Source organism: Sphingomonas sp., assembly GCF_025353885.1.
In the GTDB taxonomy this organism is placed as follows: domain Bacteria; phylum Pseudomonadota; class Alphaproteobacteria; order Sphingomonadales; family Sphingomonadaceae; genus Sphingomonas_O.
This window is the reverse complement of sequence record NZ_JANXNX010000058.1, coordinates 1-43,907: the sequence shown is the minus strand read 5'-3', so window position 1 is coordinate 43,907 and position 43,907 is coordinate 1. Positions and strand designations below refer to the sequence as shown.

At 62.8% G+C, this 43,907-nt stretch carries 43 protein-coding genes; 29 read left to right on the top strand and 14 right to left on the bottom strand.

The annotated features are described in order from the left end of the window. Positions 1-130: 130 nt before the first annotated feature. The 3 genes from Q0R02_RS06260 (at position 131) to pdeM (ending at position 4,150) form a co-directional block, all read left to right on the top strand. The gene (locus Q0R02_RS06260) at positions 131-2,464 is read left to right on the top strand and encodes a ligase-associated DNA damage response DEXH box helicase (RefSeq protein WP_293881718.1); all 2,334 of its coding nucleotides are present in this window, start codon (positions 131-133) and stop codon (positions 2,462-2,464) included. Positions 2,465-2,545: 81 nt separating this feature from the next. Beyond that, positions 2,546-3,469 (top strand): aspartyl protease family protein, encoded by a 924-nt coding sequence (locus tag Q0R02_RS06255; protein WP_293881711.1) that lies wholly within the window; start codon positions 2,546-2,548, stop codon positions 3,467-3,469. Positions 3,470-3,487: 18 nt separating this feature from the next. Further along, positions 3,488-4,150 (top strand): ligase-associated DNA damage response endonuclease PdeM, encoded by a 663-nt coding sequence (gene pdeM / locus Q0R02_RS06250; protein ID WP_293881709.1) that lies wholly within the window; start codon positions 3,488-3,490, stop codon positions 4,148-4,150. Here pdeM and ubiG read toward each other — a convergent pair. After that, positions 4,147-4,872, bottom strand: a complete 726-nt coding sequence (gene ubiG, locus Q0R02_RS06245) for a bifunctional 2-polyprenyl-6-hydroxyphenol methylase/3-demethylubiquinol 3-O-methyltransferase UbiG (RefSeq protein WP_293881717.1) — start codon at positions 4,870-4,872, stop codon at positions 4,147-4,149. The genes pdeM and ubiG overlap by 4 nt on opposite strands. Positions 4,873-4,971: 99 nt before the next feature. Here ubiG and Q0R02_RS06240 point away from each other — a divergent pair, with 99 nt between their 5' ends. The 14 genes from Q0R02_RS06240 to Q0R02_RS06175 all read left to right on the top strand — a co-directional run bounded on the left by Q0R02_RS06240 (position 4,972) and on the right by Q0R02_RS06175 (position 20,057). Beyond that, positions 4,972-6,237: an aspartate kinase gene (locus Q0R02_RS06240; protein WP_293881707.1), complete on the top strand. Its 1,266-nt coding sequence runs from the start codon at positions 4,972-4,974 to the stop codon at positions 6,235-6,237. A 17-nt stretch (positions 6,238-6,254) separates the two neighbouring features. Continuing rightward, positions 6,255-7,241, top strand: a complete 987-nt coding sequence (locus tag Q0R02_RS06235; protein WP_293881715.1) for a nitronate monooxygenase — start codon at positions 6,255-6,257, stop codon at positions 7,239-7,241. Between the two features lie 168 nt (positions 7,242-7,409). Continuing rightward, the gene (locus Q0R02_RS06230; RefSeq protein WP_293881705.1) at positions 7,410-7,718 is read left to right on the top strand and encodes a UrcA family protein; all 309 of its coding nucleotides are present in this window, start codon (positions 7,410-7,412) and stop codon (positions 7,716-7,718) included. Between the two features lie 85 nt (positions 7,719-7,803). Then, positions 7,804-10,071, top strand: a complete 2,268-nt coding sequence (ptsP, locus tag Q0R02_RS06225; protein ID WP_293881703.1) for a phosphoenolpyruvate--protein phosphotransferase — start codon at positions 7,804-7,806, stop codon at positions 10,069-10,071. Positions 10,072-10,163: 92 nt separating this feature from the next. Next, positions 10,164-11,027 (top strand): helix-turn-helix domain-containing protein, encoded by an 864-nt coding sequence (locus Q0R02_RS06220; protein ID WP_293881701.1) that lies wholly within the window; start codon positions 10,164-10,166, stop codon positions 11,025-11,027. A 27-nt stretch (positions 11,028-11,054) separates the two neighbouring features. Further along, positions 11,055-11,996 carry a hypothetical protein gene (locus Q0R02_RS06215; protein ID WP_293881699.1) on the top strand — a complete coding sequence of 314 codons (942 nt, stop codon included), beginning with the start codon at positions 11,055-11,057 and terminating at the stop codon, positions 11,994-11,996. Further along, a complete protein-coding gene (gene tilS, locus Q0R02_RS06210) occupies positions 11,971-12,966 on the top strand; it encodes a tRNA lysidine(34) synthetase TilS (RefSeq protein WP_293881697.1) in 996 nt (331 codons plus the stop codon). The genes Q0R02_RS06215 and tilS overlap by 26 nt, the downstream gene beginning before the upstream one ends. A gap of 66 nt (positions 12,967-13,032) precedes the next feature. Then, a complete protein-coding gene (gene ftsH / locus Q0R02_RS06205; RefSeq protein ID WP_293881696.1) occupies positions 13,033-14,979 on the top strand; it encodes an ATP-dependent zinc metalloprotease FtsH in 1,947 nt (648 codons plus the stop codon). A 71-nt stretch (positions 14,980-15,050) separates the two neighbouring features. Further along, a complete protein-coding gene (locus Q0R02_RS06200; RefSeq protein ID WP_293881694.1) occupies positions 15,051-16,316 on the top strand; it encodes a glutamate-5-semialdehyde dehydrogenase in 1,266 nt (421 codons plus the stop codon). Further along, positions 16,280-16,954: a nicotinate-nucleotide adenylyltransferase gene (locus Q0R02_RS06195; RefSeq protein WP_293881692.1), complete on the top strand. Its 675-nt coding sequence runs from the start codon at positions 16,280-16,282 to the stop codon at positions 16,952-16,954. The genes Q0R02_RS06200 and Q0R02_RS06195 overlap by 37 nt, the downstream gene beginning before the upstream one ends. Positions 16,955-17,043: 89 nt before the next feature. After that, on the top strand, positions 17,044-17,379 hold the full coding sequence (gene rsfS / locus Q0R02_RS06190) for a ribosome silencing factor (protein ID WP_293881713.1): 336 nt from the start codon (positions 17,044-17,046) through the stop codon (positions 17,377-17,379). A gap of 6 nt (positions 17,380-17,385) precedes the next feature. Next, entirely contained in the window at positions 17,386-17,808 is a 423-nt protein-coding gene (locus Q0R02_RS06185; protein ID WP_293881690.1) for a 23S rRNA (pseudouridine(1915)-N(3))-methyltransferase RlmH, read from the top strand. Positions 17,809-17,854: 46 nt separating this feature from the next. Continuing rightward, on the top strand, positions 17,855-19,615 hold the full coding sequence (gene recQ / locus Q0R02_RS06180; RefSeq protein ID WP_293881689.1) for a DNA helicase RecQ: 1,761 nt from the start codon (positions 17,855-17,857) through the stop codon (positions 19,613-19,615). A 10-nt stretch (positions 19,616-19,625) separates the two neighbouring features. Further along, positions 19,626-20,057 (top strand): TIGR01244 family sulfur transferase, encoded by a 432-nt coding sequence (locus tag Q0R02_RS06175; protein WP_293881688.1) that lies wholly within the window; start codon positions 19,626-19,628, stop codon positions 20,055-20,057. 241 nt (positions 20,058-20,298) lie between these two features. Here Q0R02_RS06175 and Q0R02_RS06170 read toward each other — a convergent pair whose 3' ends face one another. From Q0R02_RS06170 to Q0R02_RS06140, 7 genes are all read right to left on the bottom strand, one after another. Further along, positions 20,299-21,756 (bottom strand): ammonium transporter, encoded by a 1,458-nt coding sequence (locus tag Q0R02_RS06170; protein WP_293881686.1) that lies wholly within the window; start codon positions 21,754-21,756, stop codon positions 20,299-20,301. Positions 21,757-21,774: 18 nt separating this feature from the next. Beyond that, a complete protein-coding gene (locus tag Q0R02_RS06165; protein ID WP_293881685.1) occupies positions 21,775-22,113 on the bottom strand; it encodes a P-II family nitrogen regulator in 339 nt (112 codons plus the stop codon). Positions 22,114-22,350: 237 nt separating this feature from the next. Continuing rightward, positions 22,351-22,557, bottom strand: coding sequence for a DUF2007 domain-containing protein (locus Q0R02_RS06160; RefSeq protein WP_293881683.1), 207 nt, complete (start codon positions 22,555-22,557; stop codon positions 22,351-22,353). Positions 22,558-22,582: 25 nt separating this feature from the next. Next, complete coding sequence (gene tldD / locus Q0R02_RS06155; RefSeq protein ID WP_293881681.1) at positions 22,583-24,013, bottom strand: metalloprotease TldD; 1,431 nt, start codon at positions 24,011-24,013, stop codon at positions 22,583-22,585. 18 nt (positions 24,014-24,031) lie between these two features. Next, positions 24,032-24,259, bottom strand: coding sequence for a zinc-finger domain-containing protein (locus Q0R02_RS06150; protein WP_293881679.1), 228 nt, complete (start codon positions 24,257-24,259; stop codon positions 24,032-24,034). 48 nt (positions 24,260-24,307) lie between these two features. Next, the gene (locus tag Q0R02_RS06145) at positions 24,308-24,814 is read right to left on the bottom strand and encodes a DUF4402 domain-containing protein (RefSeq protein ID WP_293881677.1); all 507 of its coding nucleotides are present in this window, start codon (positions 24,812-24,814) and stop codon (positions 24,308-24,310) included. 58 nt (positions 24,815-24,872) lie between these two features. Then, on the bottom strand, positions 24,873-25,340 hold the full coding sequence (locus tag Q0R02_RS06140) for a DUF4402 domain-containing protein (protein WP_293881675.1): 468 nt from the start codon (positions 25,338-25,340) through the stop codon (positions 24,873-24,875). Positions 25,341-25,521: 181 nt separating this feature from the next. On the opposite strand from Q0R02_RS06140, the gene Q0R02_RS06135 reads away from it, so the two are divergent. After that, positions 25,522-26,448 (top strand): ABC transporter ATP-binding protein, encoded by a 927-nt coding sequence (locus Q0R02_RS06135; RefSeq protein ID WP_293881674.1) that lies wholly within the window; start codon positions 25,522-25,524, stop codon positions 26,446-26,448. Continuing rightward, the gene (gene nadB, locus Q0R02_RS06130) at positions 26,441-28,024 is read left to right on the top strand and encodes an L-aspartate oxidase (RefSeq protein WP_293881672.1); all 1,584 of its coding nucleotides are present in this window, start codon (positions 26,441-26,443) and stop codon (positions 28,022-28,024) included. Before Q0R02_RS06135 ends, nadB begins: the two co-directional genes overlap by 8 nt. Here the strand turns inward: nadB and Q0R02_RS06125 are convergent. Further along, positions 28,021-28,200, bottom strand: coding sequence for a hypothetical protein (locus tag Q0R02_RS06125; RefSeq protein ID WP_293881670.1), 180 nt, complete (start codon positions 28,198-28,200; stop codon positions 28,021-28,023). The genes nadB and Q0R02_RS06125 overlap by 4 nt on opposite strands. Positions 28,201-28,303: 103 nt before the next feature. On the opposite strand from Q0R02_RS06125, the gene Q0R02_RS06120 reads away from it, so the two are divergent. Both Q0R02_RS06120 and hisN read left to right on the top strand, forming a co-directional pair. Then, complete coding sequence (locus tag Q0R02_RS06120; RefSeq protein WP_293881669.1) at positions 28,304-29,239, top strand: ribose-phosphate pyrophosphokinase; 936 nt, start codon at positions 28,304-28,306, stop codon at positions 29,237-29,239. A 110-nt stretch (positions 29,240-29,349) separates the two neighbouring features. Continuing rightward, complete coding sequence (gene hisN, locus Q0R02_RS06115; protein WP_293881668.1) at positions 29,350-30,120, top strand: histidinol-phosphatase; 771 nt, start codon at positions 29,350-29,352, stop codon at positions 30,118-30,120. A 17-nt stretch (positions 30,121-30,137) separates the two neighbouring features. Here hisN and Q0R02_RS06110 read toward each other — a convergent pair whose 3' ends face one another. Further along, the gene (locus tag Q0R02_RS06110; RefSeq protein ID WP_293881666.1) at positions 30,138-32,234 is read right to left on the bottom strand and encodes an AsmA family protein; all 2,097 of its coding nucleotides are present in this window, start codon (positions 32,232-32,234) and stop codon (positions 30,138-30,140) included. Between the two features lie 143 nt (positions 32,235-32,377). Between Q0R02_RS06110 and rpmI the strand changes: the two genes are divergently transcribed. The 4 genes from rpmI to pheT all read left to right on the top strand — a co-directional run bounded on the left by rpmI (position 32,378) and on the right by pheT (position 36,491). Continuing rightward, positions 32,378-32,581, top strand: a complete 204-nt coding sequence (gene rpmI, locus Q0R02_RS06105; protein ID WP_293881664.1) for a 50S ribosomal protein L35 — start codon at positions 32,378-32,380, stop codon at positions 32,579-32,581. Between the two features lie 13 nt (positions 32,582-32,594). Then, entirely contained in the window at positions 32,595-32,969 is a 375-nt protein-coding gene (gene rplT, locus Q0R02_RS06100) for a 50S ribosomal protein L20 (protein ID WP_293881662.1), read from the top strand. Positions 32,970-33,045: 76 nt separating this feature from the next. After that, positions 33,046-34,116, top strand: a complete 1,071-nt coding sequence (gene pheS, locus Q0R02_RS06095) for a phenylalanine--tRNA ligase subunit alpha (protein WP_293881660.1) — start codon at positions 33,046-33,048, stop codon at positions 34,114-34,116. Further along, positions 34,113-36,491 carry a phenylalanine--tRNA ligase subunit beta gene (gene pheT, locus Q0R02_RS06090; protein ID WP_293881658.1) on the top strand — a complete coding sequence of 793 codons (2,379 nt, stop codon included), beginning with the start codon at positions 34,113-34,115 and terminating at the stop codon, positions 36,489-36,491. Before pheS ends, pheT begins: the two co-directional genes overlap by 4 nt. 346 nt (positions 36,492-36,837) lie before the next feature. Here pheT and Q0R02_RS06085 read toward each other — a convergent pair whose 3' ends face one another. After that, positions 36,838-37,164: a hypothetical protein gene (locus tag Q0R02_RS06085; RefSeq protein WP_293881656.1), complete on the bottom strand. Its 327-nt coding sequence runs from the start codon at positions 37,162-37,164 to the stop codon at positions 36,838-36,840. Between the two features lie 28 nt (positions 37,165-37,192). Here Q0R02_RS06085 and Q0R02_RS06080 point away from each other — a divergent pair, with 28 nt between their 5' ends. After that, the gene (locus Q0R02_RS06080) at positions 37,193-37,903 is read left to right on the top strand and encodes a hypothetical protein (RefSeq protein WP_293881654.1); all 711 of its coding nucleotides are present in this window, start codon (positions 37,193-37,195) and stop codon (positions 37,901-37,903) included. Positions 37,904-37,978: 75 nt separating this feature from the next. Here the strand turns inward: Q0R02_RS06080 and Q0R02_RS06075 are convergent, their stop codons facing one another. Further along, entirely contained in the window at positions 37,979-38,908 is a 930-nt protein-coding gene (locus tag Q0R02_RS06075; RefSeq protein ID WP_293881652.1) for an L-lactate dehydrogenase, read from the bottom strand. Between the two features lie 191 nt (positions 38,909-39,099). On the opposite strand from Q0R02_RS06075, the gene Q0R02_RS06070 reads away from it, so the two are divergent. Beyond that, positions 39,100-39,975, top strand: coding sequence for an aldose 1-epimerase family protein (locus Q0R02_RS06070; protein WP_293881650.1), 876 nt, complete (start codon positions 39,100-39,102; stop codon positions 39,973-39,975). Between the two features lie 212 nt (positions 39,976-40,187). Here the strand turns inward: Q0R02_RS06070 and metW are convergent, their stop codons facing one another. Both metW and Q0R02_RS06060 read right to left on the bottom strand, forming a co-directional pair. After that, positions 40,188-40,793 carry a methionine biosynthesis protein MetW gene (metW, locus tag Q0R02_RS06065; protein WP_293881648.1) on the bottom strand — a complete coding sequence of 202 codons (606 nt, stop codon included), beginning with the start codon at positions 40,791-40,793 and terminating at the stop codon, positions 40,188-40,190. After that, positions 40,793-41,908 (bottom strand): homoserine O-acetyltransferase, encoded by a 1,116-nt coding sequence (locus Q0R02_RS06060; RefSeq protein WP_293881646.1) that lies wholly within the window; start codon positions 41,906-41,908, stop codon positions 40,793-40,795. The genes metW and Q0R02_RS06060 overlap by 1 nt, the downstream gene beginning before the upstream one ends. 92 nt (positions 41,909-42,000) lie before the next feature. Between Q0R02_RS06060 and hisC the strand changes: the two genes are divergently transcribed. Both hisC and Q0R02_RS06050 read left to right on the top strand, forming a co-directional pair. Further along, positions 42,001-43,113 (top strand): histidinol-phosphate transaminase, encoded by a 1,113-nt coding sequence (gene hisC / locus Q0R02_RS06055; protein ID WP_293881712.1) that lies wholly within the window; start codon positions 42,001-42,003, stop codon positions 43,111-43,113. Further along, on the top strand, positions 43,113-43,907 hold a 795-nt coding region (locus Q0R02_RS06050), incomplete at its 3' end, for a prephenate/arogenate dehydrogenase family protein (RefSeq protein ID WP_293881644.1). The genes hisC and Q0R02_RS06050, both read left to right, overlap by 1 nt.

Here is a 43,907-nt window from a genome sequence, read left to right as displayed (position 1 = left end):
CGAGACGCGCCATGATCCCTATATGGATGCGATGCCCATGGATTCAAAGATCGACCACATCCCGCTGCCGCAGGTGCTTGGCGACTGGTTTGCGGCCAAGGGCTGGCAGCCGCGACGTCATCAGCTCGAAATGATGGCAGCAGCGCGGGCAGGACACCATGCCCTGCTCGTCGCGCCGACTGGATCGGGCAAGACGCTCGCCGGATTCATGCCGACGCTGGTAGAGTTGATTGAGCATCTGGTTGATGGGCTTCACACACTTTATATCTCGCCCTTAAAGGCGCTGGCCGTCGATGTGCAGCGCAACCTGCTGACCCCGATTGCCGAGATGAGCCTGGACATCAGGGTCGAGACGCGCACGGGCGACACGCCGTCCGACCGCAAGAAACGTCAGCGCGAACGTCCGCCGCATGTCTTGCTGACCACGCCCGAAAGCCTGAGCCTGTTGTTGAGCTATCCCGACAGCACCGCCTTGTTCGCAGGACTGAAGACTGTGGTAATCGACGAGGTCCACGCCTTTGCTACCGGCAAACGCGGCGACCTGCTGTCACTCGGGATGTCGCGTCTCCAGACCATTGCCCCAAATCTGCGCAGGGTTGCGTTGTCGGCGACCGTCGCCGATGCCGACGGCTACCGCGCATGGCTGGCCCCCAATGGCGACATAGACAGCGTCACCGCCGTTCAGGGCGACCCGGGGGCCGAACCCGATATCGCCATCCTGCTGCCCGAAGGTCGCGTGCCCTGGGCGGGGCATTCGGGACGGTACGCCGCACCACAGGTGATGGCCGAGATCGAGACGCACAACACGACGCTGGTGTTCTGCAACACGCGCGCGCTGGCCGAACTGATCTTCCAGGATTTATGGAAAGCCAACGAACAGCGCCTGCCGATCGGCATCCACCACGGCTCGCTCGACATCGAAGCCCGGCGCAAGGTCGAAGCCGCGATGGCCGATGGCAAGTTGCGCGGGCTGGTCGCGACCGCCAGCCTCGATCTGGGCGTCGACTGGGGAAATGTCGATTGCGTCGTGCAGATGGGCGCACCGAAAGGATCGTCGCGGCTGCTCCAGCGGATCGGGCGCGCCAACCATCGGCTCGACGAACCATCCGAAGCCGTGCTCGTGCCCGGCAACCGCTTCGAATATCTTGAAGCACGCGCGGCACTCGATGCGGTCGAGGCGGGTGAACTCGACGAGGATCTGTTCCGCCCCGGCGCGCTCGACGTGCTGGCGCAGCATGTCATGGCGTGCGCCTGTGCCGCCCCCTTCGACGAAGCCCGGCTGCTTGCTGAAATCCAGTCGGCACTTCCCTACAGCGCGCTGGACCCGGAGACATTCGCGCGCGTGCTCGATTTCATCGCAACGGGCGGTTATGCGCTGCGTGCCTATGACAAGTTTCGCCGCCTGACGCGCGATCCCGACGGCTTGTGGCGGGTCACGCATCCCCGGTTTGTGACCCAGCACCGCATGAACGCGGGCATCATCGTCGAAGCGACAATGCTCACGGTCCGCTTCAAGAACGGTCGCAAGCTGGGCCGGGTCGAGGAGGGTTTCGCCGCATCGCTGACCACCGGGGACACGTTTTTCTTCTCAGGCATCAGCCTTGAGGTCGAACGGATCGAAACCGAGGAGCTGATCGTGCGGGCATCGTCACGACCGGCACGGATTCCCAGCTACGGGGGCGCGCGGCTGGCGCTGTCCACCCACCTGGCCCGGCGGGTCCGCACTTTTCTGGACGACAAGAGCCAGTGGGCGCGCTTTCCCACCGATGTCCGCGAGTGGCTGGAGATGCAGGTGCGGCGCTCGGTCCTGCCTGCGCCGGGACAGTTGCTGATCGAGACTTTCCCGCATCATGGCCGCCACTACATGGTCGCCTATCCGTTCGAGGGTTGGAACGCCCACCAGTCGCTCGGGATGCTACTGACCAAGCGGATGGAGACGCTCGGACTGAAACCCGTCGGATTTGTTGCCAATGATTATGCGCTGGCGACCTTTTCGCTGGAACCCATCATCGATCCCCGGCCCTTGTTTTCGGCGGACATTCTGGAAGATGAATTTGTCGACTGGGTGCAAAGTTCGCATCTGCTGAAGCGCGCGTTTCGGGAGGTCGCGGTCATCGGCGGCTTGGTCGAACGCCAGCATCCCGGCAAGCGCAAGACGGGGCGACAGGTTACCTTTTCGACCGACCTGATCTACGATGTCCTGCGCCGCTACGATCCCGACCATCTGCTGTTGAAGGCAGCATGGGCCGATGCCCGCGCCCGGATGACCGACGTCGGCAGGCTCGGCGCGCTGCTGGACCGCGCCGTTGACACCATTCTCCACGTCGACTTGCCCCGGGTTACGCCGCTTGCGGTGCCGGTGCTGGTGATGATCGGCCGCGAGCATGTTCCACAGGGTTCGGCGGACGACGACCTGTTGATCGAGGCCGAGGCCCTGGCGGCCGAAGCGATGCGGATCGACTGATCCGATTTCCCTGTTCGGCCATAGGATTTTCGGTCATGTTTCCAAACAGGGGCATGGCAGATGTCCGCAGGAGACGGCGGAATGCCCGCATCGAGGCATCGGGTTTCGACAGTTATGATCGCGACATCGCTGCTGCTGGTTTGTGCCCGCGGCGCTGCCCAGAGCACGCCGCCACCTCTCGTGCAGCCGACGGTGATCGACAGCGCCGCTGACAGCGCGATGCGCATGACCGTTCCGGTGATGATCGACGGGTCCGGCCCTTATCACTTCATCGTCGATACCGGCGCGGATAGAAGCGTCATTTCACGCGCGCTCGCCGACAGCCTGGGCCTGGAAGCTGCGGGATCGGCAACGCTTCATGGCATGGTGAGTGTCGACCGCGTTTCGACCGTCGCGCTGAAGCGGCTCGGGATCGCCGGTCGCGTCATTCCCCGCATCAACGCCCCCGCGCTCGCCGAGAGCAATATCGGCGCGCAGGGCATTTTGGGCATCGACTCGCTGAAGGATCGGCGGATCATCATGGACTTCCGCGCGCGCACGCTGACCATCGCCGAACCCGGCGCACGCGAACCGGTGGATCCCGATACCATCGTGGTGACGGCGCGCTCGCGATATGGCCAGCTGGTGCTGGTCGATGCCCAGATCGACTCTGTCCCCGTCACCGTCATCATCGATTCGGGCGCGCAGAACACGGTGGGCAATACGGCGCTTCGCACTCTGCTGGCCAGGCGGCATCGCAAGATGCGCTTTGTCGGGACCGAGTTGATCGACGTTACCGGCGCCCGGCTCGCGGCCGAAGTATCGGCGGTCGACAAGGTGCGCATCGGCGGGATCGAGCTTCGCCAGGTCTTCATTGCCTTTGCCGATGCCCATCCCTTCAAGCGCTTCGGACTTCAAAACCGGCCCGCCATGCTGCTAGGTATCGACACGCTCCGGTCGTTTCGTCGGGTTTCGGTCGATTTTGCCCAGCGAAAGGTCCGCTTTCTCTTGCCGGGCGACGTGTGACGGCATAGTCGCCGACCAATGGTTCCCTTTTCGTTCGCCGACCACGACCTTTGCGCGCTCCCCGGAGGGGCGCTTTACTGGCCGGCGCGTCGGGCGCTGATTGTCGCCGACCTGCATTTGGAAAAGGCGAGCTGGTTTGCCATCGGCGGCCAGTTGCTGCCCCCTTATGATTCAATCGCGACCCTCACTGACCTGACCGCGTTGGCAGTGGCTTGTGCGCCGCGCGAAATCTGGTGCCTCGGCGACAGTTTCCACGACAGTGCCGGTTGTGAGCGCTTGCCCGCCAGGGCGCAGGCGCTGTTGCGGTCGTTGACCGGTGCGCTCGACTGGGTGTGGATTACCGGAAACCATGATGCTGGCCTGATCGACCATTGCGGCGGGCGGATTGTCGACGAGGCCGAAGTCGATGGCCTGATCCTGCGCCACGAGGCGTCACCGCATGAGCCGCGCCCCGAGCTGTCGGGCCATTTCCATCCCAAGCTGCGCGTGTCGGTGCGCGGTCGCCGCGTTGCCCGGCGGTGTTTCGTGGCGTCTGCGACCAAGCTGATACTGCCGGCATTCGGATCGCTGACTGGGGGCCTGGACGCAGCCCATCCCGAAATCCTGCGCCTGACCGGCAGGGCGGCGCAGGCGCTGGTCCCGATCGAAAGCCGGATGCTGCGCTTCCCGCTCGCCGCCTAGCGACCTACGGCAGTCATCAGATAATCGAGGTTCAGGTCATCGGTCAGCGCAAAGCCGCTGCCTGGACGGTAGCTGATCCCACGGGTGTCGATTGCGCTCAGCCCCGCGCCCGCCAGCAGTCGTTGCAGTTCGTCGGGTGTCAGGAATTTGTCCCAGTCGTGCGTCCCCCGGGGGATTTGTCCAAGACCTTCGGCGACGGTGATGATCGCCAGTTTCGACAAAGCGGTCCGGTTCGGCGTCGACAGGATCAACAATCCACCGGGTGCCAAGGCATTTGCCAGTCCCGCCACGAACGCGCGCGGGTCGGCCACATGCTCGATGACTTCCATGCACGTGATCAGGTCGAACAGGCTCCCCGTGATCACGTCGGTCCCGCCAGCGCGATATTCGACGGCAAGCCGCGATTGCACCGCATGAGCGCTGGCCGCCGCGATATTTTCCGGGGCCGCATCAACCCCTGTCACCTCAGCCCCCAGCCGTGCCAGCGGTTCAGTCAGCAATCCCGCGCCACAGCCCATGTCCAGCGCCCGCTTCCCCGCCAGCGGGCGCCGGGCTGTAGGATCAAACTGCCAGTGCCGGTCCACCGCTGCGCGAATATAGCCCAGCCGCACCGGGTTCAGCTTGTGCAGCATGGCCGAGGATCCATTGGGATTCCACCAGTCACCTGCCATCGCGCCGAAATGCACGGCCTCCCGCGACAGGATGCTTGGATCGGAAGCCATAGTTACATCTGCCGTATGCGCCACGGTCGCGGTTGCGTTCGTCATGCCCCCTTTCTATCAGGGCCGCGCTGGAAAGCCCAAGGGGGAAGTTGACGCCATATGGCGCGGATTGTGATGAAGTTCGGCGGAACGTCGATGGCGGGCATAGAACGCATCCGCAGCGTGGCCGCGCGCGTGAAACGCGAAGTGAATGCGGGCAACCAGGTGGCCGTCGTCGTTTCGGCCATGGCCGGGGAAACCGATCGACTGGTCGGCTTTTGCCGGGAAGCATCCTCACTTTACGACGCCCGTGAATATGATGTCGTGGTTGCGTCGGGCGAACAGGTGACCAGCGGGCTGCTTGCACTGGCCCTGCAATCGATCGGCGTTCCGGCGCGAAGCTGGCTTGGCTGGCAACTGCCGATCCGCACCAACGACGCCCATGCTTCGGCCCGCATCCAGGACATCGACACCGCCGCGCTCGACGCCGCGCTGGCCAGCGGCGAAGTCGCGGTGATCCCGGGGTTCCAGGGCGTGTCGGACAACGACCGAATCTCGACACTGGGCCGCGGCGGCTCCGACACCTCGGCGGTCGCGATCGCCGCCGCCATGAAGGCCGATCGCTGCGACATCTATACCGACGTCGACGGCGTTTACACCACCGATCCGCGCATCGTCCCCCGCGCCCGCAAGCTGAAACGGGTGACGTATGAGGAAATGCTCGAACTCGCGAGCGTCGGTGCAAAGGTGCTCCAGACGCGCTCGGTCGGCCTGGCCATGAAGACCGGGGTCCGCATCCAGGTCCTGTCGAGCTTCGACGACCCCAATGACGGCGCGACGGCCGACACCCTTCCCGGAACAATGATCGTCGGTGACGACGAGATCGGAGACGATATGGAACGCCAGCTCATCACGGGCATCGCCCACGACAAGAACGAGGCAAAGATCACCCTGACCGACGTGCCCGACAAGCCCGGTGCGGTCGCGCGCATCTTCAGCCCGCTGGCGGCGATCAACATCAATGTCGACATGATTATCCAGAACATCGCGCATTCGACCGGATCGACCGATGTGACTTTCACCGTCCCCCAGGCCGAACTCAGCCGGGCGCTCGATGTCCTTGAGAAATCGCGCGGTGAAATTGGGTACGGGACGCTGGTCCACGATACCAAGGTCGCCAAGATATCGGTGGTCGGCGTCGGCATGCGAAGCCATGCGGGCGTGGCCTCGACGATGTTCACCGCTCTCGCCGATCGCGGTATCAATATCCAGGCAATCTCGACCAGCGAGATCAAGGTCAGCGTCCTGATCGAGGAAGATTACACCGAACTCGCCGTTCGCGTCCTGCACACCGCCTATGGCCTCGATGCGGAGGAAGGTGCTTGACCCGCCTCGACACCCTGATGGCGCGTGGCACTGCCTTTCTCGGCAGTGAAGTCGCCATCATGTGCGGCGCGATGTCGTGGATCAGCGAGCGCCATCTGGTCGCCGCCATATCCAACGCGGGCGGGTTCGGCCTGATCGCATGTGGCGCGATGACGCCCGCGCTGCTCGACACCGAAATTGCAGAGACGAAAAAGCGCACCGACAAGCCGTTCGGTGTGAACCTGATCACCATGCACCCCGACCTGATGGACCTGATCGCGGTTTGCACGAAGCATGGCGTTACCCATGTCGTGCTGGCTGGCGGATTGCCCCCCGCCGGCAGTCTCGACGCGATCAAGGGGTCTGGGGCGAAACTCATCTGCTTTGCCCCGGCCCTGAGCCTTGCCAAAAAACTGATCCGGTCGGGCGTGGACGCGCTGGTGATCGAGGGCATGGAGGCGGGCGGCCACATCGGTCCCGTTTCCACGTCGGTCCTTGCCCAGGAAATCCTTCCCGAAGTCGCCGAACAGGTCCCCGTCTTTATCGCAGGCGGCATCGGTCGCGGCGAAGCGATCGCTGCGTATCTCGAAATGGGAGCCGCCGGTGTCCAGCTTGGCACCCGCTTTGCCTGCGCGGCCGAAAGCATCGCGCACCCCAATTTCAAGAAGGCATTCTTTCGTGCATCGGCGCGCGATGCGGTGTCGAGCGTCCAGATCGATCCGCGCCTGCCGGTCATCCCGGTGCGCGCGTTGAAAAACGCCGGCACGGAGCTGTTTACCGCCAAGCAGGTCGAGGTGGCCCGATCGATCGACGAGGGCGGCCTGGCCATGGCCGAGGCCCAGTTGCAGATCGAACATTATTGGGCCGGAGCATTGCGGCGCGCGGTCATCGACGGCGACGTCGAGAACGGCTCGCTGATGGCGGGACAGTCAGTTGGCATGGTAAAGTTTGAAGAACCGGTCGCCCACATAGTCGCGGAGCTGGTCGCGCAAGCTACGGAAGCACTGGATAATCGCGCGACATAATATTTCAGTGCAAATCTGCAACTTAAATACTGAAATAATACTGCCAACGTAATGACTTGCGCTTGACTTATTTGAGTGACATGAGGCCCCCGGGTCCAAGGCTCGGGACGACTGCTTCGCGCGATCGCGACAGAGGTGGCGTCATTCTATTCGTGGAAGGAATCCATCGTGAAAATTTCAACTATCCTCCTCGCGGGGCTCGCTGTTTCGTGCGCAGTTCCCGCAATTGCCGAAACCGTTTCGGTCCCCGTGAGCTTCGCCGGGCTCGACCTGACTTCGGCGCGCGGCAAGGCCGTTCTCGATATCCGCATCAGTCATGCCGTCCAGGCAATTTGCGGCAAGCCCGACTTTCGTGATCTGAAAGCCATGGCCATCGCGAACAAGTGCACCAACCTGACCATGGCCGCGACCCAGCCGCGCGTCGCCATTGCCATCGCTTCTGCGCAGCAGTCCGTCCAGGTCGCTGCCGTAAATTGATCCGTCGTTCGGTCGATTGAAGCAATTGCGACAATCGACCGGGCTACCGGTTGGAAGCACGCGCTGCATCTGATAGCGCAACGAAATGCCATCCGCCGCCGCCTCCGCCCGCGAAATCCTGACCCGCCTGCATGAGGTCATGGCCTCCCGCACAGGGGCGCAGGCCAAGCTTAACCAGGTTGCCGGAATCATCGGCCAGGCGCTCGAAAGCGAAGTCTGTTCGATCTATCTCCTGCGTGACGGCGAACTCGAACTTTATGCGACGCGCGGCCTGAACCAGGACGCGGTCCACGTCACCAAACTCGCGCTTGGCGAGGGGCTGGTCGGCACGATCGCCGCCAATGTCGATACAATGAACCTCGACGAAGCGACCAGCCATCCCGATTTCGCCTATAAACCCGAAACCGGTGAGGAAATGTTCCACAGTTTCGCAGGCGTGCCGATCGTCCGGCGTGAGGAAGCCGTTGGGGTGCTGTGCGTCCAGCATGCCGATTCCCGCCGCTATGCCGAAGTCGAGATCGAGGCATTGCAGACCGTGGCCATGGTGCTGAGCGAACTGATCGCCAATGCCGGGCTGGTCGACGAAAAGCGGCACGGCACCGACCGCGTCCTGCAAACGCAGATGGTCCGGCTGACCGGCCTGAAACTGGTAGAGGGGATGGCACGCGGTCATGCCGTCTATCACCAGCCGCGCATCGTTATTGAACATACTGTTGCCGAGGATACCGAGGCCGAGCGCCACCGCGTCTATTCGGCATTCGACAAGATGCGCGAACAGATCGATCGGATGTCGGCGCAGGCCGAATTCGGACTCGACGGTGAAACGCGCGAGGTCATCGAGACCTACAAGATGTTTGCCTATGACGAGGGCTGGGGCCGTCGCATCAATGAGGCGATCGATTCCGGACTCACCGCCGAAGCCGCGATCGAACGCGTTCAGCAGCGGACCCGGATGCGGATGCGCCAGATCGACGATCCACTGCTGGCCGACCGGATGCACGATCTGGAGGATCTGGCGAACCGGTTGCTGCGCATCGTTTCGGGCCAACTCGGCACGGCAGCGCAGGCGGGATTGCGGCAGGATACGATCCTGATCGCGCGCAACCTCGGCCCGGCGGAATTGCTCGAATATGATCGACGGCGGCTGAAGGGCGTCATCCTCGAAGAAGGATCGCTGACTGCGCACGTCGTTATTGTCGCCCGGGCAATGGGCATTCCGGTGCTCGGTCGCGTCCGAGACGTGCGCCGGATGATCGTCGACGGTGATCCATTGTTGCTCGATGGGACAGAAGGCAATGTCGTCGTTCGCGCCAGCCCCGCAATGGAAGAGGCGTTCGATTCAAAGCTCGTCATCGGCCAGAAACGGCGCGCTCAGTTTGCGGCATTGCGCGACCAGCCATCGGTATCGAAGGACGGAACGCGTGTCACCTTGATGGTCAACGCGGGGCTGCGCGACGACGCGGCCGCGCTCGACATTACCGGTGCTGACGGTATCGGCCTGTTCCGCACGGAATTCCAGTTCCTGGTGTCCGCCACGCTCCCCATGCGCCAGCAGCAGCAACGCCTTTATCGCGACGTGCTGGACGCGGCGGGAGAACGCCCCGTGATCTTTCGCACGGTCGATATCGGCGGTGACAAGGCCCTGCCCTATATGCGGCAGGAGGAGAACGAGGAAAATCCCGCAATGGGGTGGCGCGCTTTGCGGGTCGCGCTCGACCGTGGCGGCCTCATGAAGCCACAGGCGCGCGCGCTGCTGGAGGCGGCGGCGGGACGGACGCTGAACGTCATGTTTCCGATGGTCTCGGAACCCTGGGAGTTCGACCAGGCCCAGGCAATCTTCGAGGCGCAGCGGGCGTGGCTGGTCGCGCGTGGCAAGCGGGTGCCGGCCGCTGTCCGGTATGGCGCGATGCTGGAGGTTCCGGCGCTCGCTGAAGTCCTCGACCTCCTGCTGCCCCGACTCGACTTCCTGTCGATCGGCACGAATGACCTGACCCAGTTCTTGTTCGCCGCCGATCGCGCCAACCCGCGTCTTGCCGAACGGTATGACTGGCTGAGCCCGGCTATCCTGAGGTTCCTGGCACGCGTGTCGAATATCGCGCATGAACACGACGTGCCGGTCGCCGTTTGCGGTGAGATGGGCGGACGTCCCCTCGAGGCGATGGCGCTCCTCGGTCTTGGCATCGAGCGGCTTTCGATTACCCCAGCAGCGATCGGCCCGATCAAAGCAATGGTTCGTTCGCTCGACCTGACGGCCCTGCGCGCCGAAATGCCCGGATTTCTTCGATCACCGCCCGCCGACATGCGCGCCACGATGGCGGCATGGGCGACAGCAAATAACATCGAGATCGCCTGATGAATGTGTCGCCTCGGTTGACATCATGGCGTCGGATTGTTGAGACAGTGCATACCGTCGCGCAATGCCGCTACGCGATGGGGAGATAAAATATGGTCGACGGCGAAATCCCCGAAAAGTCTCTGTTCCCGGTTTCGGTCGGTGAGCGCCTCCGAATGGCGCGCGAAACAGCCAAACTGGACTTGAACGATGTTAGCACACGGACCCGTATCCCCCTGCGCCATCTGACTGCGATCGAGAACAGCGATTATGCCGCGTTGCCGTCGCACACCTATGCGCTCGGTTTTGCGAAATCCTATGCGCGCGCGATCGGCATGGACGAAGTCGCGCTGGCGACCGACCTGCGCACTGAGCTCGGACGCAGCAATCCGGGCGCACGGGATACCGATGTCTACGAACCGGCCGACCCATCACGCGTGCCCCCGCGCCTGCTGGCGTGGACAGCGGCCCTGCTCGCACTGGTGATCGTGATTGCTTACGGGGTATGGCGGGCCGGGTTTTTTGGCGAAAACGACGCCGTCTTCCCGGCAACGGAGGCAGCTTCGCAGCAGGCTACTGCCCCGGTCGTGGTGCAGGGCCGAGCCGCTGCGCTGGTGGTCGTGCCCGCAGGTCGCGGACAGGTCGCCCTGACCGCGACCGTGCCCGTCTGGCTTCGCATCACAGACGCGACCAAGGCAGTTCTGATTCAGAAGGAACTGGCTGCCGGGGAAACCTACCAGGTGCCGCTTACGGCAACTGATCCGAGGATCCTGACCGGTCGGCCCGACGCGCTAAAGGTCACGATCGACGGGCGGGAGGTTGCGCCGCTCGGAACCGCGCAAACCACGATTCGCAATGCGCCGCTCAATGCTGCGGCGCTGAACGCGCGAACGCCAGCCTCAGCTTTGGTTGCGACGCCAAGTGCGGCCCCCGGTAGTAGGGCTGTTGCAGGGCATCTGGCGACCGTGCCACAATAATAAACGAACCTGGCTAAGGATGGACTGATGCGAGCAAGGATTTGGGCAGCGGCTTTGCTTGCCGGAACGATTATGGGGCCGCCTGCCATGGCGCAATCCAACGGGTCCGCCGGGCCCCTGGACCAGCGGATCGGCAAGCTCGAGAAGGAAATGAAGGCGGTTCAGCGCTCGGTCTTTCCGGGTGGAACTCCGGTCCAGCCCGACATCGTCGGGAACACCGGGCCAACAGAGCCGACGGGCAATCCCGCGTCCACGCCGATGGCCGATCTGGCTTCGCGCATCGACGCTCTGGAAAAGGGGTTGGCGTCGCTGACGGGGCAGGTCGAGCAGACTGGATATCGCGGACGCCAAGCCGACGAAGCGATCAAACGGCTTGAAGGACGACTGGCCGCGCTGGAGGGCGCCGGTCACGCTGCGATGACTGACGGGCTTGCGCCGACGGTGGCGCCATCCCGCCCATCTTCGTCCGGTGCAGTTCCGCTACCGCGCCCCGCCGCTCCGACCAGATCCACGATCGTGAAGCCGGACCCCGCCCACCGTGCCGCCGTCGCCGCGATCGAAATGCCCGCGACCGGCGACGCCGCGGAGGACGATTACACCTATGGCTACCGCCTCTACTCAGCCGGACTTTATCCAGAGGCCGAATTAAAGTTGAAGGAATTCGTCGCTAAATATCCGGCGCATCGTCGCTACAGCTATGCACAAAACCTGCTTGGCCGTGCCTATTTCGACGAAGGCAAACCAGCACTCGCCAGCGTCGCATTCTACGAAAACTACCAGAAGGCGCCAAAAGGCGAACGCGCGGCGGAAAGCCTGACATGGCTGGGCCAGTCGCTGACTAAACTCAAGAAATTGCCCGATGCCTGCAAAGTCTATGACGAATTGCAGGACGTTTATGGGACCCGACTATCTTCCGATCTCAAAGCAAAGGCGGCCAAGGGACGTGCTGACGCCAAATGCCCTGCCTGATGAAGCGATTGCGCGCTTCCGCACCGATATCGCGAATCTTGCCCGTCGACCCAGCTTCGTCAACGACCTTGCTGACGGCCTCATCGGCATCGCAATCTCGGGTGGACCCGATAGCGTAGCGCTGCTGCTGCTTGCCGAAGCTACATTCCCCGGCCGGGTTGTGGCGGCCACCGTCGACCACCGTTTGCGGGCAGCGTCAGGGCGCGAAGCAAGGTTCGTCGCCGATCTTTGCCGGGCGATGGGCGTGCCGCACACAACGCTGGTTTTGGAAAACATGGCGCGTGGCAACGTGTCCGCCGCCGCGCGAGAGGCGCGCTACGATGCGCTGGATGACTGGGCCGACGCCAATCTCGTTGGATGGTTGTTGACCGCGCATCATGCCGACGATCAGCTGGAAACGATGGCAATGCGCCTGAACCGGGCCTCGGGAGTGGCGGGCCTTGCCGGTATTCGCAGCCGTCGCGGGCGGATCGTGCGTCCCTTGCTTGGCTGGCGTCGCGCCGAACTGGTCGGGATTGTCACAGCAGCGGGGATCGTCGCGGTCGATGATCCGTCCAATCGTGACGACCGATACGACCGCGCCCGCCTGCGCAAGGCGTTGGCAGGGGCCGACTGGCTCGATCCACTGGCCATCGTCCGGAGTGCCGCTGCGCTGGACGAAGCCGACCGCGCGCTCGACTGGACGGTTTTGAAGCTGCGTGACGAGCGTCTGGTGGACGGTGCCGACGACTGGACATACGACGCGAGCGGGCTTCCTGCCGAACTCCTCCGCCGCGCGTTGATCGACTGTCTCCGCGTCGTTGATCCGGCCAGTCGGCCGCGGGGGACGACCATCGAACGCCTGCTGAATGCGCTGCAGGGCAACGCCACGGGCACGCTTGGCCGGGTGCGCTGTTCGGCGCGCAATGGCCATTGGCGCTTCACCCTTGCCGCTCCACGGCGCGTTAAAGCGACCAGCGGGCGCGATTAGGCGCGGCTGTTCCATTGTCATTAATCTAATGTCGCCTATCTTGGCTGTTGGAAGGCGAACACACCCATGAACGATGACAGACAGCCGCAGGGCAACCCTTGGATGAAAAGCTTGCTGATCTGGGTCGGCATTCTGGCCGCGCTGGCGGTGTTCGTTTCGATCTTCGACGGCCGCACGCAGACGGCTGCGGCGTCGGGCATCCCCTATTCCGAATTCGTCGCAAAGGTGCAGGAGGGTTCGGTCAAGTCGGTCGTCATTTCGACCAACGAGATTTCGGGCACTTTGAGCAATGGCGAGGCGTTTCGTACCTTCCCCGTTCCTGATCCCGAACTGACCGCACGCCTGACCAAGGCGAATGTCGATTACCGCGGCAAGCCCGAAGAGGGTGCCAGCATCTGGGTGCTGCTGCTTTACCAGGCGCTGCCGTTCGTGCTGATGATTGGCCTTGCGTTTTTCGTAATGCGCCAGATGCAAAAGAACGCCGGTTCGGGCGCGATGGGTTTCGGCAAAAGTCGCGCCAAGATGCTAACGCAGAAAGAAGGCAAGATCACGTTTGCCGACGTCGCCGGCATCGACGAGGCGCGTGAGGAATTGCAGGAAATCGTCGAGTTTCTGAAGGACCCATCGAAATTCGCCCGCCTGGGCGGCAAGATTCCGAAGGGCGCATTGCTCGTCGGGTCACCAGGCACGGGCAAGACCTTGCTTGCCCGTGCTATCGCGGGTGAAGCGGGCGTGCCGTTCTTCACGATTTCGGGTTCGGACTTTGTCGAGATGTTCGTTGGAGTCGGCGCAAGCCGTGTCCGCGATATGTTCGAACAAGCCAAGAAGTCCGCACCGTGCATCGTCTTCATCGACGAAATCGATGCCGTCGGGCGCCATCGTGGTGCCGGCCTGGGTAACGGCAACGACGAGCGCGAACAGACGCTGAACCAATTGCTGGTTGAAATGGACGGGTTCGAAGCCAACGAGGGTATTATCATCATCGCGGCGACCAACCGCCCCGACGTGCTCGATCCTGCCCTCCTCCGACCAGGTCGCTTCGATCGCCAGGTGACGGTGCCGCTGCCCGATATCGGCGGTCGTGAGATGATCCTGAAGGTTCATATGAAGAAGGTGCCGATTGCGCCCGACGTCGATGCCCGTACGCTGGCGCGTGGCACACCCGGCTTTTCGGGAGCCGACCTTGCCAACATCGTCAACGAAGCGGCGTTGCTGGCAGCACGTCTCGGCAAGCGCCTCGTTGCGATGGCTCAGTTCGAGGCGGCCAAGGACAAGGTGCTGATGGGCACTGAATGGAAGTCGCTCGTCATGACCGAAGACGAGAAAAAGATGACCGCCTATCACGAGGCTGGCCATGCTCTTGTTTCTTTGCTCGAACCTGCGACCGACCCGATCCACAAGGCGACGATTATCCCGCGCGGTCGTGCGCTGGGTATGGTGGTCTCTCTCCCCGAACGCGACAGCTATTCGTACCATCGCGACAAGATGTATGCCGACCTGGCGGTTACGATGGGCGGACGCGTTGCCGAGGAACTGATCTTTGGCCACGACAAGGTCTCGTCGGGCGCTTCGGGCGATATCCAGCAGGCCACCAAGCTCGCCCGTTCGATGGTGACCCGCTGGGGCATGTCCGAAAAACTGGGGCCGCTTCAGTATGAAGAGGCGCAGGCCGAAACGTTCCTCGGCTATTCGCAGAGCCAGCGGGTCAATATGTCGAACGAGACAGCCCAGGCCATCGACAGCGAAATTCGTCGGCTTGTGGATGGCGGCTACAATCAGGCCAAGATGCACCTGACCGACAATATCGAGAAGCTGAAGACGCTGGCCGAGGCGATGCTTGAGTATGAAACCCTGAGCGGTGACGAAATTGCTGCCCTGCTGCATGACGGAATCAAGCCAGACCGCAGCGGCATCGATCACAACAAGCCGCGCGCGTTGAACACCGGGGGTTCGTCGATTCCCAAAACGCGTCGGCCCGGCAAATGGGGTGATCCTGCCCCGCAAGGCGCATGACGGATCGGGTCCGGTCGATGACTGGACCCGCCAGTTTTGCGCAGCTTTGGCGCTTGTGCTAGCCGCCACGAATGGCCCGCGACGACATCGATCCCACAATCCTGATCATCGACATGGCGCATCGCGCCCGCACCGCATCGGCCATTCTTGCGCGCGAAACGAGCGCGCGAAAGGCAAGCGCCCTGATGGCGGCGGCACAAGCCATTCGTGACGCCCAATCTGATATTCTGGCCGCAAATGCGCTCGACTTGGCCGCTGCCCGTGCCAACGGTTTGTCACCGGCAATGATCGACCGCCTGCTCCTCGACTCCGCCCGCATCGTCGGAATCGCCGACGGTGTGGAGGCGGTCGCGGGGCTACGTGATCCCGTAGGCATGGTGATCGACGAAACTATTCGCCCGAACGGGTTGAAACTCTCGCGCGTGCGCGTTCCGCTTGGTGTCATCGGCATCATCTATGAAAGCAGGCCGAACGTCACGGTCGATGCGGGTATCCTGTGCCTGAAGTCGGGTAATGCCGCCATCCTGCGCGGCGGATCCGAAGCGATGCGCACCAACCGCGCGCTCCACACCGCCCTCATTACGGGTATCGTCGCCGAGGGATTGCCCGCCGATTCGATCCAGCTTGTACCGATCGTTGATCGAGCAGCCGTCGGCGCGATGCTGGTGGCACAGGGACTGATCGACATCATCATCCCGCGCGGCGGCAAAACGCTTGTCGCCCGCGTTCAAAATGAGGCCCGCGTTCCCGTCCTCGCGCATCTCGACGGCCTTTGCCACACCTATGTCGATGCCGCCGCTGACCCTGAAAAAGCCGTCGCGATTGTTGTCAATGCCAAGATGCGTCGCACCGGCGTCTGCGGCGCGACCGAAACTCTGCTGATTGACCGTGCCTATATCGGAGCCCCCGCGATCGTGACCGCCTTGCTGGATGCAGGCTGTTCGCTGCGGGGCGATGAGCAGGCGCTGACTCTCGACAGCCGCATCACGCCAGCAACCGAGGCTGACTGGGATACCGAATATCTCGACAGCATCTGTGCGGTTGCCTTTGTCGACGGCGTGGTGGGTGCGTTGGCGCATATCGCCGCACACAGTTCGCATCACACCGAAGCGATCGTCACCGAAAACGCGGCTATCGCCGAACATTTCCTGGCGGTCGCCGATTCGGCCATCGTCATGCACAACGCCTCCACCCAATTTGCCGACGGCGGCGAATTCGGGCTGGGAGCAGAGATCGGCATTGCCACCGGGCGACTTCACGCGCGCGGTCCAGTCGCGCTTGAAGGGCTGACGACGTATAAATGGCTGGTCCGTGGTGCGGGACAGGTGCGCCCCTGACCCTGAAGACCCCGATACCCACCGGCCTGCTCGGTGGATCGTTCAATCCCGCGCACACCGGCCATCGCGCGATCAGCCTGTTTGCGATGGATGCGCTCGCGCTCGATGAAACATGGTGGCTCGTATCCCCCGGAAACCCCCTGAAATCCGGCGCGGACGACATGGCTCCGCTGTCCGCGCGCTTGGCCTCGGCCCGGTCGATGGCGCGTCGTTCACGCATCCATGCCACCGATATCGAATCGCGGCTCGGCACGCGCTACACCGTCGATACCATCGCCGCGCTGGTCCGACGCTATCCTAACAGGCGCTTCATCTGGATCATGGGGGCGGACAATATCGCCCAGTTCCACCAGTGGCGCGATTGGCGGAGGCTGGCGCGTAGCGTAACGATTGCGATTATCGCGCGTCCGGGTTATGAGGGGTTCACCGCCGCGAGCCCTGCGTCGGTCTGGTTGCGTCGTTTCGTTCGACGCGCAGGCAGCGCGCAACACTGGACGCAATGGAGACCGCCGGCGCTCGTGCTGCTGCACTTCCGCCCCGATCCAAGCTCCGCCACGGCGCTGCGCCGGGCCGATTCCCTATGGTTTCGCCGTTTTTCAACCCACTCCACGGGTTTGCGCACGCCGCGCTTTCCCTGACTAAAGGACCGTCCTTGCCCGCAGCTGCCATCAGCCAGCCCTCTTCGTCTTCCGCTTTGCCGGGTGATTCGGTCGATGCTCTCCACGCCATGATCCTGGAACAGCTCGACGCCGACCAGGCCGTCGAACTCATCACGATACCGTTAGAGGGGAAATCGTCGATCGCCGACCACATGGTCATCGCCAGCGGTCGATCGACGCGACAGGTCGCCTCAATGGCAGCCAAGATCGCCGAGCGCATGAAAAAGGAATTCCGGCGCTCGGCACGGATCGAGGGACTACCCGCCGCCGACTGGGTTTTGATCGATGCAGGCGACGTGATCGTCCACCTGTTTCGCCCCGAGGTCCGCAGCTTCTACAACCTTGAACGGATGTGGTCCCTGACCGATGCGCCCATCGTGCCGGGGCCTGCGTTTCAGGACTGATCCGCTTTGAAGCTGCACATCGTTGCGCGGGGCCGCATTGGGCGCGGTCCCGAAGCCGACCTCGTCGCACGCTATGCAAAACGGATTGTCTGGCCATTGATCATCACCGAGTTGCCTGAAACCGGCGGCAAGGTGGCCGACCTGATCGCTCCTGCCCGAATTGTCGCACTCGACGAGACGGGCGACCAGCTTGGATCCGCCGCGTTCGCCAGACTGCTGGCAGGGTGGCGGGACGAGGGCATTCGCGAGGCCCGCTTCCTGATCGGTGCCGCCGATGGCCTGACCGTTGACGAGAGTCGCAGCGCCGACCGGGCATTGTCGTTCGGGTCGGCGACGTGGCCACATCTGATGGTCCGCGCGTTGCTTGCCGAACAGCTTTACCGGGCGACGACCATCATTGCCGGGCATCCCTACCATCGGGAGGGGTGATGCCAACCCACTCGACGCCACCCGCCCCCGTTCGCTAAGGGCAGGCATGGCCGACCTTCTCGATACCCTCAAAACAACCTTCGGCTTTTCGGCATTCCGGGGTGTCCAGCGGCAGGTGATCGACCGTGTCATGGCGGGGCAGCGCACTGCGGCGATCATGCCGACGGGGGCGGGCAAGTCGCTCTGCTATCAGCTGCCGGCGGTGATGCTGCCCGGCACCTGCGTCGTGATTTCGCCGCTGATCGCGCTGATGCACGACCAGCTGCGCGCGGCCGAGGCGGTTGGGATCAAGGCGGCGACGCTGACGTCGGTCGACACCAACCAGGCCGAGACGATTGCGCGGTTTCGCAACGGCGATCTCGACCTGCTGTATGCAGCACCCGAGCGCGCATCGGGCGATGGGTTTCGCGACCTGCTGTCGCAGGGGTCACTGTCGCTGTTCGCCATCGACGAGGCCCATTGCGTTTCCGAATGGGGGCATGATTTCCGGCCCGACTATCGGCTGCTCCGCCCACTGTTCGACCGCTTTCCAGAGATGCCGCGCCTTGCGCTGACAGCGACGGCCGACGAACATACCCGTGCCGACATCCTGACCCAGCTCGGTATTCCCGATGACGGCCTGATCGTGGCGGGGTTCGACCGCCCCAACATCCGCTACAACATCGCGCCGCGCACCGGGTCGCGGCAGATCGCCGATTTCGTCGCCGAGACGCCGGGTGCCGGGATCATCTATGCCCAGACCCGCGCGCAGACCGAAAAGCTGGCGGCGCAACTGGCGCTGAACGGGAGGCCCACGCGGGCCTATCATGCCGGCCTGGAGCCGTCGGTGCGCGCCGCCAACCAGGCGGCGTTCGTGAAGTCCGAAGACATGGTGATGGTCGCGACGATCGCTTTCGGGATGGGGATCGACAAGCCCGACGTGCGGTTCGTCGTTCATGCCGGGCTGCCGAAGTCGATCGAGGCCTATTATCAGGAGACCGGGCGCGCAGGCCGCGACGGCGATGCGGCGGCGGCGCAGCTGTTCTGGGGGGCGGAGGATTTTGCGCGCGCCCGGCAGCGACTGAGCGAAATTCCCGAGGACCGGATCGGAGGCGAGCGCACGCGACTTTCCGCGCTCGGCACTCTTGTTGAAACGGGATCGTGCCGCCGCGCTGTCCTGCTCCGCCACTTCGGAGAGGTCCCCCCTGAGAATTGCGGGAATTGCGACAATTGCCTGAACCCGCCCGCCCGGACTAACCTGACCGAACTGGCGCGCAAGCTGCTGTCGGCGGTGTATCGCACCGGGCAGATGTTCGGCGTCGGCCATATCGAGGCGGTGCTGACCGGCCAGTCGAATGAGAAGGTCCTGAAGCTGGGTCACGACCGGCTGAGCGTGTTCGGAATCGTGACCGGCGAGGAGGCCGAAATGGTCAAGCCGGTCGCCCGCGCGCTGCTGCTCCGCGATGCGCTGGGCCAGACCGAACATGGCGGACTTGAGCTGGGGCCGGAGGCGCGCGCTATTCTTAAAGGGGACGCGGAATTTGCCATCGCCATCCCGCCCCGACGCGAGAACCGGCGGCGGCGGGGGAACGACCAACCGGCCAACCCGGTTGGCGACCCGCTATTCGAGGCACTGCGCGCGCGAAGGCGCGAACTGGCGGTCGAGGCACAAATGCCGCCCTATGTGATTTTTCACGATTCCACCCTGCGGGAGATGGCAAGCGTGCGACCGACAACGCTTGGCGAACTGGGTCGGCTGGGCGGGGTCGGGACGCGCAAGCTGGACGCCTATGGCGAGGCGTTCCTGCAGGTTATCAAATCCAACTGAAGGACGTGCGATGTTCAGGACGCTCGACGAAAAAGTTTTGGTGTCCCCCCAGATCGGGCTGGCAGAGATAGCGCAGGCCAAGGCGCAGGGCGTCGTCCTGATCGTGAACAATCGCCCCGATGGCGAATCTCCCGATGAGCCGCAGGGAGCCGAAATCGAGGCGGCGGCGCGCGCGGCGGGCATCGACTATATCGCGATCCCCGTCGGCCAAGGCGGGTTTGGCCAGCCGCAGCTTGATGCGATGGCGGCGGCACTAGAAAATGCCGAAGGTCCGGTGCTGGCCTATTGCCGATCGGGAACGCGGTCGACGCTATTATGGTCGCTGGCCCGGGCACAACTGGGCGATAATCCCGCAATCCTGCACGAAAAGGCCAATGCAGCGGGTTATGACCTGACCCCGGTCGCAGCGCTGGTTGACATGCTGGCAGCAAAATCCAGTTAGAGTCACAGGACTCGCAGTAAATGAGCAATTAAATTACGCCACGCTGGTTCAGATTTTCAAAGAGCGGCGCTGCATTAGCGGTCATCCGCGCTGTAGGACAGGCGACCCACATGGAAAAACGGGCCAAACGAAAAATGGGCCGGGGCGCTTGTGTGCGCTCCGGCCCAGTCGTTCGCAGGAGGAACCTGGTCTGGGCTGGCACCGATCGGGGAGAGGTTCCGTCGCTGCCAGCCCAAGCTCGTCAATAATGGTAGGCGCGCTCACCATGTTCGGCGAGGTCGAGCCCTTCACGTTCGACATCCACGGTCGGACGAAGCCCGATTGTCTTGTCGACGATGAAAAAGAGGATCGCCGAACCGATGCCTGAGAACAGCAGCGTGAAGACGACCGCCTTGAACTGGATGAACAGCTGTGCTGCATATCCGGGGAACGCAAAGATCGCGGTGCCGGGCTGCGACGCATAGTCCGCGATGCCCTGTCCGCCGAGCGCGGGAGCGACGAGGATACCGGTCATCAGCGCCCCGAAGATACCGCCAATGCAGTGGACACCGAACACGTCGAGCGAGTCGTCATAGCCGAACTTGTTCTTCACCGTGGTGACGAAGAAGAAGCAGAGTGGCGACACCAGCAGGCCAAGAACGACAGAGCCCATTGGCCCGGCGAAACCCGAAGCCGGGGTGACCGCGACCAGCCCTGCGACGGCACCGGTGACGGCACCCAGCAGCGATGGCTTGCCCTTGACGACTTGCTCGACCAGCAACCAGCTCAACCCCGCCGCCGCGGTTGCGACGAACGTGTTGATGAACGCAACACCGGTGACACCGTTTGCTTCGAGGTTGGAACCGGCATTGAAGCCGAACCAGCCAACCCACAGCAGCGAGGCACCGATCATCGTCATGGTCAGCGAATGCGGTGCCATGACGTCCTTGCCGTAACCCGTGCGCTTGCCGATCATGAGGCAACCGACCAGGCCAGCGATACCGGCATTGATGTGGACGACCGTGCCACCGGCAAAGTCGAGCGCGCCCATCTGGAAGAGGTAACCGGCATGGCTGTTGACTGTCGCAAGCGCGTCGGCGCCAGCGATCGCTCCGGCAGCGATGGCATCGGGGCCATCCCAGTACCAGACCATGTGCGCCATCGGAAAGTAAACGAAGGTCACCCACAATGCGACGAACAGCATCAGCGCGCTGAACTTCACACGTTCGGCAAATGCGCCGACGATGAGTGCGGGCGTGATACACGCAAACGTCATCTGGAAACAGATGTAGACGTATTCAGGAATATAGACGCCATTCGAGAAGGTCGCGACCTGTGAGTTGGCATCGACGCCGATCAGCGCCAGCTTGCTCAACCCGCCGGTGAAGGGGGTCGATCCGCCGGTGAAGGCCTGCGAATAACCCCAAGTTACCCAGATGACCGAGACAATGCAGACGATCATGAAGACCTGCGTCAGGATCGACAGCATGTTCTTGGTGCGGACAAGGCCGCCGTAGAACAAGGCGAGGCCGGGAACCGACATCATCAGCACGAGCGCCGACGAAATCAGCATCCAGGACGTATCGCCCTTGTTCACGGTTGCAGCCGGGATCGGCGATGCGGCGACGGCGGCTGCCGCTTGCGCCCATGCGGGCTGCCCCAGGATCGTCGCGGCGCCGAGCGCCCCGAGTCCCAGTCCAATTTTATGCGATAGTTTCATCTTTCCCCCTGTCTCTTTCTAGAGCGCGTTATTGTCGGTTTCGCCGGTGCGAATACGCACCGCCTGGCCGATATCGAGAACGAAGATCTTGCCGTCGCCGATAGCGCCGGTGTTGGCCGCAGCCTGGATCGATTCGACGACGCGTTCGGCCATCGCAGAGTCGCAGGCGACCTCCACTTTCAGCTTTGGCACCATGTTCGTCGAATATTCGGCACCGCGGTAAATCTCGGTCTGGCCCTTTTGACGGCCAAAACCCTTTACCTCGGTCACGGTCATTCCCGCGACGCCAAGCTCGGTCAGTGCCTCACGCACCTCATCGAGCTTGAACGGTTTGATAATCGCAACGACGAGTTTCATGCCGCCCCCTTGTGGTTATATTCCAAGGTGCAGTGCAGCAAGGGTCATGCCAAGTTCGGATGGCAGGCCATCAAGACCGAGCCGGAATGGGATCACGCTCACATGGCTCATGATTGTGCACCGATCACCGGGTGGCTGCCTAATAAATAGGCAATTGGGTGCCGCAGACGAAATGATCAGCCGTTGCTCGAGCTTTTCAGGTCTGGATGGTTCTGGCCGACATCATGCGCACACGACCTAGCCAGCGTTCCCGATGATGCCGCGCGCAATGGCCAAGTCTTCGTCGAGCACCATCACGCGCACCGGAATCACCCAGCCCGCGCTGTCGGCGATATTCATGCCGCCGTCGAACGCCACGCTGTCGATGCCTTCGACCTGCAACAGTCCGCGCACCATCGCGGCCTCCACGGCGTTGGGATAATTGCCGAGTTCGACCAACGCCATCAAATGGTGAGCGTCGGCGGCGAAGTCATGCGCCCGTGCCGCCCACCGTCAGCCGATCAACCAGCAATGTCGGCTGACCCACGCCTGCCGGGACCGATTGCCCGCCCTTGCCACAAACGCCAATGCCCTCGTCCAGCGCGAAGTCATTGCCGATGCCGGTCACGCGCGTGAGGACGCTGGGGCCATCGCCGATCAGCGTCGCACCCTTGATCGGCGCGCCGATCTTGCCGTTTTCGATCTTGTACGCCTCGGTACAGCTGAATACGAATTTGCCCGAGACGATATCGACCTGCCCGCCGCCAAAGCTCTTGGCAAAGATGCCCGATTTCACCCGCGACAACAGCTCGGCCGGATCATCGTTACCCGCCCGCATGAACGTGTTGGTCATGCGCGGCATCGGCGCATGGGCGTATGATTCACGGCGACCGTTACCAGTGGCGGGAACGCCCGTCAGCCGCGCGTTGAGGCGATCCTGCATATAGCCCTTCAATATGCCGTCCTCGATCAGGATGTTTTCCTGGGTCGGCGTACCTTCGTCGTCGATGGTGAGCGACCCCCGCCGGTCGGCCAGCGAGCCGTCGTCGATCACCGTGACGCCGGGCGCGCCGATGCGTTCGCCGATGCGTCCCGAAAACGCTGAGCTGCCCTTGCGGTTGAAGTCACCTTCGAGGCCGTGGCCGATGGCTTCGTGAAGGATAATACCGGGCCAGCCCGAACCGAGCAGCACCGTGGTTTCACCCGCGGGGGCGGCCACCGATTCGAGGTTGACGAGGCCCTGCGCCAAAGCTTCGTCAATGGCGCGGTTCCAGGTCACGGGTTCGAACAGATGGTCGTAGAGATAGCGGCCGCCCATGCCATAAGAACCGCTTTCGCGGCGGCCGTTGGCCTCGACGACGATGCTGACATTCAGGCGCACGAGCGGGCGGATGTCGGTGGCGACGAACCCGTCGGCGCGGACGATTTCGATGACGCTCCAGCTGCCCGACAGCGATGCCGACACCTGGACGACACGCGGATCGCGGGCGCGGGCGGCGGCATCGATTTCCTGCAGCAACGCGACTTTTCGCGCGAAAGGTATCAGGCCGAGCGGATCGCTCGACGTATAAAGATGGCGATTGTTACCGCGCGGGGGGGGGGCCGGCTGCTGCTTGGCCGGATCCAGCAGACGCATCGTTTCGGCGGCGCGGCGAATGCCTGCTTCACTGACATCCTGCGAATGGGCGAAACCGGTCGTCACACCCGACACACCGCGCAGTCCGAAACCGTGTTCGGTGCCATAATCGGCGGTCTTCAGCCGTCCGTCATCGAAGCCGAAGCTCTCGGTTGCGCGATACTGAAGGTAAAGCTCGCCATCGTCACAACTGCCGAGCGCGTCTGCCGTCAGCCGCTGGGCAGCGTCGGGGGTCAGCTGATTGTCACGATAAAGATAGCTTCGGGGGTCGGTGGGGCTGGTCATTTGCACGATATAGGACGGTTATCGGCCCAGTGCATCCTCACCATGCATCGAAATATCGCCGGGTGCATGATCGGCACCGCTGCCGACCAGCACAAAGCGGCGGTCGCAATAGCCGCAGTCGGCATAGCCACGCTCGTCGATTTCTAGCCAGACGCGCGGATGACCGAGGGCCGGGGCAATCTCACCAGCGCCATCGCACACGACGCGCGCGCTGTTGGTGCGAATGATTTCGGGTTCGTCGGTCACGGGTCAGCGCTTAGCAACGCGACACTGCCTCGTCCACCGGCGATCCGTTTACAGATAAACTACGGTGACCTGGAATGTCCCGGTGTAATCGCCAACGGTCTGGTTGGCCTTGACGTTCAGGGTGCCGCCGACGCGGACGTCGAGAATTGCGGTGCCCGAGAACAGCCGCGTAGTCGGGCCGTTGGTCGTCACGGCGCTGATCGTCATCGTGCCGCCGCCGCTGCCGGTCAGGGCGATCGACGTTGGCAGGGTGATGAGCCCGAGAATATTTAACACTCCCGCCGCCGAGAAGCGTGCCGCCGATGGTGACCCACCGGCCAGCGTCACGCCACCGGTCGTCGTGCGCGCGTCAGAATATGGGTCGATGATCACCGTGCCGGCGGTTGGCGACGCGATCAGCGAACCAAAATCCAGGTCTTGCGTCTTGACCATCGAAAGGGGTTTTACGGCTATCACGCTGGCGGTTGCCGTGCTGGTCGCTGCCTGAGCGACGCCAGGCGCAAGCGCCAGCGCGACGGTAACTGCAGCCAGAGATCGTGTTCGGGTGCCCCACATGATGACAGGCTTTAGCGTCGATGGGTTAACGAGAGATTTGTCGCCAAAGGTAAAAGTCTCAGTAGTAGGTCACGATGATCTGGAAGGTGCCGGTGTAGGTGCCGGTCGCCTGGTTCGCACCCACGGCCAGCGTCCCGCCGACGCGCAGATCGAGGAGGCCCGCTGCGTCCAGAAAGCGGAGGACCGGTCCGTTCAGGGTCAGCCCGGTCACGTTCATCGTCGCGCCCCCTCCGACCCTGGTCAGCACCGGCAGGGGGCCGCGATTAACCTGGAGATTCTGCAAAGGGCCGCCGTAAGTATAGAATTTCGCTGCCTGGGGCACGCCACCCGCACCCATCGAGCCGCCGGTGCTGCTGCGCGAATCGTCGTCAGGGTCGATCGTGATGGTCCCAGCGGCGGGGGTCGCGATGATCGTTGCAAAGTCGAGCGGCGACAGGTTCAGGATCGACAGTTTGCGCAATGTGATCGCGCTCGCCGACGCGGTTGCAATGCCCGCCGTGCCTGCGCCCCAGGCCGGCAGCGACACGCCGCACCCTGCCGCAAGCAGCGCGCACGCAAAACTGCGCGATTTCGATAGTTTGTAATAATGCCCCACGCCGTTGCCCTAGTGTAACGTCCGGTAAGCTGTGATGAACGTGCTTGGTTAATATCGCGGCAATGGTTTGCGCCCGCTTTACGTCGTCGGTCGCGGCAGGCTAGGGCGGGCCATGACCGATGCTGCCATTACGATCGACGCGCTTGAGAAAACCTACTCCGGCGGCAAGCAGGCGTTGAAGGGCGTAACCTTCGACGTGCCGCGCGGCGCAATCTTCGGCTTGCTGGGCCCCAATGGCGCGGGCAAGTCGACCATCATCAACATCCTGTCGGGCATGGTCAAGAAAACCGGTGGCAAGGCCAGCGTCTGGGGTTTTGACATCGACGAACACCCGCGCAATGCCCGCGCGAGCATCGGCATCGTGCCGCAGGAAATCTTGTTCGACCCGTTCTTTTCCCCGTTCGAGGCGCTGGAGTTGCAGGGCGGGCTTTACGGCGTCCCCAAATCGCAGCGCCGGTCGCTGGAATTGCTGCGCGCCGTCCATCTTGAAGACAAGGCCAATGCCTATGCGCGGACGCTGTCGGGGGGCATGAAGCGCCGCCTGCTGGTGGCCAAGGCGATGGTCCACGCGCCGCCGGTGCTGGTGCTCGACGAGCCCACCGCAGGCGTCGATATCGAGCTTCGCCAGCAGCTATGGGCCTATGTCCGCGAACTGAACGCGCAAGGCGTGACGATCGTGCTGACCACCCACTATCTGGAGGAAGCCGAAGAGTTGTGCGACCGGATCGCGATCATCAACCATGGTCAGGTCATCGCGAACAAGCCGACGCGCGAGCTGCTGGGCATGGCGATGGAAAAGATCGTCGAAGTCACGGTCGACCGCGACCTGGCCGAAGCGCCGTCGTCGCCCGTTTTCGAACACGTGGCGCTGAAGGGTGACCGGGTGCTGGCGATCACCTATTCGAAAGCCCGGTTCAACGCCGGCGACGTCCTGACCGCAGTCTCGGGCGCTGGCCTCGGCATCGTCGATGTCTCGACGCGCGAGGCCGACCTGGAGCATGTTTTCCTCAACCTGACGCGGGCCGGTGCTATTGGCTGAGGATTATGACGTCATTATCGTCGGTTCGGGCGCTGCTGGCCTGACCGCCGCGTTGAACCTTGCGCCGCACAAGCGCGTGGCCGTGCTTGCCAAGGGCGGCCTGTCGGAGGGCGCGACCGGCTGGGCACAGGGCGGCATCGCCGCGGTGCTCGAACCCGGCGACACGTTCGAAAGTCATATCGAGGACACGATGATCGCGGGTGGCGGGCTGAACGACCGCGCCATCGTCGAGTTCGTGGTCGAGAATGCCCCGCGCGCGATCGCGCGGCTCGAGCAACTGGGGGTGCCCTTCAACGTCGAGAACGACGTGCTGCACCTGACGCGAGAGGGCGGCCATAGCCACCGGCGGATTGTCCATGTCGACGACGCGACCGGCTGGGCGGTGCAGCAGGCACTGGAACGCGCGGCGGTGGCGCACCCGAACATCACGCTGATCCCCGACATGGCGGCGATCGACCTGATCACGGGTCGCAACGCCGAACGCTATTCGGGCGATGGCCATGTCTGGGGCGTCTATGCATTGAACCGCAAGACCGGCCATGTCGATGCATTGGTCGCCCCTGCCACCATCCTGGCGACCGGCGGTGCCGGGCGGACATATTTGTATTCGACCGCGCCCCGCGGCGCGACTGGCGACGGCATCGCCATGGCCTGGCGGGCAGGCGCGCGGGTTTCCAACATGGAATTCATGCAATTCCATCCGACCTGCCTTTACAACCTGGAGGTCAAGAATTTCCTGATCACCGAAGCCGTGCGCGGCGAGGGCGGTCGTTTGTTGATCCCGAGCGGTCCGGAGGCCGGGCGGCGCTTCATGCCCGATTTCGACGAGCGCGCCGAACTGGCCCCGCGCGACATCGTGGCGCGGGCGATCGATCATGAGATTAAGCGGCTGGGGCTGGACTATGTCCACCTCGACATCAGCCATATGCCGCCCGAATTCGTCATTCATCATTTTCCGACGATTCATGCCAAGCTGCTTACATTGGGCATCGACATCACGACCCAGCCGATCCCGGTCGTTCCCGCCCAGCATTACACCTGCGGCGGCGTGTTGATCGACCGCGATGGCCGCACCGACCTGCCCGGCCTTTACGCCGCGGGCGAGGTCAGCCAGTCGGGGCTTCACGGTGCCAATCGCCTCGCGTCGAACTCGCTGCTCGAATGTTTCGTGTTCGGCGAAGCAGCGGCAAAACACATCCTTGCCAACCCCGGCACCGCGCCGCCGCCGGTCCGGGCATGGGACGAAAGCCGCGTCACCGATTCGGACGAGGAGGTCATCGTCCAGCACAACTGGCGCGAGATCCGCCGTTTCATGTGGGACTATGTCGGCATCGTCCGCACGACCAAGCGACTGGAGCGCGCCACCCACCGCATCGCGCTGTTGCGGTCCGAAGTCGCAGAATATTATGGCCATTTCCGCGTGACCCCCGATCTGATCGAACTGCGCAACCTGGTCGAGGTCGCGTCGTTGATCGTGCGGTCGGCGCTGTCCCGCCATGAAAGCCGCGGCCTGCATTATACGACCGACTACCCCGAAACGCTGCCTGTGGCCGTCGACACGATCCTGGAGCCCTAACGCAGCTTATTTACCTTCAACCCGTCCAGTTTTGCCCGCGCCTGTACCGATTCCTCGCTGCGGGTCATCGCTTTTGCAATCGCCTTTAGCGACATGGCCTTGGCCGCAAGCCGGTGCAGCTTTTGGATTTCGTCCGAAGTCCATGGCTGGCGATGACGTTCGAACTTTTCTGCCACCGAGCATTCTCCCAAATTGTAACGCGTTTGTAGCACAAGCCACCTTCCCCCATCGCCCCACGCTCTCTAAGGGACAACACAAGGGCGCGGCGGGGATAATGCCATGAAACTTTTGACGGGTAATTCCAACCTTCCGCTGGCACAGGAAGTCGCGGCCTATCTCGACATGTCGTTGACCCAGGCCAGCGTGCGCCGCTTTGCTGACGAGGAAGTGTTCGTCGAAATCCATGAGAATGTCCGGGGCGAGGATGTTTTCGTCCTGCAATCGACCGGCTTTCCGGCGAACGACAATCTGATGGAACTGCTGATCTGCATCGACGCCCTGAAGCGCGCGTCGGCCAAGCGGATCACGGCGGTAATTCCCTATTTCGGTTATGCCCGGCAGGATCGCAAACCGGGGCCGCGCACCCCGATCTCGGCCAAGCTGGTTGCCAACCTGATCACCGTGGCAGGCGCAAATCGCGTTTTGTCGGTCGATCTTCATGCCGGTCAGATCCAGGGGTTCTTCGATATCCCGACCGATAACCTGTTCGCAGCGCCGGTCATGGCCGCCGACATCCAGGCCCGGTTTCCGACCGACAATCTAATGGTCGTTTCGCCCGACGTCGGTGGCGTGGTCCGGGCGCGCGCGCTCGCCAAACGGCTTAACAACGCTCCGCTCGCCATCGTCGACAAACGACGCGAGAAACCCGGCGAATCGGAAGTCATGAACATAATCGGCGACGTGGCCGGGCGCTTTTGCGTGCTGATCGACGACATCGTCGATTCGGCTGGCACGCTGTGCAATGCCGCCGCCGCGCTGCGCAAGGCCGGTGCTCTCGACGTCGTCGCCTATTGCACCCACGGCGTCATGTCGGGCGGCGCGGTTGCGCGGGTCGAAGGATCGGAGCTGACCGAACTGGTCATCACCGACACCATCCAGCCGCCTGAATCGGTGGCCGGGGCCAAGCGCATCCGCATGTTGCCGATCGCCTCGCTCGTTGCCGAAGCGATCAAACGCATTGCGGACGAAAGTTCGGTCTCAAGCCTGTTCGACTGAGGCTCTCGCTGCATCGTCATCCATCAGGCAGGGCATGATTGCGGTTTGACCGACATCGGTGCGTCCCCCTTTTACTTGCCGCACATCCGCAACACGGCGATACCCAAGCCATGACCCCCGATGATATCAAACTCGCCAATGCGCTCGCCGATGCCGCGGGCGCAGCGATCCGCCCCTATTACCGCCAGTCGTTCGAAATGGAGGACAAGGCCGACGCCTCTCCGGTGACCGAGGCCGACCGCGCCGCCGAAGCCGCAATGCGCGCGATACTGGAAGTCGAGCGTCCCAACGACGGCATCATCGGCGAGGAATATGGCGCGATCCGGGAGGGGGCGGGTCGCCAGTGGGTGCTCGACCCGATCGATGGCACGACCAGCTTTATCGCCGGACGCCCGATCTTCGGCACGCTGGTCGCGCTGATGGAAGAGGGCTGGCCAGTCCTGGGCATCATCGACCAGCCGATCGCGCACGAACGCTGGCTGGGCGCGGCGGGACGACCGACGATGTTCAACGGCCAGCGTGCGATAACCCGGATGTGTCGCGAACTAGAGGAGGCGATACTGGCGACGACCAGTCCCAATTTGTTCAGCGACGAAGAGGCCGGGCATTTCGTCGCCCTGGCGGCCAAGGTCGCGCGGCGGCGGATCGTCTATGGTGGCGACTGCTATAATTACGGGCTGATTGCATCGGGCCATATCGACATGGTCGTAGAGGCAGGTTTGCAGCTTTACGACCTGGCAGCGCTCGTCCCCATTGTCGAAGGGGCCGGGGGGACGATGTGTGACTGGTCGGGTGAGCCGTTAAATGCCGACAGCGCGGGCGATGTCATCGCCGTGGGCGACCCGGCACGACTGGACGATATCTTGGCGGCGCTGGGATAACAGCAGCGGGATAGTCGTCAGAAAATACCGAGAAATTTCTTCTTGTGCGGGGTCGCACCCTTTGGCGCCACATCGTCACGCGGCTGGCCCTTCGTCGTGCGCTGCGCCGTTGCCGGTGCGCCCGTCAGGATCGGTCCGCACTGCGCCGACTTGGCATCTCCCACATCAACAAAAGCCAAAAGACCGGCAAGCGGCGTTGCCACCAGTGACAGGCCGAGCCCCACGCCTGCGCGCCCCAGCAGCTGATCGCTGATGATCTTGATGCCCGGTGCCGCAAAATGCCCGTTCACCCCGATCGGCGACTGCGCCGAAAAAAGGCTGAATTTCTTGCCATCGCCTCGGAAGGCGAGATCGAGCGATTCGTCGCGGAACGAAAACCCCCCACGCCCGGCAATCACGTTCTTGGTCGTATCAATCAGGATGGGGTCGGCGCCCGCGACGCCGTTACGCACAGTAAATGCGATCAGGCCGCAATTGATCTCGACCGGGTTCTTCAGTTTGTTCATGACCAGTTTCTGGACATAGGTGCCGAGGTCAAGTTCAGCGAGCTGGATATTGCGCGTCCAGAACGTACCATGCGGGATGATGACAGCGATCCGGCCATTCGCACTGGCGAGCGACGTCCGCACCGAATCACCGACGCCAGTCATCTGGATGCGCGCCTTCACGGTGCCGGTCGTGCCCGACTGGTCAGTCCCGAAGCGCGCCAGCAGCTTACCCATCGGCGTCGGCGACAGGCGAATGTCGTAAGCGGTCTTCACCGGGGCATCGCGCGCGTTGATCGAGATGTCAGACCACAAATGCCCGCCCGCAACGTCGAATGTCAGGGGCGAAAGTTTGAGGATGCTGTCGTTCAGGTCAAGCGCGAGCGCAACGTTGGAAATCGGCACATTCTTGGCACGGATATTCTGGACGTGGTATTTAACCTGGGCGTCGAAACGCTTGATCGCCTCTATCCGCAGCGGCGCATCGGGCAGGATACGCGGCACGCCTGCAACCGGAACCGCGACCTTGCCAGCCTCAAGCCGCGCTGGTTCGTATCCCATGAATGGCCCGGCATCGATGATGTCGAGCGTCCTGGTGCGCAGATCGGCGGCTATGTTCATGCGGCCAGCCGGGGGAACCGACACGGTCATGCTGCCGCCAAGATCACTGTCGCCGAACCGCCCGGCCAGCCGCGTGAATTTCCAGTCGACGCCTGCCTTGGTCAGGTCGGACGTGACCCGGTAGGTCCGTGTATCGGGGATTGCCACGCCTAGAAAATCGAACAACAGGCTGAGGTTGGGACCGCGCGCCAGCAGTTTCAGGTCCGCGCCCTCGATCACCGTGGCGCTCGGCAGCGTCCCCGAAACGTCAAGCGCGGTGCGCCCTGATCGGATTGCCATCGCCAGCTTGTTCTTGCCACCCGCCAGCGCGGCGTTGGGAGACAACAGGCTGCCCGATAGGGTGAAGGGGATCGCGCGCATCGTGCCGTCACCAGTAAAGCGGATATCGCCCGCAAACCGCGTGTCCTTGGCGCGGATCGTCTCGACCCTGATATTCGTTTTCAGCAGCAGCGACGGATCGATATACGAGATTTTCGTACCGACGATATTGGCGGCGCGAATATCGGGCAGTTCGAACGGCTTGCCCTGATTCCCGAACGTGAACGTGTTGCGCTTGTGTGCTTTGTCCCACGCCAGATCGAGCGTGCCGTTGGTCAGGTCGAGCCACTTTACACGACGGGTCCCAAAGATCAGCGGCAGCGTCGCGATCCGCGTATCGATGCGTTTCGACTTGAAAAACTGGCCGCCGCGCCACGCGGGGTTCGAAATCGTCAGACCTTCAGCAACAAACTTGGTATCGATGGGATCAAAATAAAGCTGGAAGTCGCCCGCTACGCGCACGTCGCGCGCAAGCATGCTGCTGACGGTGCGTTCGAACGGGTGACGCAGAAAGCGGCCCTTGGTGATGTAAAGCACCAGCCATGCAAGCACGACCAGCCCAAGCAATGCCGTCAGAATGGCCAGTGGTGTGGCAATCACCGAATCGGGAACCTGCCGGACGAGCCGCCCTTTGCGAGGCGTAAAATTCGGGTCTGCTTCGGCCATGAAGGGGCAAACCCATGATCTCACGCGGGGTTCCTTACCGGTTATTTGTTGCAATTGCTGCGCCATTTGTTTACGAGCGCACGCTTCACAACGAACGGTTGCTGACGATCGCCTGGCCAGAAGGGCTGCCACGGCGATTCTAAACCGTCGAACTTGAAAGGACGAAAATGCCCAAGTTGAAGACCAAGAGCGGGATCAAGAAGCGTTTTACGCTGACCGCCAATGGGCTGTTGAAGCATGGCGTCGCTGGCAAGCGTCACCGTCTGACACACCATACCGCCAAATATATTCGCCAGAACCGCGGCACCAAGCTGCTGTCCAAGGCCGACACCGCAACGGTGAAGGCATGGGCACCCTATGGCTTGCAGTAGGAGCACCGGATAAATGGCACGTATCAAACGCGGCGTAACCACGCACGCAAAGCACAAGAAGATCCTGGACCTAGCGAAGGGCTATTATGGCCGTCGCAAGAACACGATCCGCGTCGCACGCCAGGCTGTCGAAAAGGCCGGGCAATATGCGTATCGCGATCGCAAGGCCAAGAAGCGCAACTTCCGCGCTCTCTGGATCCAGCGTATCAACGCAGCAACCCGCGCCGAGGGCCTAAACTATGGCCAGTTCATGCACGGACTGAAGCTGGCGGGCATCGAACTCGACCGGAAAGTCCTTGCCGACATGGCGATGAACGAGGGCGCTGTTTTCAGCACCATCATCGCGCAGGCAAAGGCTGCTCTGCCGGAAATGGCCGAAGCCGCTTAATTCCTTGCTCTGCCGATTCCGTAAAAGGGCGCGAACGGATTGCCGTTCGCGCCCTTTTGCTTATCAGGTGCCTGTCATGACCGAAGCTTTGCAAACCGAAATTCTGGCCGCCATCGCCGCCGCCGATACGCTCGATGCGCTGGAGGCGGTGCGGATCGCGACTCTGGGCAAGGCGGGGTCTGTTTCCGCGCTGCTGAAGACCCTGGGCGGGATGACGCCCGCGCAGCGCCAGGCCGAGGGGCCACGGATCAACGGGCTGCGCGAAGCGGTTTCGGCAGCGATTGCCGCTCGCAAGCGCGGACTGGACGCGGCGGCACTGGATGCCCGGCTGGCGACCGAGCGGCTCGACATGACCTTGCCCGCCCCCGAGACGCCAAAGGGCAGCGTGCACCCGGTCAGCCAGGTGCTCGACGAACTGTCGGAGATTTTCGCCGATCTGGGGTTCGCCGTCGCGACCGGACCAGAGATCGAGGACGACTGGCACAATTTCACGGCGCTCAACATTCCGGAAACGCATCCGGCGCGGGCGATGCACGATACTTTCTATTTTCCCGACGTGGTGGACGGCCGCAAGATGCTGCTCCGCACGCATACTTCACCAGTCCAGATCCGCACGATGACATCGCAGCCGCCGCCGATCCGCATCATCGCGCCCGGGCGGGTGTACCGGTCGGACAGCGACGCGACGCATACGCCGATGTTCCACCAGATCGAGGGGCTTGTGATCGATCGCGGGATTCACCTCGGCCATCTGAAGTGGACGCTGGAGACGTTCCTGAAAGCATTTTTCGAAAGGGACGATGTCGTGCTCCGCCTGCGCCCGAGTTATTTCCCGTTCACCGAACCATCGGTCGAGGTCGACGTCGGTTACTCCATTGAAAAGGGCAAGCGCGTGATCGGCGGGAGCGAAGGCTGGATGGAGGTGCTGGGAAGCGGCATGGTCCACCGTCGGGTGATCGAATCCTGCGGCCTGGACCCTAACGAATATCAGGGATTTGCGTTCGGGACCGGCATCGACCGGCTGGCGATGCTCAAATACGGGATGGACGATCTGCGACCCTTTTTCGACGGCGATCTGCGCTGGCTGAAGCATTATGGATTTTCCGGATTTGATGTCCCGACGCTGAGCGGGGGAGTGGGGGCATGAAATTTTCGTTGAGCTGGCTAAAGGAGCATCTGGCGACCGATTGGTTGGTAGAGCATCTCGTTGTTACCCTGAACGCCATTGGCCTGGAAGTCGAAGGTGTTGATAATGCTGCCGAAAAGCTGAAATCTTTCAGAATTGCCAAGATCCTGACCGCCGCGCCGCACCCGCAGGCCGACAAGTTGCAGGTCCTGACGGTCGATGCCGGCGACGGGCTAGTGCAGGTCGTCTGCGGTGCGCCCAACGCGCGGGCCGGGCTGGTCGGCGTGTTCGGGGCGCCGGGGGCGGTGGTTCCGTCGAATGGCATGGTGTTGAAGGTTGCGGCGATCCGGGGCGTCGAGTCCAACGGCATGATGTGTTCGGTCCGCGAGTTGGAACTGGGCGAGGAGCATGACGGGATTATCGAACTTGCAGCCGATGCGCCCGTGGGCGAGATTTATGCCAAATGGGCAAAGCTCGATGACCCGGTGTTCGATGTCGCGATTACCCCCAACCGGCAGGACTGCATGGGCGTTCGCGGGATTGCGCGCGATCTGGCTGCGGCGGGCGCAGGGACGCTGAAACCGCTGAACATTCCGCAAATCGCCGCCGAATCGCCCTGTCCGGTCGAGATCCGTACCGATGACGAAGCAGGATGCCCGGCATTTTATGGGCGCACCATGCTTGGCGTCACCAATGGCGCGTCGCCCGACTGGATGCAGCAGCGGTTGAAGGCGGTCGGCCAGCGACCGATCTCCGCGCTGGTCGATATCACGAACTATGTCATGTTCGAGCATGGGCGACCCAGCCATGCCTATGACCTGGCCCGGCTGAACGGCGCGGTGGTGGCCCGCCGGGCGATCGATGGCGAGACGGTGACGGCGCTGAACGGCAAGGACTATACGCTGACATCGGCGATGACAGTCATTGCCGACGACAATGGCGTCCATGACATTGCGGGCATCATGGGCGGCGCGCATTCGGGCGTGGCGGATGGGACGACCGATGTCCTGCTGGAAGTCGCCTATTTCGACCCGGAGCGGATTGCGCGGACGGGCCAGGCGCTGTTGCTGACATCGGATGCGCGAGCGCGGTTCGAGCGCGGGGTTGACCCGGCGTTTCTGGACGATGCGCTGACGATCCTGACCGGGCTGATCCAGTCGATCTGCGGCGGCGAGGCTTCGGAGGTCATCCGCGCCGGTCGCCCTCCGGCAGCGGCGAAGATCATTCCCTATGACACCGGGCTGTGTGCGCGGCTGGGTGGCATCGACGTGCCCCCGCCCGAGCAACGCGCGATCCTGGAGCGGCTGGGATTCGGGATCGATGCATCCTGGAATGTGACCGTGCCGACTTGGCGTCGTGACGTCGACGGCCCCGCCGACCTGGTCGAGGAAGTCGTGCGGATCGTCGGACTGGACCAGATCGTCTCGGTCCCACTGCCGCGCGACGAGGGGGTCGCAAAGCCGACCGCCACGCCCGCGCAACGTCAGGAACGCAAGGTGCGCCGGACGGCAGCGTCGCGTGGACTGAACGAGGCGATCACCTGGAGTTTCCTGAGCGAAACCCAGGCGGCAGCGTTTGGCGGCGGTGCCTGGAGCCTCAGCAATCCGATTTCGGAGGACCTGAAAGTCATGCGGCCGTCGATGCTGCCGGGCCTGTTGTCCGCAGCGCAACGCAACGCCGATCGCGGGGGGGATCGCGGAGCCGACAGCATCCGGTTGTTCGAGATCGGGCGGCGTTATCTGGCCGATGGCGAACGGGCGTCGGTCGGCATCGTGTTGGCGGGCGAGCGCTCGGCACGCGGCTGGGCCGATGGCAAGGCGCGCCCCTTCGATGCCTTTGATGCCAAGGCGGAGGCGATCGCGCTGCTGGAGGCGGCGGGAGCACCGGTCGACAATTTGCAGGTTTTCGGAGAGGCAGGCGCGCACTATCACCCCGGCCAGTCTGGCACGCTGCGACTGGGGCCAAAGACCGTGCTGGCCAGTTTTGGGGCCTTGCATCCGACGACGGCGCGGGCATTCGACCTGGGCGGCGCGGTGGTCGCCGCCGAGATTTACCTCGACGCGATACCGGCCAAGCGTGGTTCGGGGTTCATGCGCGCGGCGTTTGCCCCGGCGACTTTACAGGCGGTACGACGCGACTTTGCATTTCTGGTGCCGGTCGACGTGACGGGCGATGCCCTGCTGCGCGCGGTCAAGGGGGCGGACAAGGCGGTCATCACCGGCGCGCGCCTGTTCGATGTGTTCACCGGCGCGGGCGTTCCCGAAGGGCAGAAGTCATTGGCGGTCGAAGTTGTGCTGCAGCCGGTTGATAAGAGTTTCACTGAGGAGGATCTGGGGGCGGTGGCGGCGAAGGTCGTGACTGCCGCGGCCAAGGTCGGGGCGGTTTTGCGGGGGTAAGGGGAATTTCAGGCGATACTCGATCCTCCCCTGGCGGGGAGGTGGCAGCCTCCTTCGGGCTGACGGAGGGGTGTTCCCCTTTTTCAGATAGCGTGGCCGCAAGAGCGCGACACCTCCTCTTACAGGGGAGGAATTACGGTATCGAAATGCTGTCCGATCGCTAATTAAGATATGACCACGAACCCCCTGAAATAGCACCCTTTGGGCATTGGCAATTCTCGACGGCTTTGCAGCATTCAACCGTTCGGTTTCTGATTCGGAAACCCGCCATCGAAGCATCGCGAAATTTTCGCACCCTCCATTTCCGATCGGCAGTTTTGGGAAAAGGCATTCGGCGTCAGGCTCGCTACGCCACTGCTACCTCGCCAAGCACCTTGAGAACGGCTTCGTCCTCCGGTCGGGTCTCCTCGGAGAAGGAAGGATTCTCGAAGTAGCCGATCACGACCAGCGGACTGCGGCCACCGGGCGGGACCAGGACAGCCAGGTCATTGGTCTTGTTGCCGATGCCTGGCCGCATGCCTGTCCCCGTCTTGTCGAAGCCGCGCCAGCTGGCCGGGATGCCCGCCCGTATCGCCACTTGGATTACCAAAAAGCGGCCATGCCGCTTTCCACCAATCTCCACATCGAAGCTGTCACCATGCAGACAGCACTTGCTATTGATAACGTGTCGCATTAACACCTCTCTTGGAAGGGGTTATTCAATGCGTTTTGTTGCTGGATGTTTTGCGGCCTTGCTCTTGGCCACGCCCGCCCTTGCTCAGCCTGGACTTGGTGAGAAGGTTTACGGGGCAACGCTCGAGCCCGGTGTGACTGAATTGGAAGCGCGCTATGGCCGGGTAACCGGCGACGACGCGGGTGGTGCCGATGCACTGACGCTGGAGGGTGCTCACCACTTTTCCGACCGGATCTACGGCGCCGTATTGGTTGAAACGGGTCGTGAGCGAGATACGTCGCGCAAGCTGGAGGCCATCGCAGTCGAGGGGATATACCGGGTCGCGCGCATCACCCCGCTCGGTATCGATGTTGCGCTATACGGTGAATATGGTTTCGAACGGCACGGCGCGGATACGGCTGAAACAAAGCTGTTGCTGCAACGTCGCGCGGGCAGCTTTGACGGAAGGCTTAACCTGATCGCGGAAAAACGCCTTGAGAGCCACGAGAAGGTCGAGTTTGGCTACTCCACGTCCGCCGATTGGTCAGTCGTCGGGGAGATGCGGGCAGGCGCTGCCGCCTTCGGCTCGTTTGACAGCAAAGAACATTATGTCGGACCGATCCTCAAGACCGAAATTGAACATCTGCCCGCTCGTGGCGAGCTCGGCATCGAGGCCGGCTATCTCTTTTCGGTAGGCAGCGGGCGTCGTGAAGCGCCGGGACAGATCAGGTTGCTGCTAGAGTATGAGTTTCACCTTTGATTAGGCCCGGGCAATTGCACCTCGCGGTTTCGGTCGATGGTGCCCACCTTGAGTACTCTTGCCGAACACCCAGCCTCAGGCGCGTAAACCGGCGTATGCTGACTGGATCGCTGATGCCGACGCCTTCAGACCAGCAAGCTCGAGCGGGTCCAGATCGGGCATCAAGACGCGTTCCACGCCTCCCGCTCCGAGAATGCACGGCAGACTGAGGCAGACGTCGGTCAGGCCGAACTGGCCAGTCATGAGCGTGGACACCGGAAACGTCGAGCCTTCGTCACGAATGATCGCTTCGCAAATCCTGACAATAGCAGTCGCGATGCCAAACGATGTGAACCCTTTCCCGCCTATGATACGGTAGCCGGCGGTCCGGACTTCGTTCGCGACCGCCGGATAGTCGAGCGCCTGGCCGATCACAAAACGATCCAGAGTGACACCGCCAATCCGTATCGAAGAAAAGGCGGTTACCTCGCTGTCTCCATGCTCGCCGATTACAAGAGCCTCGACCGCACCCGGCGCGACGTCGAGATGCTCCGCAACCGCTTGCTTTAGTCGGCAGGAATCGAGCAGCGTGCCGGTGCCGATCACTCGCGCGGGCGACAGGCCAGACTTTTCAAACGCGAGCTGTGTCATAAGGTCGACGGGATTGGCAGCGACCAGCAAAATGCCGTCAAACCCGCCCCCCATCAACGCAGCGACGCAGTCTTCCACCACCGTTGCACTACGCGTCGCGACCGACAGCCTTGTCTCGTTCCCGTGAGTGGCCGCTCCAGCGGTGATGACGGCAATCTGCGCTGCGGCAGCGTCGCGGTAATCGCCCGCCCAAATTCGCGTCGGCCTTGCCAGCGCATTAGCGTCGGAGATGTCCGTCGCCTCGGCCTGCGCCAAGGCCGTGTCGCGATCTATCAATACAATCTCGCGAAACAGAGCGCGCAGCATGATCGCGTATGCAGCGGTTGCCCCGACGTGGCCCGCGCCGATGATCGCGATACGTTGCTGGTTAAGCATTGGTCGGCCTCCTACAGAAAAACGCTTGGCCGACGCGACGCTCATCCATCGCTATCATCTAAGCGTCTTGTCGTCGGTATAGCAACGGTTTCGTAAAACGGTCGTTGGGTCCGATACCTGGATCGACACGACCTGTATCTGTGCGGCGATACCCATATAACGGTCGGGGATGGCATCGTTTGGAGACAATAATGGCGAATGAATCCGTGAAAATCGTCTCGAACTTCCTGACAGCGGAAATCGCGCCGCACGGTGCGGAACTGCGTTCGCTGGTCGACAGCGAAGGGCGTCAATTGATGACCGACGCCGATCCTGCGTACTGGACCGGTCACGCGCCAGTGCTGTTTCCCATTGTCGGACGGGTCAACAACGATCGCTATCGGCAGGACGGCGTCGAATATGAAATACCAAAACACGGGTTCGCTAGGCGGTCGCATTTCGAGATCGTCGAGTCCCACCCCGCCTCGGTGCTGTTCCGCCTGACTGACAGTCCGGCGACGCGGCCGCATTATCCGTTCGCCTTTGCGCTCGAAATGCGATTTATGCTGCATGAGCGAACGCTTTCGATGACGGCGACTGTGCGTAATACTGGCAGCGTGCCGATGCTCGCCAGCTTCGGATTTCATCCAGCCTTTGCCTGGCCATTGCCATTCGGCGGGACGAAGGAAGATCATGTCGTCCGGTTCGAACACAAGGAGCCCGGCGCGCTGAAGGAGATTTCCCGCGATGGCCTGATCGCAGCCGAAGAACGCGCGACGCCGGTGGTCGGTGATACGATCGCACTGAAGGACAGCCTGTTCTCCAGGGATGCGCTGGTTTGGGACACGCTGCACAGTCGGGCGCTGCGATATGGCGTGCCGGGGCAGCCGGGGTTGTCGATTGCCTTTCCCGACACCGACCGGCTGGGACTATGGATGAAACCGGGCGCCCGATATCTGTGCATCGAACCATGGGCGGGCATTGCCGACCCCGAACATTATGACGGAGAATTCCGCGCCAAACCCGGAGTGTTCGAAGTAGCACCAGGCGATGAACGATCATTTCGCATGACCGTGACAGTCGGCTGACAGCCAGGGCCGCGCTCGAAAATGACTAAATTCGAATAAAGCATTTTAGGGGTTGCACACAGGAATGCTGCGGTGCACAACGATGACGCCTTTCAGGCATCCTCTCCTAAAACTTTTATGGGTCGTCCGATTGGGCGGCCCTTTTTTTGTTGGTCGGGGCGTACTTCACTTCGGGCGATTTGCAAATTCTGAAATTTTAATCGTCGATGCACTCAACCGCGACTTAAAAGAAACACCGCATGTTCGGCACGGAAGTTTGCCACGGCCTCGCCCGTCAACCGCTCTCCCGAAAGGAACCAAGACCCCTCGACCCTGATGTCACGCTCGCGGACATGGGCGCGAAAGTCATCGACGGTGAGGTGATGTATATTCGGCGTTTCGTACCAGGCCACCGGCAACGATCGCGTGATCGGCATCCGTCCGCCCCACATTAGCGAGGTACGTACCCGCCAGTGGGCAAAGTTCGGGAAGGAAACAAATGCCTTCGAGCCGACGCGCAACAGCTGGTCGAGGACGCGATCGGGGCGGCGGGTTGTTTGCAATGTCTGGCTGAGGATCGCGTAATCGAAGCTGGCGTCGGGATAATCCACCAGGTCGGTATCGGCGTCACCCTGGATCACCGACAGGCCACGCGCCAATGCCGCCGTGACGTCGGTCCCGTCGATCTCTATCCCCCGCGCATCGACACCTTTGCGGTCGCGCAGTTCGGCCATCAGGGCGCCGGTGCTGCAGCCGACATCGAGGACGCGCGCGCCGGTCCGGACATGGTCGGCGATGATCGCGAGATCGGCGCGTAATGGCGAACGCGGATCGCCCATCAACATTCCGGACACAGAAAGCCCGCCACGACGCGATCGAGCGCGGGCACGTCGAGCAGGAAACTGTCATGGCCGAAGGGTGCCGACAGTTCGACGAAGCTGGCGGGCGCACCCGACGCATTGAGAGCGTGAACGACGCTGCGCGATTCAGACGTCGGGTAAAGCCAGTCGGTATCAAAGCTGACCAGGCAAAAACGCGTCCTGGAACCGCGGAAGGCGTTGGCTAGCATCCCGCCATGTTCCTCGGACAGGTCGAAATAGTCCATCGCGCGGGTGATGTAGAGATAGGAGTTGGCGTCGAACCGGTCGGAAAAGCTCAAGCCCTGATGGCGAAGGTAGCTTTCGACCTGAAAGTCGGCGTCGAAGCCGAAGGTTTTTGCCTCACGGGCCTGCAACCGACGACCGAATTTTTCGGTCAGGCCCGATTCGGAGAGGTATGTGATGTGTGCCGCCATGCGCGCGACGGCAAGGCCCGCCGCCGGTGACACGCCATCGGCATAATATGCGCCGTTGCGCCAGTTGGGATCGGCCATGATCGCCTGGCGCCCGACTTCGTGAAAGGCGATGTTCTGGGCCGAATGGCGCGCGGTCGATGCGATGATCACTGCCGCCCGCACGCGTTCGGGAAAGGTCGCCGCCCAGCTGAGCGCCTGCATCCCGCCCATCGATCCCCCGACGACGGCGTGAAGCGTCGCGATCCCGAGATGGTCGAGCAGCAGCGCCTGCGCGCGGACCATGTCGCGGATCGTGATGACGGGGAAACGCATGGCAAAGGGCTGGCCGTCGGGCGCAAGGCTGCCCGGACCCGACGACCCCATGCAACTGCCGATGACATTGGCGCACACCACAAAGAAGCGATCGGTATCGATTGGCTTGCCGGGCCCGACCATGCGCGCCCACCAGCCGGGTTTGCCAGTGATGGGATGGGGCGATGCGAGATGCTGGTCGCCAGTCAGCGCGTGGGTGACCAGGATAGTGTTGGCCCCGTCTGCCTCGAGCGTGCCATAGGTTTCATAGCCGATTTCCACAGGCGACAGCGTTGCACCGCCATCGAGCGCCAGCGGGCCCGGCAATGTCACCCGCCGATTGGGGCCGAAGCGTTGGTCTGAAGTCATCGCGCTGCACTCATGGCGACGCGGCTAGGACGGGGGCGCTTGCCTTGTCAACGCAGGCAGGGGGGCGCTAGTGGAGACCCATGACAATAGATATGGATGTTCCCCGGCCCAAGGACTGGGTCATGGCGATTGCGCCCTATGTGCCGGGACGGTCGACGACCGACGACGGGCGCAAGGTGGCCAAGCTGTCATCGAACGAAAATCCGCTGGGGACGAGCGAGAGCGCGCGGGCCGGGTTCGCCGCCCATGCCGCTGATTTGGAACGTTATCCCGATGCCGGAGCCGGGGCATTGCGTGAGGCGATTGCCAGCCATTACGGGCTGGACGCGGCGCGAGTGATGTACGGCACCGGGTCGGATGAGATCCTGCACCTGGTTGCCGGGGCCTATGCCGGGCCGGGCGATGAAGTCGTCTTTGTGCGTTATGGATTTGCGGTTTATGAGATTGCGACGCGGCGGGTCGGGGCCAAACCCGTCATCGCGCCCGACCTTGACTATGCGACCGATGTCGACGCGGTGCTGGCATGCGTGACCGACCGCACCCGGATCGTGTTTATCGCCAATCCCAACAATCCGACCGGCACCTATTCGTCGAAGGCGGAAATTGCGCGCCTGCATGCGGCCTTGCCAAAGACGGTGCTGCTGGTGCTGGACCAGGCCTATGCCGAATATCTGGAGGATGCCGACGAAGATGGTGGGCTGGAGCTGGCCAAGACACGAAGCAACGTCCTGATCACACGCACCTTTTCGAAAATCCACGGGCTGGCGGCGGAACGGATCGGCTGGGGCTATGGCCCGGCGGCCGCGATCGATGCGATGCACCGGATCCGCGCGCCGTTTAACGTGACGGCGGCGGGGCAAAGCGCGGCCATCGCGGCGCTGCAAGCGGCGACCTTCATCGCGAATAGCCGGGCGCATAATGATCGTTGGCGCGCGTGGTTTCACGACGAGATCGGCAAGCTGGGCAACGCCGGGCTACGCGCGATCCCATCGAAGGCAAATTTCCTGCTGGTGTTGTTCGAGGGGCAATTAAGCGCGGAGACAACCTATAAAGCGTTGATGGACCATGGTTATATCGTGCGATGGCTGCCCGGGCAGAAGCTGGGCCACGGCTTGCGGATTACGATCGGGACCGAGGACGACATGCTGGGGCTGGTCGCGGCATTACGCGAAATCGTCGGTGACGCCGGGGGCATGACGGCCTGATGCTGCCTTTTGCGCGGGTTTCGGTGATCGGCCTCGGGCTGATCGGGTCGTCGATCCTCCGCGCGGTTCGCGAAGCGATGCCGACGGTTCATCTGACCGGCCATGATGGCGACGCCGCGGTGCGCGAGACGGTGCGGACCATGGCCCTGTGCGACGACGTGACCGACACCGCCGGTGCCGCCGTGACCGATGCCGACCTGGTGATCCTGTGTGTGCCCGTGGGGGCGATGGGCGAGGTTGCCGTCAGCATCGCTGACGACCTGCCGCCCGAGGTGATCGTCAGCGACGTCGGTTCGTCGAAGGCTGGCGTCGCGACGGCACTGGCAGCAGCGCTGCCCGGCATCGCGGTGGTTCCGGCGCATCCGGTGGCAGGCACCGAGCGCAGCGGGCCGGAGGCGGGATTTGCCGCGTTGTTCCACCGGCGCTGGTGCATCCTGACCCCGGTCGAAGGCACGCCCGAGGCCGCAGTGGTGCGCGTCACGACATTCTGGCAGCAACTGGGCGCGCAGGTCGAGACCATGGAGCCCGCGCACCACGACCTGGTGCTGGCCATCACCAGCCATCTGCCCCACCTGATCGCCTATACTATCGTCGGCACCGCGTCCGACCTGGAGAGCGTGACACAATCGGAGGTCATCAAATATTCGGCGGGCGGTTTCCGCGATTTCACCCGGATCGCGGCCAGTGATCCGACCATGTGGCGCGACGTGTTCCTGACCAACAAGGACGCCGTTTTAGACATCCTCGGCCGCTTTGCCGAAGAATTGTTCGTGCTGCAACGCGCGATCCGCATG

Bases quoted from the DNA above. Each gene is read 5' to 3' on its own strand.
- Q0R02_RS06235 (WP_293881715.1), top strand. From the start codon at position 6,255: ATGGCGCGTGGCACTGCCTTTCTCGGCAGTGAAGTCGCCATCATGTGC.
- tldD (WP_293881681.1), bottom strand. From the start codon at position 24,013: ATGACCAGCCCCACCGACCCCCGAAGCTATCTTTATCGTGACAATCAG.
- rsfS (WP_293881713.1), top strand. From the start codon at position 17,044: ATGATCCTGGAACAGCTCGACGCCGACCAGGCCGTCGAACTCATCACG.
- Q0R02_RS06145 (WP_293881677.1), bottom strand. From the start codon at position 24,814: ATGTGGGGCACCCGAACACGATCTCTGGCTGCAGTTACCGTCGCGCTG.
- pheS (WP_293881660.1), top strand. From the start codon at position 33,046: ATGACCGAAGCTTTGCAAACCGAAATTCTGGCCGCCATCGCCGCCGCC.
- metW (WP_293881648.1), bottom strand. From the start codon at position 40,793: ATGGGCGATCCGCGTTCGCCATTACGCGCCGATCTCGCGATCATCGCC.
- Q0R02_RS06085 (WP_293881656.1), bottom strand. From the start codon at position 37,164: ATGCGACACGTTATCAATAGCAAGTGCTGTCTGCATGGTGACAGCTTC.
- rpmI (WP_293881664.1), top strand. From the start codon at position 32,378: ATGCCCAAGTTGAAGACCAAGAGCGGGATCAAGAAGCGTTTTACGCTG.
- Q0R02_RS06070 (WP_293881650.1), top strand. From the start codon at position 39,100: ATGGCGAATGAATCCGTGAAAATCGTCTCGAACTTCCTGACAGCGGAA.
- Q0R02_RS06215 (WP_293881699.1), top strand. From the start codon at position 11,055: ATGCGAGCAAGGATTTGGGCAGCGGCTTTGCTTGCCGGAACGATTATG.
- Q0R02_RS06160 (WP_293881683.1), bottom strand. From the start codon at position 22,557: ATGGCGTTGGTCGAACTCGGCAATTATCCCAACGCCGTGGAGGCCGCG.
- pheT (WP_293881658.1), top strand. From the start codon at position 34,113: ATGAAATTTTCGTTGAGCTGGCTAAAGGAGCATCTGGCGACCGATTGG.
- Q0R02_RS06220 (WP_293881701.1), top strand. From the start codon at position 10,164: ATGGTCGACGGCGAAATCCCCGAAAAGTCTCTGTTCCCGGTTTCGGTC.
- Q0R02_RS06195 (WP_293881692.1), top strand. From the start codon at position 16,280: ATGGCTGGTCCGTGGTGCGGGACAGGTGCGCCCCTGACCCTGAAGACC.
- Q0R02_RS06200 (WP_293881694.1), top strand. From the start codon at position 15,051: ATGGCCCGCGACGACATCGATCCCACAATCCTGATCATCGACATGGCG.
- Q0R02_RS06260 (WP_293881718.1), top strand. From the start codon at position 131: ATGATGGCAGCAGCGCGGGCAGGACACCATGCCCTGCTCGTCGCGCCG.
- recQ (WP_293881689.1), top strand. From the start codon at position 17,855: ATGGCCGACCTTCTCGATACCCTCAAAACAACCTTCGGCTTTTCGGCA.
- ubiG (WP_293881717.1), bottom strand. From the start codon at position 4,872: ATGGCTTCCGATCCAAGCATCCTGTCGCGGGAGGCCGTGCATTTCGGC.
- ftsH (WP_293881696.1), top strand. From the start codon at position 13,033: ATGAACGATGACAGACAGCCGCAGGGCAACCCTTGGATGAAAAGCTTG.
- Q0R02_RS06240 (WP_293881707.1), top strand. From the start codon at position 4,972: ATGGCGCGGATTGTGATGAAGTTCGGCGGAACGTCGATGGCGGGCATA.
- Q0R02_RS06060 (WP_293881646.1), bottom strand. From the start codon at position 41,908: ATGACTTCAGACCAACGCTTCGGCCCCAATCGGCGGGTGACATTGCCG.
- Q0R02_RS06075 (WP_293881652.1), bottom strand. From the start codon at position 38,908: ATGCTTAACCAGCAACGTATCGCGATCATCGGCGCGGGCCACGTCGGG.
- hisC (WP_293881712.1), top strand. From the start codon at position 42,001: ATGGATGTTCCCCGGCCCAAGGACTGGGTCATGGCGATTGCGCCCTAT.
- Q0R02_RS06080 (WP_293881654.1), top strand. From the start codon at position 37,193: ATGCGTTTTGTTGCTGGATGTTTTGCGGCCTTGCTCTTGGCCACGCCC.
- Q0R02_RS06175 (WP_293881688.1), top strand. From the start codon at position 19,626: ATGTTCAGGACGCTCGACGAAAAAGTTTTGGTGTCCCCCCAGATCGGG.
- rplT (WP_293881662.1), top strand. From the start codon at position 32,595: ATGGCACGTATCAAACGCGGCGTAACCACGCACGCAAAGCACAAGAAG.
- Q0R02_RS06165 (WP_293881685.1), bottom strand. From the start codon at position 22,113: ATGAAACTCGTCGTTGCGATTATCAAACCGTTCAAGCTCGATGAGGTG.
- ptsP (WP_293881703.1), top strand. From the start codon at position 7,804: ATGCCATCCGCCGCCGCCTCCGCCCGCGAAATCCTGACCCGCCTGCAT.
- hisN (WP_293881668.1), top strand. From the start codon at position 29,350: ATGACCCCCGATGATATCAAACTCGCCAATGCGCTCGCCGATGCCGCG.
- Q0R02_RS06135 (WP_293881674.1), top strand. From the start codon at position 25,522: ATGACCGATGCTGCCATTACGATCGACGCGCTTGAGAAAACCTACTCC.
- pdeM (WP_293881709.1), top strand. From the start codon at position 3,488: ATGGTTCCCTTTTCGTTCGCCGACCACGACCTTTGCGCGCTCCCCGGA.
- Q0R02_RS06120 (WP_293881669.1), top strand. From the start codon at position 28,304: ATGAAACTTTTGACGGGTAATTCCAACCTTCCGCTGGCACAGGAAGTC.
- Q0R02_RS06255 (WP_293881711.1), top strand. From the start codon at position 2,546: ATGCCCGCATCGAGGCATCGGGTTTCGACAGTTATGATCGCGACATCG.
- Q0R02_RS06170 (WP_293881686.1), bottom strand. From the start codon at position 21,756: ATGAAACTATCGCATAAAATTGGACTGGGACTCGGGGCGCTCGGCGCC.